General features: G+C 69.1%; 44 protein-coding genes and 1 riboswitch. Of the genes, 21 read left to right on the forward strand and 23 right to left on the reverse strand.

The genetic code is table 11. The annotated features are described in order from the left end of the window. Nucleotides 1-111: 111 nt before the first annotated feature. Both thiC and KV106_RS37695 read right to left on the reverse strand, forming a co-directional pair. Nucleotides 112-1,992, reverse strand: coding sequence for a phosphomethylpyrimidine synthase ThiC (thiC, locus tag KV106_RS37690; RefSeq protein ID WP_261217217.1), 1,881 nt, complete (start codon nucleotides 1,990-1,992; stop codon nucleotides 112-114). 91 nt (nucleotides 1,993-2,083) lie between these two features. Beyond that, a riboswitch (TPP riboswitch) is annotated at nucleotides 2,084-2,189 on the reverse strand. Between the two features lie 52 nt (nucleotides 2,190-2,241). Then, nucleotides 2,242-2,688, reverse strand: coding sequence for a YchJ family protein (locus KV106_RS37695; RefSeq protein WP_261217220.1), 447 nt, complete (start codon nucleotides 2,686-2,688; stop codon nucleotides 2,242-2,244). Between the two features lie 164 nt (nucleotides 2,689-2,852). Between KV106_RS37695 and KV106_RS37700 the strand changes: the two genes are divergently transcribed. After that, nucleotides 2,853-3,596, forward strand: coding sequence for a helix-turn-helix transcriptional regulator (locus KV106_RS37700; protein ID WP_057596575.1), 744 nt, complete (start codon nucleotides 2,853-2,855; stop codon nucleotides 3,594-3,596). Between the two features lies 1 nt (nucleotide 3,597). Here the strand turns inward: KV106_RS37700 and iaaH are convergent, their stop codons facing one another. From iaaH to KV106_RS37740, 8 genes are all read right to left on the reverse strand, one after another. Continuing rightward, a complete protein-coding gene (iaaH, locus tag KV106_RS37705; RefSeq protein ID WP_261217308.1) occupies nucleotides 3,598-5,052 on the reverse strand; it encodes an indoleacetamide hydrolase in 1,455 nt (484 codons plus the stop codon). Between the two features lie 179 nt (nucleotides 5,053-5,231). Continuing rightward, nucleotides 5,232-6,065: a metallophosphoesterase gene (locus KV106_RS37710; RefSeq protein ID WP_261217228.1), complete on the reverse strand. Its 834-nt coding sequence runs from the start codon at nucleotides 6,063-6,065 to the stop codon at nucleotides 5,232-5,234. 13 nt (nucleotides 6,066-6,078) lie between these two features. Further along, nucleotides 6,079-7,206: an acyl-CoA dehydrogenase family protein gene (locus tag KV106_RS37715; protein ID WP_261217230.1), complete on the reverse strand. Its 1,128-nt coding sequence runs from the start codon at nucleotides 7,204-7,206 to the stop codon at nucleotides 6,079-6,081. Between the two features lie 31 nt (nucleotides 7,207-7,237). Next, the gene (locus tag KV106_RS37720; RefSeq protein ID WP_261217232.1) at nucleotides 7,238-8,485 is read right to left on the reverse strand and encodes a glutamate carboxypeptidase; all 1,248 of its coding nucleotides are present in this window, start codon (nucleotides 8,483-8,485) and stop codon (nucleotides 7,238-7,240) included. Between the two features lie 86 nt (nucleotides 8,486-8,571). Beyond that, nucleotides 8,572-9,756, reverse strand: a complete 1,185-nt coding sequence (locus KV106_RS37725; RefSeq protein ID WP_057596578.1) for an acetyl-CoA C-acyltransferase — start codon at nucleotides 9,754-9,756, stop codon at nucleotides 8,572-8,574. A 55-nt stretch (nucleotides 9,757-9,811) separates the two neighbouring features. Then, complete coding sequence (gene aceK / locus KV106_RS37730; protein WP_261217234.1) at nucleotides 9,812-11,632, reverse strand: bifunctional isocitrate dehydrogenase kinase/phosphatase; 1,821 nt, start codon at nucleotides 11,630-11,632, stop codon at nucleotides 9,812-9,814. A gap of 22 nt (nucleotides 11,633-11,654) precedes the next feature. Continuing rightward, a complete protein-coding gene (gene can / locus KV106_RS37735) occupies nucleotides 11,655-12,377 on the reverse strand; it encodes a carbonate dehydratase (protein WP_057596580.1) in 723 nt (240 codons plus the stop codon). A 65-nt stretch (nucleotides 12,378-12,442) separates the two neighbouring features. After that, nucleotides 12,443-12,883, reverse strand: a complete 441-nt coding sequence (locus KV106_RS37740; RefSeq protein WP_208510941.1) for a MerR family transcriptional regulator — start codon at nucleotides 12,881-12,883, stop codon at nucleotides 12,443-12,445. A 126-nt stretch (nucleotides 12,884-13,009) separates the two neighbouring features. Here KV106_RS37740 and KV106_RS37745 point away from each other — a divergent pair, with 126 nt between their 5' ends. The 4 genes from KV106_RS37745 to KV106_RS37760 all read left to right on the forward strand — a co-directional run bounded on the left by KV106_RS37745 (nucleotide 13,010) and on the right by KV106_RS37760 (nucleotide 17,224). Next, nucleotides 13,010-14,071, forward strand: a complete 1,062-nt coding sequence (locus KV106_RS37745; RefSeq protein ID WP_261217245.1) for an MBL fold metallo-hydrolase — start codon at nucleotides 13,010-13,012, stop codon at nucleotides 14,069-14,071. Between the two features lie 50 nt (nucleotides 14,072-14,121). After that, complete coding sequence (locus KV106_RS37750; RefSeq protein ID WP_261217309.1) at nucleotides 14,122-15,423, forward strand: leucine-rich repeat-containing protein kinase family protein; 1,302 nt, start codon at nucleotides 14,122-14,124, stop codon at nucleotides 15,421-15,423. Continuing rightward, nucleotides 15,420-16,352 carry a pseudouridine synthase gene (locus tag KV106_RS37755; RefSeq protein ID WP_261217246.1) on the forward strand — a complete coding sequence of 311 codons (933 nt, stop codon included), beginning with the start codon at nucleotides 15,420-15,422 and terminating at the stop codon, nucleotides 16,350-16,352. The genes KV106_RS37750 and KV106_RS37755 overlap by 4 nt, the downstream gene beginning before the upstream one ends. A 95-nt stretch (nucleotides 16,353-16,447) precedes the next feature. Then, the gene (locus KV106_RS37760) at nucleotides 16,448-17,224 is read left to right on the forward strand and encodes an SDR family oxidoreductase (RefSeq protein ID WP_261217248.1); all 777 of its coding nucleotides are present in this window, start codon (nucleotides 16,448-16,450) and stop codon (nucleotides 17,222-17,224) included. 592 nt (nucleotides 17,225-17,816) lie between these two features. Here the strand turns inward: KV106_RS37760 and KV106_RS37765 are convergent. From KV106_RS37765 to glyQ, 7 genes are read right to left on the reverse strand one after another with little or no spacing between them, the layout of a single operon-like run. Beyond that, complete coding sequence (locus KV106_RS37765) at nucleotides 17,817-18,821, reverse strand: M48 family metallopeptidase (RefSeq protein ID WP_261217250.1); 1,005 nt, start codon at nucleotides 18,819-18,821, stop codon at nucleotides 17,817-17,819. 55 nt (nucleotides 18,822-18,876) lie between these two features. Further along, on the reverse strand, nucleotides 18,877-19,668 hold the full coding sequence (locus KV106_RS37770; RefSeq protein WP_057596586.1) for a lysophospholipid acyltransferase family protein: 792 nt from the start codon (nucleotides 19,666-19,668) through the stop codon (nucleotides 18,877-18,879). Further along, the gene (gmhB, locus tag KV106_RS37775; protein WP_172705816.1) at nucleotides 19,668-20,249 is read right to left on the reverse strand and encodes a D-glycero-beta-D-manno-heptose 1,7-bisphosphate 7-phosphatase; all 582 of its coding nucleotides are present in this window, start codon (nucleotides 20,247-20,249) and stop codon (nucleotides 19,668-19,670) included. The genes KV106_RS37770 and gmhB overlap by 1 nt, the downstream gene beginning before the upstream one ends. Beyond that, on the reverse strand, nucleotides 20,246-20,782 hold the full coding sequence (locus KV106_RS37780; RefSeq protein ID WP_261217261.1) for a DUF6036 family nucleotidyltransferase: 537 nt from the start codon (nucleotides 20,780-20,782) through the stop codon (nucleotides 20,246-20,248). Before KV106_RS37780 ends, gmhB begins: the two co-directional genes overlap by 4 nt. Next, the gene (locus KV106_RS37785; protein WP_261217264.1) at nucleotides 20,779-21,108 is read right to left on the reverse strand and encodes a hypothetical protein; all 330 of its coding nucleotides are present in this window, start codon (nucleotides 21,106-21,108) and stop codon (nucleotides 20,779-20,781) included. Before KV106_RS37785 ends, KV106_RS37780 begins: the two co-directional genes overlap by 4 nt. Before the next feature lie 28 nt (nucleotides 21,109-21,136). Then, nucleotides 21,137-23,269 (reverse strand): glycine--tRNA ligase subunit beta, encoded by a 2,133-nt coding sequence (gene glyS, locus KV106_RS37790; RefSeq protein WP_261217266.1) that lies wholly within the window; start codon nucleotides 23,267-23,269, stop codon nucleotides 21,137-21,139. 15 nt (nucleotides 23,270-23,284) lie between these two features. After that, a complete protein-coding gene (glyQ, locus tag KV106_RS37795) occupies nucleotides 23,285-24,193 on the reverse strand; it encodes a glycine--tRNA ligase subunit alpha (RefSeq protein ID WP_057596589.1) in 909 nt (302 codons plus the stop codon). A gap of 271 nt (nucleotides 24,194-24,464) precedes the next feature. On the opposite strand from glyQ, the gene KV106_RS37800 reads away from it, so the two are divergent. Genes KV106_RS37800 through KV106_RS37810 form a run of 3 tightly spaced genes read left to right on the forward strand, consistent with a single transcriptional unit; the run spans nucleotide 24,465 to nucleotide 27,140 of the window. Then, nucleotides 24,465-25,454 (forward strand): diacylglycerol/lipid kinase family protein, encoded by a 990-nt coding sequence (locus KV106_RS37800; RefSeq protein ID WP_057597928.1) that lies wholly within the window; start codon nucleotides 24,465-24,467, stop codon nucleotides 25,452-25,454. Beyond that, nucleotides 25,451-26,269: a metallophosphoesterase family protein gene (locus KV106_RS37805; RefSeq protein WP_261217270.1), complete on the forward strand. Its 819-nt coding sequence runs from the start codon at nucleotides 25,451-25,453 to the stop codon at nucleotides 26,267-26,269. The genes KV106_RS37800 and KV106_RS37805 overlap by 4 nt, the downstream gene beginning before the upstream one ends. Before the next feature lie 10 nt (nucleotides 26,270-26,279). Continuing rightward, complete coding sequence (locus KV106_RS37810; RefSeq protein ID WP_261217271.1) at nucleotides 26,280-27,140, forward strand: phosphatase PAP2 family protein; 861 nt, start codon at nucleotides 26,280-26,282, stop codon at nucleotides 27,138-27,140. Nucleotides 27,141-27,219: 79 nt separating this feature from the next. On the opposite strand, the gene KV106_RS37815 is transcribed toward KV106_RS37810, so the two are convergent. After that, on the reverse strand, nucleotides 27,220-28,290 hold the full coding sequence (locus KV106_RS37815; RefSeq protein WP_057596982.1) for an asparaginase: 1,071 nt from the start codon (nucleotides 28,288-28,290) through the stop codon (nucleotides 27,220-27,222). Nucleotides 28,291-28,451: 161 nt separating this feature from the next. Between KV106_RS37815 and KV106_RS37820 the strand changes: the two genes are divergently transcribed. The 8 genes from KV106_RS37820 to KV106_RS37855 all read left to right on the forward strand — a co-directional run bounded on the left by KV106_RS37820 (nucleotide 28,452) and on the right by KV106_RS37855 (nucleotide 36,092). After that, a complete protein-coding gene (locus KV106_RS37820; RefSeq protein WP_172705738.1) occupies nucleotides 28,452-29,132 on the forward strand; it encodes a TetR/AcrR family transcriptional regulator in 681 nt (226 codons plus the stop codon). Between the two features lie 124 nt (nucleotides 29,133-29,256). After that, complete coding sequence (locus KV106_RS37825; RefSeq protein ID WP_261217275.1) at nucleotides 29,257-29,844, forward strand: NAD(P)H-dependent oxidoreductase; 588 nt, start codon at nucleotides 29,257-29,259, stop codon at nucleotides 29,842-29,844. Beyond that, complete coding sequence (locus KV106_RS37830; RefSeq protein ID WP_261217276.1) at nucleotides 29,841-31,112, forward strand: amidohydrolase family protein; 1,272 nt, start codon at nucleotides 29,841-29,843, stop codon at nucleotides 31,110-31,112. The genes KV106_RS37825 and KV106_RS37830 overlap by 4 nt, the downstream gene beginning before the upstream one ends. A gap of 40 nt (nucleotides 31,113-31,152) precedes the next feature. After that, nucleotides 31,153-32,016, forward strand: coding sequence for a creatininase family protein (locus KV106_RS37835; RefSeq protein WP_093348298.1), 864 nt, complete (start codon nucleotides 31,153-31,155; stop codon nucleotides 32,014-32,016). A gap of 64 nt (nucleotides 32,017-32,080) precedes the next feature. Continuing rightward, entirely contained in the window at nucleotides 32,081-33,061 is a 981-nt protein-coding gene (locus KV106_RS37840) for an ABC transporter substrate-binding protein (protein ID WP_261217279.1), read from the forward strand. 13 nt (nucleotides 33,062-33,074) lie between these two features. Further along, a complete protein-coding gene (locus tag KV106_RS37845; protein WP_261217281.1) occupies nucleotides 33,075-33,905 on the forward strand; it encodes an ABC transporter ATP-binding protein in 831 nt (276 codons plus the stop codon). Continuing rightward, nucleotides 33,902-34,705 (forward strand): ABC transporter permease, encoded by an 804-nt coding sequence (locus tag KV106_RS37850; RefSeq protein WP_057596990.1) that lies wholly within the window; start codon nucleotides 33,902-33,904, stop codon nucleotides 34,703-34,705. Before KV106_RS37845 ends, KV106_RS37850 begins: the two co-directional genes overlap by 4 nt. Before the next feature lie 7 nt (nucleotides 34,706-34,712). Further along, nucleotides 34,713-36,092, forward strand: coding sequence for an FAD-binding oxidoreductase (locus tag KV106_RS37855; RefSeq protein WP_261217284.1), 1,380 nt, complete (start codon nucleotides 34,713-34,715; stop codon nucleotides 36,090-36,092). Between the two features lies 1 nt (nucleotide 36,093). On the opposite strand, the gene lnt is transcribed toward KV106_RS37855, so the two are convergent. The 4 genes from lnt to KV106_RS37875 all read right to left on the reverse strand — a co-directional run bounded on the left by lnt (nucleotide 36,094) and on the right by KV106_RS37875 (nucleotide 39,927). Then, complete coding sequence (gene lnt, locus KV106_RS37860) at nucleotides 36,094-37,617, reverse strand: apolipoprotein N-acyltransferase (protein ID WP_261217290.1); 1,524 nt, start codon at nucleotides 37,615-37,617, stop codon at nucleotides 36,094-36,096. Beyond that, on the reverse strand, nucleotides 37,617-38,495 hold the full coding sequence (locus KV106_RS37865) for an HlyC/CorC family transporter (RefSeq protein ID WP_261217293.1): 879 nt from the start codon (nucleotides 38,493-38,495) through the stop codon (nucleotides 37,617-37,619). Before KV106_RS37865 ends, lnt begins: the two co-directional genes overlap by 1 nt. A gap of 120 nt (nucleotides 38,496-38,615) precedes the next feature. Continuing rightward, nucleotides 38,616-39,344, reverse strand: a complete 729-nt coding sequence (locus KV106_RS37870; RefSeq protein WP_261217295.1) for a GNAT family N-acetyltransferase — start codon at nucleotides 39,342-39,344, stop codon at nucleotides 38,616-38,618. A 109-nt stretch (nucleotides 39,345-39,453) separates the two neighbouring features. Then, nucleotides 39,454-39,927, reverse strand: coding sequence for an Lrp/AsnC family transcriptional regulator (locus KV106_RS37875; RefSeq protein ID WP_261217297.1), 474 nt, complete (start codon nucleotides 39,925-39,927; stop codon nucleotides 39,454-39,456). 148 nt (nucleotides 39,928-40,075) lie between these two features. On the opposite strand from KV106_RS37875, the gene hppD reads away from it, so the two are divergent. From hppD to KV106_RS37900, 5 genes are all read left to right on the forward strand, one after another. Continuing rightward, nucleotides 40,076-41,203 (forward strand): 4-hydroxyphenylpyruvate dioxygenase, encoded by a 1,128-nt coding sequence (hppD, locus tag KV106_RS37880; protein ID WP_057597001.1) that lies wholly within the window; start codon nucleotides 40,076-40,078, stop codon nucleotides 41,201-41,203. Between the two features lie 29 nt (nucleotides 41,204-41,232). Beyond that, the gene (locus KV106_RS37885) at nucleotides 41,233-42,039 is read left to right on the forward strand and encodes a transporter substrate-binding domain-containing protein (protein WP_261217298.1); all 807 of its coding nucleotides are present in this window, start codon (nucleotides 41,233-41,235) and stop codon (nucleotides 42,037-42,039) included. Nucleotides 42,040-42,053: 14 nt separating this feature from the next. After that, complete coding sequence (gene phhA / locus KV106_RS37890; protein WP_057597006.1) at nucleotides 42,054-42,926, forward strand: phenylalanine 4-monooxygenase; 873 nt, start codon at nucleotides 42,054-42,056, stop codon at nucleotides 42,924-42,926. A 111-nt stretch (nucleotides 42,927-43,037) separates the two neighbouring features. Then, nucleotides 43,038-44,735: an AMP-binding protein gene (locus tag KV106_RS37895; RefSeq protein ID WP_261217301.1), complete on the forward strand. Its 1,698-nt coding sequence runs from the start codon at nucleotides 43,038-43,040 to the stop codon at nucleotides 44,733-44,735. Beyond that, nucleotides 44,736-45,665, forward strand: a complete 930-nt coding sequence (locus KV106_RS37900) for an MBL fold metallo-hydrolase (protein WP_261217303.1) — start codon at nucleotides 44,736-44,738, stop codon at nucleotides 45,663-45,665. Here the strand turns inward: KV106_RS37900 and KV106_RS37905 are convergent. Then, the coding region (locus KV106_RS37905) for a hypothetical protein (RefSeq protein WP_261217306.1) at nucleotides 45,636-45,836 on the reverse strand (201 nt) is incomplete at its 5' end. The genes KV106_RS37900 and KV106_RS37905 overlap by 30 nt on opposite strands.

Raw genomic sequence — 45,836 nt, forward strand, 5'->3', positions numbered from 1 at the left:
GGTGTCCACCATGTCCTCGCACACCTGTCCACCATGTGCCCGGTCCATACACGAGACAAAAGAAAGTGACTCGCCCGCCGGGGCGAGACCCGGCCGACAACCTCAAAGAAGTCAAACAGCCCGAATAGGGATGTACATCTCCCCCCCACCCGCCACGAACTCCTTCGACTTCTCCTCCATCCCCTTCTCCACAGCCAGTGCCTCCGCCACCCCCTTGGCCGCGGCGTACTCACGCACCTCCTGCGTGATCTTCATCGAGCAGAACTTCGGCCCGCACATCGAACAGAAGTGCGCCACCTTGCTCGAATCCTTCGGCAGCGTCTCGTCGTGGAATTCGCGCGCCGTATCCGGGTCGAGCCCCAGGTTGAACTGGTCCTGCCAGCGGAACTCGAAGCGCGCCTTGCTCAGCGCATCGTCGCGCGAGCGCGCTCCCGGGTGTCCCTTCGCCACGTCCGCCGCATGCGCCGCGATCTTGTAGGCAATGATCCCCTGCTTCACGTCGTCGCGGTCGGGCAGCCCCAGGTGCTCCTTCGGCGTCACGTAGCACAGCATCGCCGTGCCGGCCCAGCCGATCATCGCCGCGCCGATCGCGCTCGCGATGTGGTCGTAGCCCGGCGCGATGTCGATCGTCAGCGGGCCCAGCGTGTAGAACGGCGCCTCGTGGCAGTGCTTGAGCTGCTCGTCCATGTTCGACTGGATCATGTGCATCGGCACATGGCCCGGGCCTTCGATCATGGTCTGCACGTCGTGCTTCCAGGCGATCTGCGTGAGCTCGCCGAGGGTGCGCAGCTCGGCGAACTGCGCCTCGTCGTTGGCATCGGCGCCGCTGCCGGGGCGCAGGCCGTCGCCGAGCGAGAAGCTCACGTCGTAGGCCTTCATGATGTCGCAGATGTCCTCGAAGTGCGTGTAGAGGAAGCTCTCCTTGTGGTGCGCGATGCACCACTTCGCCATGATCGAGCCGCCGCGCGAGACGATGCCGGTCATGCGGTCGGCCGTCAGGTGGATGAACGGCAGCCGCAGCCCGGCGTGGATGGTGAAGTAGTCGACGCCCTGCTCGGCCTGCTCGATCAGCGTGTCGCGGTAGATCTCCCAGGTCAGGTCCTCGGCCACGCCGCCCACCTTCTCGAGCGCCTGGTAGATCGGCACGGTGCCGATGGGCACCGGGCTGTTGCGCACGATCCAGTCGCGCGTGGTGTGGATGTTCTTGCCGGTCGACAGGTCCATCACGTTGTCGGCGCCCCAGCGGATCGCCCACACCAGCTTCTCCACTTCCTCCTCGATGCTCGAGGTGACGGCCGAGTTGCCGATGTTGGCGTTGATCTTCACCTTGAAGTTGCGCCCGATCGCCATCGGCTCCACCTCGGGGTGGTTGATGTTGGCGGGAATGATCGCGCGGCCGCGCGCCACCTCGTCGCGCACGAACTCGGGCGTGATGATGCGCGGGATGCTCGCGCCCATCGGGTTGCCGGCCACGCGCCTGGCGCGCTCCTCGTTGGCGAGGTACTCGGCCATCCACTCGCGCTTGCCGTTCTCGCGCAGCGCCACGTACTCCATCTCGGGCGTGACGATGCCGCGGCGCGCGTAGTGCATCTGCGTGACGTTGGCGCCCGACTTCGCGCGGCGCGGCGTGCGCTGCAGCGCCGAGGCGCCGGCGCGCAGCTCAGCCAGGCGCTGGGCATCGCGGTCCTCGTTCTTGGCGCCGTCGTCGAGCGCATGGTGCACGCGCCCCTCGTAGCTCTCGGTGTCGCCGCGCTCGGCGATCCAGGCACCGCGCACGTCGGGCAGGCCGCGGCGCACGTCGATCTCGACCTTCGGGTCGGTGTAGGGACCCGAGGTGTCGTAGAGCGACACGGTCTCGCCGTTGGTGAGCTTCACGTCGCGCACCGGCACGAACAGGTCGGGCCGGCTGCCGGGGATGACGCACTTGTGCGACGCGGGGAAGGGCTCGCGCGTGAGCGAGAGCAGGGAGGTGAACTTGTCGGGGGCATTCATGCGGGGCACTCCTTGTGGATGGAAAGGGTGCTCCGCAATCGCTCGGTGGGCTGTGGGCGCCATCCCGGGTGGGGAGGGACGACGGACCGAAGCCAGGGAGTGCAGCTCTTCTTACGCCGGTATGACCCGGATCAAGTTCGCGGGTCGGCAGCTTTGCCATCTCAGCACGCCACATGCGTGCACCCCGGAGCGGGGCCGATTGTGCGAGCGCCGGCGTTCGCCGTCAACCGCCCGCGTCAATGCGGGGTATCAGGCCCGGGCTTGCAGGTCGCCGTCGACGTAATACCAGCGCGACAGGCCCGCGGCGTCGGACTCGCGCACGAAGCGGCTGCGCTCGTGCAGCCGCGAGGCCGTGCCCGAGGCGCCGCGCTGGCGCGCGACGAACTCGACCTCGGCATGGTCGGCATCGCTCATCGAGCGGCCGCGCACGTCGAGCCCGAGCCAGCGCACGCCGGGCTCGAAGTCGAGCGAGGCCGGCCGCGTGCTCGCGTGCCAGGTGCCGAGCAGGTACTCGGCACGCTCGCGCACGAAGGCCGTATAGCGCGAACGCATCAGCGATTCGGCATCGGGGGCGGGGGTGTGCTCGAAGTCGTCGAGGTAGCGGCCGCAGCACATCGCGTAGGCGATGGGCTTGTCGCGGCGGTCGGTGCGGCCGCAGGGGCAGGGTGCGGTGGAGGGATCGGGAACGCTGGGCATGGAGGCCCCTATTGGAACACCGCGCGGGCCGGGCCCTCCAGAGGGCAAGCCCTGGGGCCGCGGGCATCCACCCTTGGCGTGCCGCTTGCTACCCGCTAACGTGGCGCCCCGGAGACCGGGGTTGACCACGGGAAGACAACGCACACCATCGAGGAACAACGGCCATGTACCTGAGCGCTTCCGAACAGCAGGCCCTGCGCGGCGTGTTCACGCTGCTCGCGCGCGACGACGAGGGCGGCGAGCGCGAGATTCGCGAGCGCCTCGGCCATGCGCTGCTCGGCCTGCTGCGGGCCGACCAGTTCGCCTCCTTCGTCTGGGACGCCGAGCGCGGCGGCTTCGGCTCGCGCGTGGCGATCAACATGGCGCCGGCCAACCTCGACACCTATGCGCAGTGGCACCAGCACCACGACCCCATCACCTTCGTGCTGCAGTCGCGCCGCCGCGCCACGCGCGTGACCGAGGTGATGCCGCAGCGCGAACTGATGCGCACGCCCTTCTTCAACGACTTCCTCGCGCGCGACGGGCTGCATTGGGGCCTGAACCTTCATGCCTTCGACGGCGAGCGCGCGCTCGGCGACCTGCGCATCTGGCGCCGCAAGGAGCGCGGCGATTTTGGCGCGCGCGAGACGCTGATGCTCGACCTGATCGAGCCCGCGTTCGCGGGCGCGCTGCGGCGCGCGCAGCAGCGCACGGGCGGCGCGGGAAGCGCGGCCGCCTCGCCCTGGGCCAGCCTCAGCGCGCGCGAGCAGCAGGTGGCGCGCGCCGTGCGCGAGGGCCTCACCGACAAGGACATCGCGCGCCGCATGGCGGTGGGCGTGCCCACGGTGCGCACCTACCTGCGGCGCATCTTCGACAAGCTCGGCATCGAGCGCCGTTCGGCGCTCGCGGGCGTGCTGCCGCGCGACTGAATCACTTCGCCGCCGGCAGCCGCCCCAGCAAGGGCTCGATCGCCAGGCCCAGCGCCAGCAGGCGGCGGTCGCTGCCCGCGGGGCCGTCGAGCTCGAGCCCGATCGGCAAACCGCTGGTCGCGCCCAGCGCCGAGGGCAGCTGCAGGCCCGGAATGCCCGCGTTGCTGCCGGGGTCGGTGTTCTGGATCAGCGCGCTGAAGTTCTCGGGGCTGCTGGCCTCGGGCGCGGCCAGCAGCGCCACCTGCGGCACGGTCGGGAACACCAGCGCGTCGAGCCGGTGCTTCGTGAAGGTGTCGCGGTAGAGCTTCTGCAGCGCCGGGCGCGCCACGCGCATCGCGTTGTCGTAGGCCGGCCTGGCGTCGACCGTGCCGTTCGCGGCCGGCAGCTTGCGCGGCAGCACCAGGCCGTCGAAGGTGCCCTTGACGTCGGGGCTGGCGATGCCCGCGGCGAGCTGCTTCAGGTCGATGCCGGTGTCGTACTTCGCGAGGTAGGCCGCCATGTCGTCGTTCGCCTCGTAGAGCGCGACCGGGAAGCCCACCGCGCCGTTGAGCTCGCCGAGCTTCGGCATCTCGAGCTCGACCAGCGTGACGCCGGCCGCGCGCAGCTTCGCGAGCGCGGCATCGGTGGCGGCGCGGGTGTCGGCATCGAGGTTCGCGAAGAAGGCCGGCACCACGCCGAGCCGCACGCGCTTCAGGTTGGCGGGACGCACCGCCGCGCCGCCCGCGATCGCGCGGTCGAGCAGCACCAGGTCGGCCACCGACAGCGCCATCGGGCCGGCGGTGTCGCGCGTGTGCGAGATCGGCGCGATGCCCTGCTGCGGATAGCGCCCCATCGAGGGCCGAAGCGACGCGCAGCCGTTGAAGGCACAGGGAATGCGCACCGAGCCGCCGGTGTCGGTGCCCAGCGCGGCCGACACCATGCGCGCGCCCAGCGCCGCGCCATTGCCCGAGGAGGAGCCGCCCGCGATGCGGCGCGGGTCGTAGGCATTGCGCACGCCGACCTCGGGGCCCGAGGGGAAGGCCGGGTTGTAGCCGGTGACGCCGAAGGCCAGCTCGTGCATGTGGGTCTTGCCCAACACGATGGCGCCGGCCGCGCGCAGCTTCGCGACCACCGGCGCGTCGGCTGCCGGCACGAAGCCCTTGAGCGCGGGCGTGCCGGCGCTGGCGGGCAGGCCGCGCACCTGGATGTTGTCCTTGATCGCCACCGGCAGGCCATCGAGCGGCTTGCAGGCCGCGCCCGGCTTGCGCGCGGCATCGGCGGCGCGCGCAGCCGCGAGCGCGCCCTGTTCGTCGAGCGTGATGAAGGCGTTGAGATTGGCCTTCGCCCTGGCCTGCGCGACGTAGGCCGTGACCAGCTGCTCGCTGGTCAGCCGGCCGGCGCAGAGCTCGCGCACCGCGTCGCTGGCGGTCAGGGTGGCGATGTCGGGCGCGGCCGGCTGCTGGGCCTGGGCACCCATGGCGAGCACGGCGAGCGCACACGCTGCAAGACGCGCCGGGCGGCGCAAGGGGGCGGAAGAAGAACGGGTCATGGCGGCGGCCTCGATGAACGAACGGAAGGCCGCCATCGTGCGCCGCCGCGCGGCGGCTGTCTGTCGTCGAAACCGATGACAAGGCGCGGGTGCGCGATCGGTGGTTCCTACTCGAACAGCACCCACTCGGGCCGCATGTTGAGGCGCACCGGCAGGATGCTCACGCCCAGGCCGCTGGTCACGTACATGCGCCGGCCGTGGTTCTCGATCCAGCCATAGGCCCAGGTGCGCGGCGCCGCGCCGGGCACGATCGGCGCGCCATAGCCCGGCACCCAGACCTGGCCGCCATGGGTGTGGCCGGCCACGGTGAGCACCGGCGCGGGCGCGGCGAGGCGCGGCATCCCGGCCAGGCTCGCGGGGTCGTGCATCAGCACCAGCGTGGGAGCGCCGGCCGGCACGCGCGACAAGGCGCGATCGGGCCGCGAATGACCGGTGGAGTGGTCGCCGATGCCCACCACCCAGAGCTCGCGCCCGGGCAGCGACACGGCATCGTTCTCGAGCATCACGATGCCCTGCGCCGACAGTGCGTGCGTGATGCGCGCGCCGTCGTGCCACCAGTCGTGGTTGCCGAGCACCGCGTACACGCCCAGCGGCGCCTTCAGCCGCCCGAGCACCTCGGCCATGGTCTCGATCGGCAGCGGCTCGTCGCCGCCGTGGCCGGCCAGGAAGTCGCCGGGCAGCAGCACCAGGTCGGGCTGCGCGGCATTGATGGCGTCGACGATGCGGCGCGCGCGCTCCACGTCGGTCACGCGCCAGAGGCTGCGTTCGGTCAGGTGCCAGTCGCTCGCGACCGCGATGCGCAGCCGCGGCTGCGCGCCCCAGGCGGCGCTGTCCAGCGTCTCGGTGCGCGCCGCGACCCAGCGCGGCTCGATCGCGACGCTCCAGAGGCCGAGCGCGGCCAGCGCGAGCGCCGCGAAGGCGCGCCATCCGGGGCGGCGCATCAGCGCGGCCGGCTCACAGCGCCCGCTGGATCAGCAGCTTCTGGATGTCCGAGGTGCCTTCGTAGATCTGGCACACGCGCACGTCGCGGTAGATGCGCTCGAGCGGGAAGTCGTTCACGTAGCCGTAGCCGCCCAGGGTCTGGATCGCGGCGCTGCACACGCGCTCGGCCATCTCGCTCGCGAACAGCTTGGCCATCGCGGCCTCTTTGAGGCAGGGGCGGCCGGCATCGCGCAGGCTCGCGGCATGCCAGATCAGCTGGCGCGCGGCCTCGAGCTGCGTGGCGCAGTCGGCGAGCCGGAAGCCCACGGCCTGCTGGTCGAAGATGGACCCGCCGAAGGCCTGGCGCTCCTTGGCATAGGCCACGGCCACGTCGAAGGCGCTGCGCGCCATGCCCACGCTCTGCGCCGCGATGCCGATGCGGCCGCCCTCGAGCGCGCCGAGCGCGATCTTGTAGCCCTCGCCCTCGGCGCCGATCAGGTTCTCCGCCGGGATGCGGCAGCCGTCGAAGTTGATCTGCGCGGTGTCGCTGCTGTGCTGGCCGAGCTTGTCCTCGAGCCGCGCCACCTGGTAGCCCGGCGCGTCGGTCGGTACGATGAAGGCGCTCATGCCGCGCTTGCCCGCGGCCTTGTCGGTGACCGCGATCACGATCGCCACCTGGCCGTTCTTGCCGCTGGTGATGAACTGCTTCACGCCGTCGATCACATAGCCGTCGGCGTCCTTGCGCGCGGTGGTGCGCAGGCTCGAGGCATCGCTGCCGGCCTGCGGCTCGGTCAGGCAGAAGGCGCCGAGCATCCGCCCCTGCGCGAGCGGCTCGAGCCACTGCTTCTTCTGCCGCGCATTGCCGTAGCGCATCAGGATCGCGTTGACGGGGCAGTTGGTCACGCTGATCGCGGTGCTGGTGCCGCCGTCGCCGGCCGCGATCTCCTCGAGCACCAGCGCGAGCGTGAGGTAGTCGAGGCCGGCGCCGCCGTGCTCCTCGGGCACGCAGATGCCGTAGGCACCGAGCGCCGCGAGGCCCTGGTGCACTTCCTTCGGGAAGCTGTGTTCGCGGTCCCACTTCGGCGCGTGGGGCCAGAGTTCGGCCTGCGCGAAGTCGCGCACGGCGTCGCGGATGGCTTCCTGGTCGGTGCTCAGCAGCATGGCGTGTCTCCTCGTGTCGTTCTCGTCGTCGTTACTTGCCGGAACCCAGGTCCATGATCAGGCGGGCGGCCATGTACAGGCGGCGCGGGATCGCGCTGATGTCCACGTACTCGGCCTTGTCGCTGTGGTAGCCGAAGCCCGGCAGGCCCAGGCTCTCGATCACGGGCTTGCCCGACAGCGCCGCGTAGGCCGCGTCGGTGCCGCCGCCGGTGCGTTCTTCCACGCCCAGCGTGCCGCCGGCTTCCTTGTAGTAGCCCACCGCCTTGTCGACCAGCTTCCTGCCGCCCTCGCCGGCATTGAAGGCCGGGCGGCCGCGCGTGACGATCACCTTCACGTCGGCATCGGGCAGCTTCTTCTGCTGCGCGCGCTCCTCGAGCGTCTTCATCGCGGCATCGAAGTCCTCGTTGCGCGCATAGCGCACGTCGGCGTTGAGCGTGGCGCTGGCCGGGATGATGTTCGAGACGTTGCCGGCCTTGGCGATGGTCCAGTTGAAGCGCAGGTTCTTCGACTTGTCGTCGATGCTCATGGTGCGCAGCACCAGGTCGGAGGCCTCGACCAGCGCGTTCACGCCGAGGTCGGGCGCGGCGCCCGCGTGCGAGGCCTTGCCCGTGATGTTGACCTGCACGTAGGCGATGCCCGAGGTGCCGAGCGAGAGCTTCTCGTCGCCGGCGCCGGTGGGCTCGAACGAGAGCACGTAGTCGGCCAGCTTGGCCTCTTCCTGGATCAGGTCGCGCGAGCCGAAGGAGCCCTTCTCCTCGTCGGTGTTGAACAGCACGGTGATGGTGCCGTAGTCGCGCACGCCGTAGTCCTTGAGCAGCTTGAGCGTGTGCAGGATCACGGCATTGCCGCCCTTGTCGTCGGCGATGCCGGGGCCGTAGGCCTTGTCGCCCTCGATGCGGAACGGCGCCTTGGCGAGCGTGCCCTTGAGGTAGACGGTGTCCATGTGCGACATCAGCAGCAGGTTCTTGCCGCCGCGGCCCTTGAGCTTACCGACGATGTTGTCGCCCACCACCAGGCCGGCCGACTTGCTGCGCGTGACGGTGAAGCCCAGGTTCTTCAGTTCGGCCTCGAGGAAGTTGCCCGCCGCGGCGATGCCCTCGGCGTCGCCGGTGCCGGTCTCGATGTTGACCAGCTTCTCGAGCGTCTTGATGACGGCGGGCTGCTCGTCGGTGGCGGCCTGGAACAGCACGTTGTCGCGCTTCTGCGCCCAGGCGGCCGGCGCGAGCAGGGCGCCCGCGAGCATGGCGGCGATGACGTTGCGTGAATGAAAGGGACGCATGGGACCTCCTGCTTTTCTGCGATTCGTTCTCTGAAACAATGAAAGTCCGCCGGCCATGCAGGCCGGTGGACGCGGCGCCGTGCTTTTTACAGCAGCTCGAGCGCCACGGCGGTGCCTTCGCCGCCGCCGATGCACAGCGTGGCCACGCCGCGCTTCCTGCCCTGCGCCTTGAGCGCGTGGATCAGCGTGACCATGATGCGCGCGCCGCTGGCGCCGATCGGATGGCCCAGCGCGCAGGCGCCGCCGTGGATGTTGACGCGGTCGTGCGACACGTCGAGCTCGTGCATCAGCGCCATCGGCACCACCGCGAAGGCCTCGTTGACTTCCCACAGGTCCACGTCCTTGACGGCCCAGCCGGTCTTCTTGAACAGCTTGGCCACGGCGCCCACCGGCGCGGTCGAGAACCACTCGGGCTGCTGCGCGTGCGTGGCATGCCCGACGATGCGCGCGATCGGCTTCGCGCCGATCTTCTTCGCATGCGACTCGGTCATCATGACCAGCGCGGCGGCGCCGTCGTTGATCGACGAGCTCGAGGCGGCGGTGATGGTGCCGTTCTCCTTCTTGAACGCCGGCTTGAGCGTCGGGATCTTGTCGAGCTTGACCTTGCCCGGGCCTTCGTCGATGGCGATCAGCGTGTCGCCGCCGCGGCCCTTGACCGTGACCGGCACGATCTCGTCCTTGAACAGGCCGGTGTCGGTGGCCTTCTTGGCGCGCTCGACGCTGGCGATGGCGAAGGCGTCCTGCTGCTCGCGCGTGAACTTGTACTTGGCCGCGCAGTCCTCGCCGAAGGTGCCCATCGAGCGGCCCGGCTGGTAGGCGTCCTCGAGGCCGTCGAGCATCATGTGGTCGAAGATGCGGTCGTGGCCCATGCGGTAGCCGCCGCGGCCCTTGAGCATCAGGTAGGGCGCGTTGGTCATGCTCTCCATGCCGCCCGCCACCATCACGTCGTGCGTGCCGGCCAGCAGCAGGTCGTGCGCGAGCATCGCGGCCTTCATGGCCGAGCCGCACATCTTGCTGAGCGTGACCGCGCCGGCGCTGTCAGGCAGGCCGCCCTTGTAGGCCGCCTGGCGCGCGGGCGCCTGGCCCTGGCCCGCCATCAGGCAGTTGCCGAACAGCACCTCGCCCACGCTGTCGGGCGCGATGCCGGCACGCTCGACGGCGGCCTTGATCGCGGCGCCGCCGAGGTCGTGCGCCGCGAGGGAGGAGAAGTCGCCCTGGAAGCTGCCCATGGGGGTGCGGGCGGCGCCGACGATGACGATGGATTCGGACATGTGAGTGCTCCTTGATGCTGGAAAAAGAATGCGGGTCCGCGGATGCGAAGGCCCGTCAGGAATGCGCCGCCTGCTCCTCGTCGCGGAAGCGTTGCGACTCTTCGTACGGGAACACGTCCAGCATCTGGCCGGCCTGGATGCGTTCCTTGTGGTGTTGCCAGAAAGCAGCGTCGAGCAGGTCGGCGTGGTGCGCCATGAAGGCTTCGCGCACGTCCTTGTTGCCCAGCAGGAAGGGCTCGAAGGTCTCGGGGAACACGTCCTTCGGGCCGACCGAATACCAGACCTCGCCGCTCATCTCCTCTTCCTCGTTGCGCGGCGCGGGCACCTTGCGGAACTGGCAGTCGGTGATGTATTCGATCTCGTCGTAGTCGTAGAACACGACCTTGCCGCCGCGCGTGACGCCGAAGTTCTTCCACAGCATGTCGCCCGGGAAGATGTTGGCGGCCACCATGTCCTTGATCGCATTGCCGTATTCGATCACCGCCTGCTCGAGCTGCTCCCTGGCGCGCCTGGCCTGCGCCGGGCTCTCGGGATGCGCGAGCATGTCGAAAGCCTCCTGCAGGTAGATGTTCAACGGGATCATGCGGCGCTCGATGTAGACATGCTTGAGCACCAGCTCCATCTCCCCGTTGCCGTCGCGGTCGCCGATCTCGAGCTGGCTGGGCGCGAACTTGCGGATCTCCTCGATCAGCGCGGGCTCGAAGCGGTCGAGCGGAAAACCCACGTCGCTGTACTCGAGCGTGTCGGCCATGCGGCCCACGCGGTCGTGCTGCTTCACGAGCATGTACTTGCCCTTGATCTGCTCGCGCGTGGTGTCCTTCGGCGGCGGATAGAAATCCTTGATGACCTTGAACACGAACGGGAACGAGGGCAGGTCGAACACCAGCATCACCATGCCCTTGATGCCGGGCGCGATGCGGAAGCGGTCGCTCGAGTAGTTGAGGTGCGAGAGGAAGTCGCGGTAGAACAGCGTCTTGCCCTGCTTGGCCAGGCCCAGCGCGTTGTAGATCTCGGCGCGCGGCTTGCGCGGCATCAGCGAGCGCAGGAACTGCACGCAGGCCGAGGGCACCTCCATGTCGACCATGAAGTAGGCGCGCGCGAAGCTGAACAGCATCTGCAGGTCGTCCTCGCCGAACAGCACCGCGTCGACGTGGAAGCGCCCCTGGCCGTCGTGCAGGATCGGCAGCGCGAACGCCAGCTCGACGAAACCGTTCATGATCTTGCCGACCACGTAGGCGCCCTTGTTGCGGTAGAACAGCCCCGAGAGCACCTGCAGCTGGAAGTTGGCGCGCAGCTTGACCTGGTGGAAGCGCGCCTGCATCGCGTCCGCCACGCGCTCGGCATCGCGCCGCTTGTGGGCCCAGCTGCCGAGCAGCGCGAAGTCGTCGAGCATCTGCTCGATGTGGTCGGCCAGCGTGGCGTGCGCCGGGTAGTAGGCGCGGTAGGTGGGCATGCCGCGCGGCTCGATGTACTCGGTGCTGATCGCCGGGCGCACGAAGATGAAGTCGTTCTGGAAGTACGCGCGGTGCAGGATCTTGGTGGTGACCGAGTTGAAGAAGCTCTCGGCCAGCTCGGGCTGGTGGTGGTCGACCAGCAGGCCGATGTAGTGCAGCTTGACCTGGTGCCAGACGTCCATCGGCTGCTCGCCGGCCTTGAACTCCTTCTCGAGCCGCGCCACCGCCTCGCTCACGCGCAGGTCGTAGAACTCGATGCGCTCGCGCTGCGCGCGCTGCTGGCCGTGCCAGTCGGCGGTCTCGAAGCGGTGCTTGGCGCGCGACGACTCGGCCCGGAACAGCCTGTAATGGCGGTTGAAGCCGTCCATCATCGCCTTCGCGATGTCGTAGGCCAGCGGGGAGTCGAGGCGCTGCGGGAACATGGACCGGGGAGAAGGCGCGCCTTCAGCCGGCGGCGGGCGTCGGCGCCGCGGCGGGCTTGCCGGTGAGCCGGGTCACCAGCTCGCCGGGGCGGCTGTACTTGTGGCGCACGCGCTGCACCGCGGCCTTGTAGAGCGATTCGAGCGACTTGTCGCCTTCCACGCTCATGCCCAGGTCCTGCAGCAGGCCGTCGTGCACGCCGAAGGTCCAGCCGTGGATCGTGACCTTCTGGCCGCGGCTCCAGGCGTCGACCATCACCGTGCTGACGGCCACGTTGACCACCTGCTCGGCGACGTTGAGTTCGCACAGCGCGTCGGCGCGCACTTCTTCCGCGAAGCCGTCGAGCATCACGTGGTGGCGGTCGCGCACGTCCTGGATGTGGCGGATCCAGTTGTCGGCCAGGCCGATGCGGGTGCCGTTGAGCGCGGCCTTCACGCCCGCGCAGCCGTAGTGGCCCACCACCATGATGTGCTCGACCTTCAGGTGCTCGACCGCGAACTGGATCGCCGACAGCGCGTTGAGGTCGGAGTGCACCACGATGTTGGCCACGTTGCGGTGCACGAACACCTCGCCGGGCTCGAGGCCGGTGATCTGGTTGGCGGGCACGCGGCTGTCGGAGCAGCCGATCCACATGTAGCGCGGCGTCTGCTGCTTGACCAGGCTGGAGAAGAAACCAGGCCGGTCACGTTCCATCTGCGCGGACCAGGCGCGGTTGTGGGCGAAGAGGTCGTCGAGGGATTCGGACATGCGGGGATTGTCGGTGAGGTGGAGGGGGATTCGGTGCGGCGGCGCCCGGCGCCGGGGGCTCTCTCTCAGGCGGTGGTTCGGGCCGGTCGCGGTGGCCTGGCCTTGGGCTTGCCGGCGGTTTCGGCCTTCTGCGCGCGCGCCAGCGCCGTCTGGCCCTTCTTTTCGTGAGCACGCACTTCCGCGATATTGGCCTGCAGCTCGGCGAGCTGGCCCTCGAGCTGCGCGCGGTGGGCGCCCAGGATGCTGAGGAAGCGCTCGAGCTGCGGCACCGTGTCGCGCGGGCTGTCGTACATGTCGAGGATGTCCTTGGCCTCGGTCAGGCTCAGGCCCAGGCGCTTGGCGCGCAGCGTGAGCGTGAGCCGGGCCCGGTCGCGCGCGCTGTAGATGCGCTGCAGGCCCGCGCGCTCGGGCGTGAGCAGCCCCATGTCCTCGTAGAAGCGGATCGCCCGCGTCGTCAGGTCGAATTCCTTCGCGAGCTGGCTGATGGTGAAGGTTTGCGCTGGCATGAGGGCTTGTTCAGGGAACACGGGAGGCGCCGGGAAGGGGGCGTTGCGGGGGCGACAGCACATTTGCGCCGCGCTCTCTACAATGGTGCCCTCAACCCATGACGTTTACGTAAACGTCAATCCTACATGAATCTGCTCGAACGCGAACTCCACTACCCCCTCGGCGACACCCTGCCCGCCCCCGGCGAGGCCCTCGAAGTGGCGCCCGGCGTGCGCTGGATCCGGATGCGGCTGCCGTTCGCGCTCGACCACATCAACCTCTGGCTGCTGCGCGACAACTACCGCGGCGTCGAGGGCTGGACCGTGGTCGACTGCTGCATCTCGCGCGACGAGGCGCGGGCCCAGTGGGAGCAGATCTTCGAGACCCAGCTGCAGGGCCTGCCGATCGTGCGCGTGATCGTCACCCACATGCATCCCGATCACATCGGCCTGGCCGACTGGCTGTGCAAGCGCTGGAACGTGCCGCTGTGGATCAGCTCCACCGACTACCACGTGGCGCGCGTGCTCTGCAGCAGCGGCGACACGCTCGCCGGCGGCGAGCATGCCGCGCGCTTCTTCAGCGCGCACGGCCTGGCCAACCCCGAGGCGCTCGACAAGATCCGCGGCCGCACCAACTACTACGCCAACATGGTGCCCTCGGTGCCCGAGAGCTTCGTGCGCATGCTCGACGGCGAGAGCATCGACATCGGCGGCCATGCCTGGCGCTGCATCAGCGGCTACGGCCATGCCCCCGAGCACATCGCGCTGTACTGCGACGATCTCAAGCTGCTGCTGGGCGGCGACATGATGCTGCCGCGCATCTCGACCAACGTGAGCGTGTACGCGGGCGAGCCCGAGGCGAATTCGCTGCGCCTGTTCCTCGACAGCATCGCGCGCTTCAAGTCGCTGCCCGCCGACACCCTCGGCCTGCCCGCGCACGGCAAGCCCTTCACCGGCATCCACCGCCGCGTCGAGCAGCTGCAGGAGCACCACCGCGACCGCCTGGCCGAGCTGCTCGAGGTCGCGCTGGCGCGGCCGATCACGGCCTTCGAGGGACTGCCGATCCTGTTCAAGCGCGAACTCGACCTGCACCAGATGACCTTCGCGATGGGCGAGACCGTGGCGCACCTGCACCTGCTCTGGTTCTCGGGGCAGGTGAAGCGCGAACTCGGCGCGGACGGCATCTACCGCTTCGGCGCGCTGGCCTGAGTTCCGGCACAGCGCGGCGCACGGCCGCGCATAGACTCGCGGGCATGAACATGTCGCACACGCTGGCCGATCTGCGCGCGGGCCGGCTGACGGGCGCCACGCGGCTCGACCTGAGCTGCGGCCTCGAGGAATTTCCGCGCGAAATTTTCGATCTGGCCGACACGCTCGAGGTGCTGAACCTCACGGGCAATGCGCTCGACCGCCTGCCCGACGACCTGGGCCGGCTGCACCGGCTGCGCGTGCTGTTCTGCTCCGACAACCGCTTCACGCGCTTGCCCGAATCGATCGGCGACTGCGCGAACCTCGACATCGTCGGCTTCAAGGCCAACCGCATCGCCGAGGTGCCGGCCGCGTCGCTCGCGCCCTCGCTGCGCTGGCTGATCCTGACCGACAACGCGATCGAGCGCCTGCCCGACACGCTGGGCGACTGCACGCGCATGCAGAAGCTGATGCTCGCGGGCAACCGCCTGAGCAGCCTGCCCGAGACGCTGGCCGGCTGCACGCGGCTCGAGCTGCTGCGCATCTCCGCCAACCGCTTCGCGGCGCCGCCCGGCTGGCTGTGGTCGATGCCGCGGCTGTCGTGGCTGGCCGCCGCGGGCAATGCCTTCGATGCGCGCGACGAGGAGGCCGCGGCGATCGCGCCCGCGGTGCCGCGCATCGACTGGCACGAGCTGCAACTGGGCACACGGCTCGGCGAAGGCGCCTCGGGCGTGATCCACGAGGCGCTGCTGAACGAGCGGGAGCCGGTCGCGGTCAAGCTCTTCAAGGGGGCCGTCACCAGCGACGGCTGGCCGCGCAGCGAGCTCGCGGCCAGCATCGCGGCCGGCGCGCACGCCACCCTGATCGGCGCGCAGGGCCGCATCGACGGCCATCCCGAGGGCACGCAGGGCCTGGTGATGGCGCGCGTACCGGCGTCGTTCCGCACGCTCGCGGGGCCGCCGAGCCTGGCCTCGTGCACGCGCGACGTCTATGCCGACGACGCCCGCTGGTCCGCAGGCACCGCGCTGCGCATCGCGCGCGACATCGCCGCGGCGATGCGGCACATGCATGCGCGCGGCCTGGTGCATGGCGACCTCTATGCGCACAACATCCTCTGGCATCCCGAAGACGGCGCGCGCCTGGGCGACTTCGGCGCCGCCTGGCTCGCCGATGCGCTGCCCGCCGGCGACGCGGCGCGCGCGCGGCAACTGGAGGTGCGCGCCTTCGGCTGCCTGCTCGAGGAACTGGCCGCGCGCTGCGATGAACCGCCTCCTGCGATGACGGCGCTGCGCGATCGCTGCCTGCAGCCCGAGGTGGCCTCGCGCCCTTCGGCCGCGGAGATCGCCGCGCTGCTCGAAGAGACTCTCGCATGAGCCGCGGCCGCCTCGCCCATCCGCCGCTGCCGATGCGCGACGGCGTGAGCGCGAGCTGCGTCGGCCTGCCGACCGAGGACCACTGGCCGACTATTGCCGACTTCCTGATCGCGCGCTTCACCGCGATCGCACCCGAGGCCTGGATGCAGCGCATCCGCGACGGCGAGGTGGTCGACGAGCACGGCGTGCCCGTCACGCCCGAGCGCCGCTACCAGGCGCCGCTGCGCGTCTTCTACTACCGCGCGCTCGACACCGAGCCGGCGATTCCGTTCGAGGAGCAGGTGCTGTACCGCGACGAGCACCTGCTGGTGGTCGACAAGCCGCACTTCGTGCCGGTCACGCCCACCGGCAAGTACCTGCACCACAGCCTGCTGGTGCGGCTCAAGCGCAAGCTCGGCATCGAGGCGCTGTCGCCGCTGCACCGCATCGACCGCAGCACCGCGGGCCTGGTGCTGTTCTCCGTGCGGCCCGAGACACGCGGCGCCTACCAAACCATGTTCGCGCAGCGCACGGTGCACAAGGACTACGAGGCGATCGTGCCGCTGCCCGGCGGCGAGGCCGCCGCGGCCGCGCTGCCGCCGGTCTACCGCAGCCGGCTGGTCGACGACGCGCACTTCATGCAGGTGAAGGAAGCGCCCGGCGAGCCGAATTCCGAGACCGGCATCGCGGTGCTGAAGGCGTTCGACGGGCTCGCGCACCTCGCGCTCTCGCCGGTCACGGGCCGGCGGCACCAGTTGCGCGTGCATTGCCTGGCGCTGGGCATGCCGATCGTGAACGACCCCTTCTATCCGGTGCTGACGCCGGTCGACACCGACGACTTCGAGCGGCCGCTGCAACTGCTGGCGCGCTCCATCGCCTTCACCGATCCCCTGACCGGCGAACCGCGCCGCTTCGACAGCCAGCTGCGCCTGCTGCTGGCGCCAAGGTGACGCCCGCGGCGCGACGCCGGCACTAAGCTGCGGCCTCCGGCTGCCCTTGTCTTTCCTCCATCGGGCGGCCCCACGCACACCAGGAGACGCCGCACATGGACACCACCCGACTCTTCTCGCTCCAGGGCCGCACCGCCCTCATCACCGGCGGCTCGCGCGGCATCGGCCGCATGATCGCCGAGGGCTACCTGGCGCAGGGCGCACGGGTCTACATCTCGGCGCGCAAGGCCGAGGCCTGCGACCAGACCGCCCAGGAACTGTCGGCCTTCGGGCATTGCGTGTCGCTGCCGGCCGACGTGTCGACGCTCGAAGGGGCGCAGGCGCTGGTCGATGCGTTCGCGAAGCATGAGTCGTCGCTGGACATCCTGGTCAACAACGCCGGTGCCGCCTGGGGGGCGCCCTATGCGGAGTTTCCGGAGAGCGGGTGGGACAAGGTGGTCGACCTGAACCTCAAGACGCCGTTCTTCCTGACGCAGGCGTTGACGCCGTTGCTGAAGAAGGCGGCCGCGGGTGGCGATCACCTGGCGAAGGTGATCAACATCGCTTCGATCGACGGGATCTCGGTGAATCCGCAGGAGACCTACTCGTACGCGGCGAGCAAGGCGGGGCTGATCCAACTCACGCGGCGCATGGCGCTGCGGCTGGCACAGGACGGGATCGTGGTGAGCGCGATCGCGCCGGGGGCCTTTGCCTCGAGCATGAACAAGGATGCCCGGGACCATGGGGATGAGATCAAGGGGCGGATTCCGGCGGGGCGGATCGGGAAGCCCGAGGACATGGCGGGGGCGGCGATTTATCTGGCTTCTGATGCGGGGGACTATGTGATGGGGTCTACGTTGGTTGTCGATGGGGGTGTGACGCACGCGCGTTGATTTTCTTGCTGCGTTTTTGTTGAGGCTGTTGGCCGGGTCTCGCCCCGGCGGGCGAGTCACTTTCTCTTGTCTCGCCAAGAGAAAGTAACCAAAGAGAAGGCGACCCCGCTGTCTGTGTCCCTCCGCTTCGCTGCGGGCAACCTGCGGTGCTCGGAGAAAGCGGGGGTCCGCAGAACTCGCTGCACTTCGTTCCGCTCAGACAGCTGCGGCCCTGATCCCGCTTTCCCCTGCGCTCCTCGGCACAGCCAGAGGGGATGAGGGTCAACGCGCCATGGCGCGTCCTTGTGTGGGGCGGTGAGGGTGCAAAGGCCCTGGGTCTTCTTCCACCTGGGCCGAGCATCGCGATGGCCCGACCCACCCCCTCTGGCTGCGCCGAGGAGCGCAGCGTTTCGCGGATCAGGGCTCGCAGCTGTTTGAGCGAAGCGAGTTCTGCGAGACCCCGCGAAACGCGAGCACCGCAGGTTGCCCGCAGCGAAGCGGAGGGTCGCAGACAGTGGGTCGCCTTTTCTTTGGTTACTTTCTTTTGGCGAAGCAAAAGAAAGTGACTCGCCCGCCGGGGCGAGTCCCGGCCAACAGCCTCAGCAAGAAAAACTCATCCCCACCGAGGCACAGCCTCATCCTTCAACTGCTGCCTCAACACATCGTAATCCGGCACCACGCTTTCAACGGTCTCCCAGAACCGATGCGAGTGATCCATCACCCGCAGATGCGCCAACTCATGCGCCACCACATAGTCGATCACCGATAACCGAAAGTGGATCAACCGCCAGTTCAGCCGAATCGACCCATCCGCACTCGCACTCCCCCACCGCGTCGCCGCATTCGACAACGACAGCTTCGCCCACCGCACCCCCAGCAGCGGCGCGAAGTGATCGAGCCGCTCGATGAACAGCTTGCGTGCCTGCCGCATCAGCCAGGCCTGCGCCGCATCGCGGATCTGCGACGGCTCGGCGTTCTGCGCCACGGCCAGTCGCAGCAGCCGCGGACCCGTGCCGTCGCCCGCATCGAGCGCCCCGCCCACGCCCTCGAAGCCATGCTTCGGATCGAGCCGCACCACCACCGGTTCGCCGAGGAAGGGAAAGCCCGCGCCGTCCTTCCAGTCGATGCGCGTGGCCTCGACGCGCGCGTGGCGCTGCTGCGTCTCGGCGAGCTTGCGCAGGATCCAGTCGCCCTTCTCGCGGATCGCGGCGTCGACGTCGCGCAGCGCGACCCAGCGCGGCGCGCGCACCGACAGGCCTTCGGCGCCGACGACGAAGCCGATGGTGCGGCGCTTGCCGCGCTTGAATTCGTAGGCGACGCGCGCCGCGCCCAGCATCAGCTCGCGCGAAGCCTGCGGATGCACGAAGCTCGCGGGCGCCAGGGTGTCGGCCAGCGGCACGGCCGGACGCGGGTCCTCGACCAGCGGCACCGTGGTGGTGGGCACGGCCACCACCGGCGGCACCGCGAAGGGCAGCGCGTCGGGCACGAGGCTGCCGGGCTGGCGCGCGCGCGGCCGTGCCGGGCCCGGGCTCTTGCGCCCGCGCGGCGCGGCGGGCGGCGGCGCGGCCACGGCGCCATCGCCGAACAGGTCCAGCGCCAGCTGCATCAGCTCCCGCATGCTCGATGTCCGGTGATCGACAAGAAAGAAACGACGGTCGAAGGCGCGAACGCCTTCAACCCACCTTCTCGACCGCGGCACCGCCGGCCACGCCACCGGTGGCATCGGCATCGCGGTACGCCTCGGGATCGAGGCGGTGCATCTCGGCCTCGATCCAGGCCTCGACCTCGCGCATCAGTTCGTCGGGCTTGCGGCCCGCGCTCGAGATCGGCACGCCGATCGACACGTCGACCACGCCGGAGCGCTTGATGAAGGCCTTGCGCGGCCAGACCTTGGCCGAGGTCACGGCGATCGGGATCACGGGCACGCCGGTCTCGCAGGCCAGGCGCGTGCCGCCGCTCTTGTAGGTACCCTTCTGGCCGCGCGGGATGCGCGTGCCCTCGGGGAACATGATGATCCAGATGCCCTGCGCGAGCAGCTTGCGGCCCTGGCTCACCACCTTGTTGAAGGCCTGGGCACGCTGGCTGCGGTCGATGTGGATCATGTCGAGCCGGCCCATGGCCCAGCCGAAGAAGGGCACGTAGAGCAGCTCCTTCTTGAACACGTAGGCCAGCGGATGCGGCATCAGCGTGGGCATCAGGAAGGTCTCGAGCGTGGACTGGTGCTTGACCAGCAGGATCGCGCCCGCGAGCTTGTCGGCCGGCAGGTTCTCCATGCCGCTCACGCGCAGCCGGATGCCCAGGAGCGCGCGCGCGCCGCTGCCGACGGCCCAGGAGAGCCAGCGCGCCGCCATCCAATAGAGCGGTATGCCGCGCATCCAGATCGAGCACACCAGCATGATGATCGCCCAGGGGACGACGGTGACGAACATCCACAGCGCGTGGAGAACGGAACGGAGCAACGCCATCAGAGAGCCACCTGCATGGATTCGGCCCGCGCCTCGCGCGCGAGCAGGAAGTCGACGAAAGCGGCGAGGTCTTCGTGCACCCTCGTGTCCGCCGGATATTCGGGAGGCAGCGGATCGAAGCCGCGGCAGGCCGCGCCCATGCCGGTCAGCAGCAGGTGCGGTTCGCAGCCGGCGGCCGCGCCGGCCTGCAGGTCGCGCAGGCTGTCGCCCGCGGTCGGCACGCCGGCCAGGTCGATGCCGAAGCGGTCGCCGATCTGCTGGAACAGGCCCGGCTTGGGCTTGCGGCATTCGCAGTCCTCGTCGGGGCTGTGCGGGCAATAGAACACCGCATCGACACGCCCGCCCACGGCCGCGAGCATCTTGTGCATCTTGGCGTGCATCGCATTGAGCGAGGCCATGTCGAACAGGCCGCGCCCCAGGCCCGACTGGTTCGACGCGATCACCACGTGCCAACCCGCATGGTTGAGCCGCGCCACGGCCTCGAGCGCACCGGGCAGCGGCGTCCACTCGGTGTCGCTCTTCACGAAGTCTTCGCGGTGCACGTTGATCGTGCCGTTGCGGTCGAGGATCACGAGTTTCATGGAGGTGTTCCTTCAGACTCCAGCTTGCGTCGCTTCACCCAGGCGACCAGATGCGGCAGCGGGTACTTCGCCGCGTCCAGCATGCCGATGCGCTGCACCAGCGTATCGAGCGATACCAGGTCCTGCTTCAACAGCTCGCGCACGAAATCGGCGTCCTTCTCGCGACCGGCCACGCACTTGGAGACGACCAGGTCGTGCAGTTCCGGACAGATGGCCGTGATCTCGCCGACGTAGTGCAGGCTGGCACGACTCATCCAGTCGCCGGGCATGACGGCGGTCTCGGGCCCGACACCATCGGCGAAATAACCGAAGGTCTCGTGAAAGCTCGAGTGCATACCGATCGCACGGTCGATCAGATCGGCGCGCTCCGGATGCAGCGCGGGGTAGAGATCGATTTCGCGCGATACCAGCAGCGACTCGGGCGGTTGATCGAGCAGCAGCAACACGGCCTGACTGCCGACGACCACAAAAGAACTTTCTTTCGAGATCGCCGCGGAAGCGCGCAATACATGCTGCAGTTCTTCGAGCTTCATGGGGTCGCGGCCTGCTCGCGCGCCTGCTTGAGCAATGCCATTCGTTCGACCTGCGAGACGAGGCCGCCGAGCGGCGACACGCTGCGCATGAGCTGTCCATGCTCGGACTCGACGAGCGCGGCATCTTCGAGCACGCCGGCATCGCCGGCGAGAAGACGCTCCCACTCGTCCCACAGCACGTCGGAGCGCGTGGGGCCCGACTGCTGGCGCCACCGTTCGAGGGTGCGGCGGGCCTGCTCGCGCAATGCGGGCTCCTGGCGCAGCACCGCCACCGCCCGCTGGTGCAGGGCGAGGGAGAACTGATCCAGTTGCTGTTGGCGGTTCATGCGCGATCGGATTATCGAGCGACGGTCTTCAGACAGCCAGCCGCTCGAGCTGCGCCACGCGGTTCATCGCGGCATGCAGCGACATCAGCAGCCCCAGCCGGTTGAGCCGCAGGTCGGCCTGCTCGGCATTGACCATCACGCCGTCGAAGAAGGCATCGACCGGTTCGCGCAACGCGGCCAGGGTCTGCAGCGAGGCGGTGTAGTCGCCGGCATCGAACTGGGCGTTGGCGGCGGGCACCACCTGCGCCATGGCGGCATGCAGCGCCTTCTCGGCGGGCTCCTGCAGCAGCAGCTCGCTGACGTGGGCGTCGGCCTCGGGGGCCTTCTTGAGGATGTTGCCGATGCGCTTGTTGGCCGCGGCCAGCGCGGCGGCGGCGGGCAGCACGGCGAAGGCGCGCACGGCGGCGAGCAGTTGGGGCACCTGGCCCAGGCGCTGCGGGCGCGGGGCCAGCACGGCATCGACTTCCTGCGCGCTGGCGCCCTGCTCGCGCAGGCTGCCGGCGAGGCGGTCGAGAATGAAGTCCTGCAGCTCGACCGTGGCCTTGGAGGCATCGAAGCCCGCGATGCCCTGGAACTGCGCGGCGGCCTCGGCCAGCAGCGCGTCGAGGTCCAGCGGCAGGTTCTTCTCGATCAGCATGCGGATCGTGCCGAGCGCATGGCGGCGCAGCGCGAAGGGATCGCGGTCGCCGGTGGGCAGGTTGCCGATGCCGAACATGCCGACCAGGGTCTCGAGCTTGTCGGCCAGCGCGACCACCAGGCCCACGCTGTTGCGCGGCAGTTCGTCGCCCGCGAAGCGCGGCTTGTAGTGGTCCTCGATGGCATCGGCCACGGCCGCGTCGAGGCCGTCGTGCAGCGCGTAGTAGCGGCCCATGATGCCCTGCAGCTCGGGGAACTCGCCGACCATGTCGGTCACGAGGTCGGCCTTGGCCAGCTGGGCGGCCTGCACGGCCTGGCGCGCCACGTTGGCATCGCCGAGCTTCTCGGCGATGGCGCGCGCGATGCGCATCACGCGTTCCACGCGCTCGCCCTGGGTGCCGAGCTTGTTGTGATAGACCACCTTGCCCAGCGACGCGACGCGCGAGGCCAGCGTCTTCTTGCGGTCCTGGTCGAAGAAGAACTTGGCGTCGGCCAGGCGCGGGCGCACCACGCGCTCGTTGCCGCCGATGACGGCGCTGGCATCGTCGGGGCTGATGTTGCTGACGACCAGGAACCGGTTGGTGAGCTTGCTCGACGCATCGAGCAGCGGGAAGTACTTCTGGTTCGCCTTCATCGTGAGGATCAGGCATTCCTGCGGCACCTCGAGGAATTCGCGCTCGAAGCTGCAGACCAGCACGTTGGGGCGCTCGACCAGCGCCGTCACCTCGTCGAGCAGCGCATCGTCGTGGATCGGCACCGAGCCGCCACCGACCTGGACCGCGGCCGCGGCGAGCTGGCGCGCGATCTCGGCGCGGCGCGCCTCGAAGCTCGCGATCACCGCGCCTTCGTCGCGCAGCTGCAGCGCGTAGCTGTCGGCATTGCGCAGCACCACGGGATCGACCGCGGCCTCGAAGCGGTGGCCATGCGTTTCGCGGCCGGCCTTGAGGCCCAGCGCCTCGATCGCCACCACGGCATCGCCGTGCAGCGCGACCAGGCCGTGCGCGGGGCGCACGAAGCTCACGCTGCTCCAGCCCGGCAGCTCGCAGCCGCTCTCGAGCTGGTAGCTCATGACCTTGGGGATCGGCAGCTTGGCGATGGCTTCGGCCAGCGCCTTCTGCAGGCCCTCGGCCAGGGTGGCGCCCTTGGCGGTGCTCTCGTAGAACAGGGCTTCGGCCTTGCCGTCCATGGCGCGCTTGAGGCCGGGCACGGCCGAGGCGTCGGCGCCGAGCGCGCCCAGGCGCTTGAGCAGCGCGGGCGTGGGCTGGCCCGAGGCATCGAGCCCCACGGCCACGGGCATCAGCTTCTGCGAGACGGCCTTGTCGGCGGCGCGCTCGGCCACGTGCGTGAGATGCGCGGCCAGGCGGCGCGGCGAGGCGAAGGGCGTGAGCACCGAGCCGGCCTCGGCCAGGCCCTGGGCCACTAGCTGTTCGCGCAGCACGCCCGCGAAGGCCTCGCCGAGCTTCTTCAGCGCCTTCGGCGGCAGTTCTTCGACAAACAGTTCAACCAGCAGGGAGGTCTTGTTCATGGGGGTCGTCATCGCTCAGGCGGCCTTCTTCGGTGCGATCTGCGCGACCCATTCGCGCGGTGCCATCGGGAAGCCCAGCCGTTCCCGGCTGTCGTAGTAGCTCTGCGCCACGCTGCGCGCGAGGTTGCGGATGCGGCCGATGTAGGCCGCGCGTTCGGTCACGCTGATCGCGCCGCGCGCGTCGAGCAGGTTGAAGCTGTGCGCGGCCTTGAGCACCTGCTCGTAGGCCGGCAGCGCGAGCTGCTCGGCCATCAGGTGCCTGGCCTGCTTCTCGTGCGCGGCGAAGGCGGTGAACAGGAACTCGGCATCGGAATGCTCGAAGTTGTAGGTCGACTGCTCGACCTCGTTCTGCTTGTAGACGTCGCCGTAGCTCAGGCCCTCGGTCCACACGAGGTTGTAGACGTTGTCCACGCCCTGCAGGTACATCGCGAGGCGCTCGAGGCCGTAGGTGATCTCGCCGGTGATCGGCTTGCAGTCGATGCCGCCGACCTGCTGGAAGTAGGTGAACTGCGTCACCTCCATGCCGTTGAGCCAGACCTCCCAGCCCAGGCCCCAGGCGCCGAGCGTGGGGTTCTCCCAGTCATCCTCGACGAAGCGGATGTCGTTCTTCTTGAGGTCGAAGCCCAGCGCCTCGAGGCTGCCGAGGTAGAGCTCGAGGATGTTCGCGGGCGCGGGCTTGAGCACGACCTGGTACTGGTAGTAGTGCTGCAGGCGGTTCGGGTTCTCGCCGTAGCGGCCGTCCTTGGGGCGGCGGCTGGGCTGCACGTAGGCGGCCTTCCAGGGCTCGGGGCCGAGCGCGCGCAGGAAGGTGGCGGTGTGCGAGGTGCCCGCGCCCACTTCCATGTCGTACGGTTGCAGCAGCGCGCAGCCCTTGTCGGCCCAGTACGACTGCAATTTGAGAATGATTTGCTGGAAGGTCAACATGAAGGGTGCCGGCCGGCGCGGCCGGGCGTTGGACGAAAGCGCGGCGGTGCGCCGCGAAAGCCCGCGATTTTACGGGCGGAGGGCAACTCTCCCACAGCGGGTCGGGAAGGCGCCTGCCACGGACCGGGCGCGAGCCGTGCGACAAACCGGGGTCCGCGCGGGCTCCTGTCTTCCACGGCCGCGCGGTCGACGCTTTTTCAGCCGGCCGGGAACGCCCGCCCGCCGCGCCGATCCGACTCCCTCCCACGAGCCCCCAGCCCCCTACGACCCCATGCCAGTGCCCGAGACCGGCCCGAACACCCCGCTCTTCATCGTGCTCAACGCCGCCTCCGGCAGCGAGGACGCCGTCCAGGCCCGCGAGGTCATCGAGGAAGGCTGCGCCGCGGCCGACCGCCGGCTGCGCATCTTCACGGTCGACCGCGGCAGCGCCGACGACGGCCCCGGCAGCCTGCGCGCGCTGGCGCGCGAGGCGGTGGAGCGCGCGCGGGCCGCCGGCGGCGTGGTGGTGGCCGCGGGCGGCGACGGCACGATCAATGCCGTGGCCCAGGCCACGCTGGGCAGCGGCTGCGCCTTCGGCGTGCTGCCGCAGGGCACCTTCAACTACTTCAGCCGCGCCCACGGCATCCCGCGCGACACCGCGCAGGCGCTCGAAGTGCTGCTGACCCAGCCGCCGCGGCCGGTGCAGGTCGGACTGCTCAACGACCGCGCCTTCCTGGTCAACGCCAGCCTGGGCCTGTATGCCCAACTGCTCGAGGAGCGCGAGCACTACAAGTCGCGCTACGGGCGCAACCGCCTGATCGCGCTCGGCGCGGGCCTGCTCACGGTGCTGCGCGGCCACCGCACGCTCGACCTGCGCATGGCCTGGCGCGGCCAGGAGCGCGCGATCCGCACGCCCACGCTGTTCGTGGGCAACAACCCGCTGCAGTTGCTGCAGATCGGCATCGAGCATGCCGACGCCCCCGAGCAGGGGCAGCTGGCGGCGGTGGCGCTCAAGCCCCATGGCCTGCTGTCGATGCCGGGGCTGCTGCTGCGCGGCGCGCTCGGGCGGCTCGGCGAGGCCGACGAGGTGCTGAGCTTTCCCTTCGAGTCGATGACGGTGCGCATCGGCCGCGCGGGCAGCCGCGGCCCGCGGCGCGTGAAGGTGGCGACCGACGGCGAGATCGGCTGGGCCGAGATGCCGCTGCTGTTCCGCGTCTCGCCCGAGCCGCTGTGGCTGATACGGCCCGACGTGGCACCCGAGCTCGAGGCGGCCAAGCAATGAGCGTGTTGCTGCAGGTGTCCGACCCGCACTTCGGCACCGAGCAGCCGCCGGTGCTGGCGGCGCTCGAGCGGCTGGCGCGCGAGCTCGCGCCCGAGCTGCTGGTGCTGTCGGGCGACATCACCCAGCGCGCCACCCGCGCGCAGTTCGCGGCCGCGCGTGCCTTCGTCGACCGGCTGGCGCCGCGGGCGCTGCTGGCGATCCCGGGCAACCACGACATCCCGCTGTTCCAGCTCGCGGCGCGCGCCTTCGCGCCCTACGGCCGCTACAGCGAGGCCTTCGGCGACGAGCTCGAGCCGGTGGTCGACCTGCCCGGCTGGCTGGCGATCGGCGTCAAGACCACGCGCCGCTGGCGCCACGAGGACGGCGAGGTGTCGCGCGCGCAGGTCGAGCGCGTGGCGCGACGGCTCGCCGCGGCGACGCCTTCGCAGCTGCGTGTGGTGGTCACGCACCAGCCGGTGGCGGTGACGCGGCGCGAGGACATCGGCAACCGGCTGCATGGCGGCGAGGCCGCCGCGGCGCGCTGGGCCCAGGCCGGCGCCGACCTGGTGCTCGGCGGCCACATCCACCTGCCCTTCGTGTTGCCGCTGCACGAATGCCTCGTCGATGTCCCGCGGCCGATGTGGGCGGTGCAGGCGGGCACGGCGGTGTCGTGGCGCGTGCGCGCGGGGCATCCGAACTCGGTCAACGTGGTGCGGCGCGACGATGGCGCGCACGCTTGCATGGTCGAGCGCTGGGACTACGCAGCCGAGCGCCAGGCCTTCGTGCTCGCCGACGCCGTAAGGCTTTCGCTTGCCAGCGCGGCGGCGCCGCTTTAGGGTGCGCCGCATGTCATCGGCAGTCCCCGTCCCTTCCTCCCTTTCTTCCTCTCCCCTCCCCACCCCGCCCGCCCTGGTCGCGCATGCCGAACAGCTCGGCGCCCATGCGCTGGGCGGCTTCCTCTCGCTGCTGCTGGCCTCGGTGCTGGCCGCCGGCCTGGCCTGCTGGATGGCGCAGCGCCGCCGGCTCGCGCTGGCCGCGGAAGAAGAACCCGACGAGCCCCGGCTGGTGTTCGCGCTGGTGCTGGGCTTCGCGACGATCCTCGGTGCCTCCAGCCTGTTCGCCTGGATCGCCTCGAACCTCGGCGACGGCCGCACGCTGGGCCTGGCCGACCAGGCACTGACCGACGCGATCGCGCAGCACATGCCGCACGGCGTGATCCTCGCGTTCAGCTGGCTCACGCGGCTCGGCGACTTCGCCACGCTGGCGCCGGTGGCGGTGCTGGTGGCGCTGCTGCTGTGGCACCGCTCGCACCGCGGCCTGGCGCTCGGCTGGTCGATGGCGCTGGTGGGCATCGTGCTGCTGAACCCGGCGCTCAAGCAGATCTTCGCGCGCGCCCGGCCGCTGCACGACCACGGCCTGGCGCACGAGACCAGCTACAGCTTCCCGAGCGGCCACAGCGCGGGCGCGATCGTGAGCTACGGCATGCTGGTCTATCTCGCGCTGCGCCTGCTGCCGCCGCGCTGGCACGTGGCGGCGGCGATGGCCGGCGCCGCCGCGATCGTCACCATCGCCTGCAGCCGGATCTTCCTGCAGGTGCACTTCGCGAGCGACGTGGTGGCGGGCCTGCTGACCGGGCTGGCCTGGCTGCTGGTGTGCGTGGGCGGGCTGGAGTTCGCGCGGCACCGCCAGCGGCGGCGCGCGCGCTGAAACCCTTGCCCATGAAAAAAAGGCCGCGCCCTCCCCTGCGGAAGGAACGCGGCCCCGGCGACCGGCGCGGATCGAGCGATCAGTATTCCCAGAAGATGCGCTGCAGTTCCTTGGTGTCGCTGGTCTTGGTCAGCGCGACCATCGCGAGGATGCGCGCCTTCTGCGGGCGCAGGTCGTGCGCCACCACCCAGTCGTACTTGTCGTCGGGCTGCTCGGCATTGCGGATCACGAAGCCGTCGGGCACGCGCGAGCTGCGGATGACGACGATGCCGTCGGCGCGCACCTTCTGCAGGTTCGGCACGATGCGGTCGGCGACCGAACCGTTGCCGGTGCCGCCATGGATCAGCGCCTTGATGCCGCTCTTGGCGAGCGCGTCGATGGCGGTCGAGGACACGCCCTCGTAGCCCATCGCGATCTCGACCGGCGGCAGCGCGCTGATCTGGTCGATGTTGAACTCCGAGAACATGGTGTGGCGCTTGACCGGCGCGCGGAACCAGTAGTTCTTGCCCTCGACCACCATGCCCAGCGGGCCCCACTGGCTCGAGAAGGCGCTGGTCTTGATGTTCACGCTCTTGCTCACGTCGCGCGCGGTGTCGATGTTGTCGTTCATCGTCACCAGCACGCCCTTGCCCGCGGCGTCCTTGCTGCCGGCCACCGTCACGGCGTCGTACAGGTTGAGCGCGCCGTCGGCCGACAGCGCGGTGCCCGGACGCATCGAGCCGACCACCACGATCGGCTTGGGCGTGTGCACGGTCAGGGTCAGGAAGTAGGCGGTTTCTTCCAGCGTGTCGGTGCCGTGCGTGATCACGATGCCGTCGACGTCGCTCTGCTTGGACAGCGCCGACACACGCCGGGCGAGCGTGAGCAGGTTGTCGTTGGTGAGGCTCTCGGAGGCGACCTGGAACACCTGTTCGCCGCGCACGTTGGCGACCTTGGAGAGCTCGGGCAGGCCCGCGATCAGCTTGTCGACGCCGACCTTGGCGGCCGCGTAGGTGGCGCTGTTGACGGCCGAGGCGCCCGCGCCCGCGATGGTGCCGCCGGTGGCCAGGATCACCACGTTGGGAAGCGCCTGCTGCGCCTGCGCGAGCGCGCTGGCCGCCAGCATCGCGGCACCGGCCGCGAGGGCCCTGAAGCGGGGGGAAAGGTACATGGAGAACTCCTTGTGTTGAATGAATTTTTCGAGGCGGCGAGAAGATACATGAACCATGCCCGGCTGCCCGGCGCGGCCATGCCGGCATGGCATGCGGTCATGCGGCTGCGAGGAAGCAGGCATTACCATCCAACGCGCGCACGCCGCGCCACGCCCTCGCCATGAACGCCGATTCCGCCGCCCTTCCCGTCTCGACCGCCCAGGAAATGCCCGCGCCCGACGGGCCGCTGTCGCGCGCGCGCCCGGGCCGCGAGCGCATCATGGCGGCGATCCGCGCCGCGGCGATCGCGGAGTTCAGCCTGCACGGCCTGAAGGGCACCTCGACCCAGGCCATCGCGGCGCGCGCCGGCCTCACCAAGCCGCAGCTGCACTACTACATCGTCGGCAAGGAAGAGCTGTACGAAGAACTGCTGATGCAGGTGCTGCATGCGTGGAAGGTGGTGTTCTCGTTCGAGGACGCGAGCGACCCGGCGACGGTGCTCGGCGACTACATCCGCAAGAAGCTCGACCATGCGATCGACAGCCCCGAGATGTCGCGCATCTTCACGCGCGAGATCCTCGACGGCGGCCGCAATCTCGACCGCTACTGGCCCAATGCGCGCGCCTGGACGCAGAAGAAGGTCGACATCATCAACGGCTGGATCGCGCGCGGCCAGATGCGCCCGCTCGATGCGCGCATCCTGCTGATGCACGTCTGGGCCATGACCCAGAGCTACGCCGACTACGCGATCCAGACGCGCGTGATGCTGGGCCTGCCGAGCGACGCGCCGATCGACCGCGAGCCGATCGCGCGCGAGCTGGTGGCCTTCGTGCTGGCCGGCTGCGGCATCCGCGCAAGCTAGCACTCACGCGCCTTCCGGGCGCATTGCTCCCCTCCAAAACCGCACCGGCCCCAATCCGGTGCGCCCGCGCTGGCACGTCGCTTGCTAAACCTGACCACTTGCTCTGATTAAGCGGTCAAACACCATGCGCGTGCTCGTCGTCTACTGCCATCCGGTCGAAACCAGCTTCCATGCCGCCCTGCACCAGGAGGTGTTGAAGAACCTGCGCGCGGCCGGCCACGAGGTGGACGACTGCGACCTCTATGCCGAGGGCTTCGATCCGGTGCTCTCGCGCGAGGAGCGGCTGGGCTACCACGAGGTGCCGGCCAACCAGCTGCCGCTCAAGCCCTACGTCGAGCGGCTGCGGTGGGCCGAGGGCATCGTGTTCTGCTTCCCGACCTGGTGCTTCGGCCTGCCGGCCATGCTCAAGGGCTACTTCGACCGGCTCTTCATGCCCGGCGTGGCCTTCGACATCAGCGACCCCGCCAACGTGAAGCCGATGCTCACGCACATCAAGCGCATCAGCGCCGTGGTCACCTACGGCCGGCCGCGCTGGGTGGCGATGTACATGGGCGACCCGCCGCGCAAGATCGTCACGCGCTACATGAAACGGCTGACCGGGCATGGCGCCCGGGTCGACTACCACGCCCACTACCACATGAACGTGGCGACCGAGCCCCAGCTCAAGCGCTTCATGGCCAAGGTCGGCAACGCCATGGCGCGCTTCGCATGAGCGCGCCCGTGCTGCTCGACCGGCTGCGCCTGCCGCGCTGGCTGCTGCCGGCCGACTGGCCGCAGCGCGACGGCGTGGCGGTGCTCGCACGGCTCGCGATCGAGGGCGGCCGCGTGCAGTCGCTGCGCCCCGCGGACGATGCCCCGACGCCCGCCGCGGGCTGGGACCTCGGCGGCACGCTCGCGCTGCCGGGCTTCGTCGACGCCCACACGCACCTCGACAAGGTCTTCACGCTGCCGCGCATGAAGGCGGTGCAGCCGGGCCTGCTCGGCGCCATCGACGCGATGCTGGCCGACCGCGTGAACTGGACGCCCGCCGACGTGCGCGAACGCGCGGCGCGCGGCCTGCAATGGGCCTGGGAATGCGGCACCACGCACGTGCGCACGCATGTCGACTGGTGGGAGCCCGATGCCCTGCCGATGGCCTGGCCCGTGATGGCCGAGCTGGCGCAGGAATGGAAAGGCCGCGTGCGGCTCGAGCAGGTGAGCCTGATCAAGCTGCCGCTGTTCGAGGACGCGGCGCAGGCGCTGCGGCTCGCGAAGCAGGTGAAGGCCACCGGGCCGCATGCGCTGCTCGGCGGCTTCGTGCATTCCACCAACTGGAGCGAGAACGCGCTGCGCAACCTGCTGCGCTCGGCGCAGGCCTGCGAGCTCGACATCGACCTGCACGTGGACGAGGAGCTCAATGCCTCGGCCACGGGCCTGGCGGCCACCGCGCGCATCCTGGCCGAGATCGGCTACGAGGGCCGCGTGGTCTGCGGCCACGTCTGCGCGCTCGCGGAACAGCCCGAGGCGCAGGCGCTCGCCACGCTCGACGCGGTGGCGCGCGCGCCGATCACGGTGGTCTCGCTGCCCGCCACCAACCTGCTGCTGCAGGACGCCGTGACCGGCCGCACGCCGCGCCGGCGCGGCATCACGCTGGTGAAGGAGGCCCGCGAGCGCGGCATCCCGCTGCTGTTCGCGAGCGACAACGTGCAGGACCCGTTCTGCCGGCTCGGCAGCTTCGATCCGGTGGAAGCGCTGGGCACGGCCGCGCTGGTGGCGCAGCTCGACGAGCCGTTCGAGACCTGGTCGCAGGCGCTGTGCCGCGCCGACTGGCTGCGCCGCGACGCCACCGTGCAACGCCCGACGCTCGTCGGCGCACCCGCCGACCTCGTGCTCTTCGGCGCGGCCGACCGCTTCGGCTGGCCCTCGCGCAGCGCATCGCGCGTGGTGCTGCGCGCGGGCCGCGTCGCGCACGGCGAGGTGCCGGTGACCTGGCACGCCTGAACCCTCTTCGACGAACAGAACCACTCCAAGGACCGCCCCCATGCTCCACGGCTACATCCCTCCCCACCGCTTCCTGCCCTACCTGAGCTGGACCGAGATCGCCGCGCTGCCCGACCGCGAGAACACGGTCATCGTGCTGCCCTGCGGCGCGATCGAGCAGCACGGCCCGCACCTGCCGTGCTCGGTCGACAGCGTGATCAGCTCGGGCGTGATGGGCAAGGCGCTCGAGAAGCTGCCGGCCGAGGTGCGCGCCTTCGCGCTGCCCACCATCACCTACGGCAAGTCGGAAGAGCACCTGCACTTCCCGGGCACGATGACGCTGACCGGCACCACGCTGCTGTCGACCGTGACCGAGATCGGCGAGTCGGTCTACCGCGCGGGCTTTCGCAAGCTGCTGTTCGCCAACGGCCACGGCGGCCAACCGCAGGTGCTCGAGATGGCGGCGCGCGAGCTGCGGCTGCGCCATGGCGACTTCGTGGTGGTGCCGCACGGCGTGTCGCGCCTGCCGAGCGCGGCCAGCAAGCAGGTCAGCGAGCAGGAGAAGAAGCTCGCGATGCATGCCGGCCATTCCGAGACCGCGCTGATGCTCGCGCTCGCGCCCGAGACGGTGCACATGGAACGCGCGGTGGCCAACTTCCCGCCGCCGTTTCCGATCAAGCTGCTGTCGGCCGACGGCCGCCCGGCCTGCGCCTGGACCGCGCGCGACTTCGGCCCCAGCGGCGTGATCGGCGACCCGACCACCGCCACGCGCGAGCAGGGCGAGGCGATCCTCGACACGCTGTCCGACAGCTGGGTGCAGGCGCTGACCGAGCTGCATGCGCTGCGCTGGGTGGTGCGCGAGGAAGCCACCTGGGAGCGCGGCCACCAGCAGGGCTTCGTGCAGCAGTCCTTCGCGCCGGCCTGAGCCTGCTTCTTGCATCGGCCCGTCTTTCCCTTTTTCTTCACCCACGCCCTAGAGAGGTCCTCCCATGCGCTCCTTCGCACTGTCCCTGGCCGGCGCCGCCGCCATCGCCTTCCTCGCCGCGCCCGCGCAGGCCGAGGACAAGTTCACCTACATGACCAACTGGTACGCGCAGGCCGAGCACGGCGGCTTCTACCAGGCCGTGGCGCAGGGCATCTACAAGAAGTACGGCCTCGACGTGACCATCAAGATGGGCGGCCCGCAGGTCAACATCACGCAGATGATGGCGGCCGGCCAGGCCGACTGCATCATGGGCTCGAGCGACATCCAGATGATGCAGGTGCGCGAGGGCGGCGTGCCGGTGGTCAACGTGGCGGCCTTCTTCCAGAAGGACCCGCAGGTGCTGATCGCGCACGACGACGTGAAGAGCTTCGAGGACCTCAAGGGCAAGACGCTGCTGATCGGCGCGCAGGCCAATCGCGGCTACTGGCCGTGGCTCAAGGCCAAGTTCGGCCTCAAGGACGAGCAGACCCGGCCCTACACCTTCAACATCCAGCCCTTCGTCGCCGACAGGAACACGGCGCAGCAGGGCTACCTGACCTCCGAGCCCTACGCGATCCAGAAGGCCGGCGTGAAGAGCACGGTGCTGATGTTCAGCGACCACGGCTTCCCGGCCTATGCCACCACGGTGTCGTGCATGGAGAAGACGGTGAAGGAGCGCGGCAAGCAGGTCGCGGCCTTCGTCAAGGCCTCGGCCGAAGGCTGGAAGAGCTACCTCGCCGATCCCGCGTCCGCCAACGCGCTGATCAAGAAGGACAACCCCAACATGACCGACGACCAGCTCGCCTACAGCGTGGCCAAGCTCAAGGAGATGGGAATGATCACGGGCGGCGACGCCGGCAAGCTCGGCATCGGCGTGATGACCGATGCGCGCGCCAAGGCCAGCTACGACTTCCTCGTGAGCGCCAAGCTGCTCGACCCGGCCAAGGTCGAGCTCGCGAAGACCTACACGACCGAGTTCGTGAAGGACGCGAAGGTGCTGCCCTGACCGTCGCCACGCCATGAACCGCATCGACCCCCACACCCTCGCGCCGCCGACGGTGCCTGCCGTGCCCGCGGTGGAAGTGCTCTCGGCCGAGAAGACCTATCCCAACGGCACACAGGCGCTCCTGCCGGTCGACCTGTCGATCGCCGAGGGCGAGTTCGTCACGCTGCTCGGCCCCTCGGGCTGCGGCAAGAGCACGCTGCTCAAGATGGTGGCGGGCATGCTCGAGCCCAGCGACGGCCGGTTGCTGGTGTGGCGCAAGCCGGTGAGCCAGCTGCACGACAGCGCGCGCCGGATGTCCTTCGTGTTCCAGTCGCCCACGCTGATGCCCTGGGCCAGCGTGCAGACCAACGTGCGGCTGCCGCTCGACCTGGCCGGCGTGCCGCGCAAGGAGGCCGATGCGCGCGTGATGGAGTCGCTGGCGCTGGTGGGCCTCGAGAAGTTCGCGGGCGCACTGCCGCGCGCGCTCTCGGGCGGCATGCAGATGCGGGTGTCGATCGCGCGCGGGCTGGTCACGCAGCCCGAGCTGCTGCTGATGGACGAGCCCTTCGGCGCGCTCGACGAGATCACGCGCCACAAGCTCGACGCCGACCTGCTCGAGCTCTGGCGCAAGAAGAAGCTCACGGTGATCTTCGTGACGCACTCGATCCACGAGGCCGTGTTCCTATCGAGCCGCGTGGTGATGATGGCCGCGCGGCCCGGCCGCGTGGTCGAGCAGTTCCAGATCGACGAACCCTATCCGCGCAGCGCCGACTTCATGGTCACGCCCGAATTCGCGCGCCATGCCAAGCGGCTGCAGGACAGCCTGCTGCGCGCCAGCCATGCCGACGAGGAGCACGCGCGATGAGCCGCACGCCGCTGCTGAGCCAGCCGCGCGTGCAGCGCGTGCTCTACCCCCTGGCGATCGGCCTGCTGCTGATCGCGCTGTGGCAATGGATGGTGGTGGCGATGGAGCTGCCGCCCTACCTCGTGCCCTCGCCCTGGCTGATGCTGCAGACGCTGGTGACCGACTGGGCGCCGCTGGGCAGCGCGCTCCTGGTCACGCTCAAGATCACGGTGCTGTCCTTCGTGCTCGCCACGGTGGCGGGCGTGCTGATCTCGTTCCTGTTCGTGCAGAGCAAGCGCATCGAGACCGCGCTCTTTCCGTACGCCGTGCTGCTGCAGGTCACGCCGATCGTGGCGGTGGCGCCGCTGATCATCATCTGGGTCAAGAACCCGACGGCCGCGATGACCGTGTGCGCGGCGCTGGTGGCGCTGTTCCCGATCATCAGCAACACCACGCTGGGCCTGCGCAGCATCGACCCCGACCTGCAGAGCTACTTCAAGCTCAACCGCGCCACGCGCTGGCAGCAACTGGTGCGGCTGCGCATCCCGAGCGCGCTGCCCTACTTCTTCGGCGGCCTGCGCATCTCCAGCGGCCTCGCGCTGATCGGCGCGGTGGTGGCGGAGTTCGTGGCCGGCACCGGCGGCTCGGGCGCGGGACTGGCCTACCAGATCCTGCAGGCGGGCTTCCAGCTGAACATCCCGCGGATGTTCGCCGCGCTGCTGCTGATTTCCCTCACCGGCGTCGCGCTCTTCGTGCTGATGGCCTGGCTCACCAAGGTGGCGCTGGGCTCGTGGCATGCGAGCGAACTTTCCCAGGACTGATCCCAACATGAACGCACAAGAATCCTCCATCGGGCCACTGCTGCTCGAACTCCCCGACCTCGACTGGATCACCGACGAGGGCCGCGTCGTGCGGCTGTCGCAGGACTTCTCCTGGTTCAGCCCGGTGCTCAAGCGCCAGCTCGAGGGCAAGCATGCCGAGGTGGTGGTGCGCCCGCGCAGCGAGGACGAGATCCGCGCGGTGGTCGGCGCCTGCGCGCGCCACGGCGTGCCGATCACGGTGCGCGGCAGCGGCACCGGCAACTACGGCCAGACCACCCCGCTGGCCGGCGGCGTGGTGCTCGACATGACCGGCTACAACGCCTGCCTCTGGGTACGGCCCGGCGTGGCGCGCGCGCAGGCCGGCATCCGCCTGGGCGAGCTCGAGAAGCAGACCCGGCCCAGCGGCCAGGAGATGCGCTGCGTGCCCTCGACCTACCGCAGCGCCACGCTCGGCGGCCTGTTCGGCGGCGGCTTCGGCGGCGTGGGCTCGATCAACTACGGGCCGCTGGGCGCGCCGGGCAACGTGCTCGGCATCCGCGCGATGACCATCGAGGCCGAACCCCAGGTGGTCGAGCTGCGCGGCGCCGAGGCGATGCGCATGCATCACCTGTGGGGCACCAACGGGCTGGTGCTCGAACTCGAGGTCGCGCTGGCGCCCGCGCATCCGTGGCTCGAGACGCTCGTGACCTTCTCCGATTTCGAGGGCGCGCTGAACTTCGCCGACCGGCTCGCGAACGCGCCGGGCATCGTGAAGCGCGAGGTGTCGTTCTATGCGGCGCCGATCTCCGACCACCTGGCGCAGCTCGCGGCGCACCTGCCCAAGGGCTGCCACACGGTGCTGTCGCTGGTGGCCGAGGCCAGCGAGCCGGCGCTGCTGCAGCTGGTCGAGAGCTTCGGCGGCACGGTGAGCTACCGCAAGACCGCGGCCGAGGTGCAGAAGAGCAACCGCACCCTGATGGAATTCACCTGGAACCACACGACGCTGCACGCGCTCAAGGTCGACCCGACCCTGACCTACCTGCAGAGCGGCTTCGTGCCGGGGCGCCACGTGGCGCAGGTCATCGAGATGGAGAAGCTGCTCGGCGGCGAGGTGATGATGCACTTGGAGTTCATCCGCAACGTGGCGGGCCTGATGACCTGCAGCGGCCTGCAGCTGGTGCGCTTCAGCACCGAGGAACGGCTGCAGGAGATCATGCAGATCCACCGCGAGCACGAGGTGCACATCAACAACCCGCACGTGAACATCGTCGAGGACGGCAAGGCCGGCGGGCCGCTGCCGCCCGAGGTGATCGCCGTGAAGCGGCGCTTCGATCCGCTGGGCCTGCTGAACCCCGGCAAGCTGCGCGACTGGCCGGTGAAGCCGCGCGCGGCCGCGGTGGCGGCCTGAGTCAGGCCGCGCGGCGACGCCGCACGAAGGCGACCGCGACGATCGCGCAGGCCAGCCCCCACAGCGGCCACAGCCCGAGGTGCGCGACCCAGCGCGCATAGGGCGTGAGGCCGGTGCGGCCCTCGACCGGGGCCTCGAGCACGCCGCGCGTGAGCCGCGGCAGCGCATGGGTCACGCGGCCCTCGGCGTCGATGACCACGGTGGCGCCGGTGTTGGTGGCGCGCACCATCGGCCGCGCGAACTCGAGCGCGCGCATGCGCGAGATCGCGAGATGCTGGTCGATGGCGATCGAATCGCCGAACCAGGCGATGTTGCTCACGTTGAGCAGGATGGTCGGTGCCGTCGCCGCGTCGCGGAAGTTGGCGCCGATCTCGTCGCCGAACAAGTCCTCGTAGCAGATGTTCGGCGCGATGCGCTGGCCCTGCCAGGCGAGCGCGGGCTGCGCGAGGCCGCCGCTGCGGAAGTCGCCGAGCGGGATGCTCATCATGTCGATGAACCAGCGGAAGCCGAAGGGAATGAACTCGCCGAAGGGCACGAGGTGGTGCTTGCTGTAGGCGTAGGCCGAGGCGGCGCCGGGCCGGAAGCCGAGCACGGTGTTGGTGTAGCCCTGGCGGTCGCCCAGCGGCAGGCCGACCACGGCCGCCTGGCTGCCGCTCGCATAGCGCGCCTGGATCGCCTCGAGGTAGCCCGCGGGCAGTTGCTGCGGCAGCAGCGGGATCGCGGTCTCGGGCGTGACCACCAGCGAGGCCCTGGCATCGCGCAGCTGTTCGCCGTACCAGCGCAGCGCGTTCTCGATGCCGCCGTTGGGAACGAACTTCTCGTCCTGCGCGATGTTGCCCTGCAGCAGCGCGACCTGCAGCGTGCCCGCGGCTTCGCCGCGCGAGGGCTGGGCCACGAGCGGAAAGCCGAACGCGACCGCAACCAGCAACGCGGCGCCCGCGAGTTCGGCGCGGGCCGCGGGCCGAGCCAGCGCGACCAGCGCGGCGGCCAGGGCGGCCACGGCACCGATGCCGTAGACACCGATCCACGGCGCCCAGCCCGAGAGCGGGCCCTCGACATGGGCATAGCCGCCCGCGCCCCAGGGGAAGCCGGTGAACCAGCTGCCGCGCACCAGTTCGGCCAGCGTCCACAGCGCGGCAAAGACCAGCGCGCCGGTGACCGTGCCGCGCGGACCGCGCCGCACGAACCAGGCGCCGGCCAGGGCGTAGTACAGGCCGAGCGCGGCGGCGAGTGCGAGCACCGCGATCGCGGCCAGCGGCGCGGCGAGGCCGCCGTAGGTGTGCATCGAGATGAAGAGCCACCAGAAGGTGCCGCTGAGCCAGGCGGTGGAGAACAGCCAGGCATGCAATCCGGCGCGGCGCCAGCCCGCGTTCTCGTCGCGCAGCCGACGCAGCCCGAAGGCAAGGACGCCGAGCGACACCAGTTGCAGCAGCCACAGCGGCCGGCCCGAGCCGGGCATGGCGATCGAGGCGGCCTGCGCCAGTCCGGCCAGCAGGAAGGCCAGGGCCAGCAGTGCGGCGCGCATCACTCGGCCGCGTCGCCGCCGCGGGCCGGCGACACCTTGAACCAGCGCACCGCGCCGCCCTTGGTGTGCAGCACCACGAAGTCGAAGCCGCCGATCGCATGGTGCTCGCCGCGCTTGGGCACGTGGCCCATCTCGTGCGCGATCAGGCCGCCGATGGTGTCGAAGTCCTCGCTGAGCTGTTCCTCGTCGAACACGATGCCGAAGGCCTCGGCCACGCGCTCGATCGGCGTGTCGCCCGAGACGCGGTAGGTGTGGTCGGCCAGGCCGAAGATGTCGCCCTCGTCCTCGGCGATGTCGAACTCGTCCTCGATCTCGCCGACGATCTGCTCGAGCACGTCCTCGATGGTGATCAGGCCGGCCACGCGGCCGAACTCGTCGATGACGATCGCCAGGTGGTTGCGGTTGCCGCGGAACTCGCGCAGCAGGTCGTTCAAGCCCTTGCTCTCGGGAACGAAGGTGGCGGGCCGCAGCAGCGCGCGGATGTTCAGGCCCGGCGCGCGCTGCAGCTTGAGCAGGTCCTTCGCGAGCAGGATGCCGATGATGTTTTCCTTCTCGCCCTCGTACACTGGGAAGCGCGAGTGCGCGGTGTCGATGACCAGGTGCAGCAGCGCGTCGTAGGGCGCGTCGATGTTCACCAGGTCCATGCGCGGCGCCGCGACCATCACGTCGCCGGCCGTCATGTCGGCCATGCGCAGCACGCCTTCGAGCATCACGCGCGATTCGGCGCCGATCACCTGGTTGTCTTCGGCATCCGCCAGGGTTTCGATCAGCTCGTCGCGCGAGTCCGGACCGGGATGGATGAATTCGGCGAGCTTCTGGAGAAAGCCGCGCTTGTCTTCCCGTTCGACGGGTGCGCGTTCAGGGTGAGGTTCGGCCACTGCGGGAGGGCGTAGTTGGGGGGAGTGCAAGGATACCGGATTGCATGTGACAGGCTCTACCGGGTCCACCTGGGGGTATGCAAGGAGCGTTCCCGGACCGGGCCCGGACGCTCGAGGGCCTTACTGCGCTGATTTGCCGCGGGCGTCGCGCACGCCACTGCGAACTTCCTGCAGGCTCGCGAGGAAGGCCCAGAACTGCTTGGCGCGCGTCTTGAGGTGGAAGTCGACCGCCGCGTAGTGCTCGAGCGCGATCTCGCTCATGCGGCTGTCGAAGGTGGCGCTCGGCAGCTGCAGGTGGGCTTCCGATTCGGAACCGCTGCGCACCACGGTGGCGCCGGCGTTGCGCGCGATCTTGAGCATCGCGGCGTTCTCGCTGAGCGCATGGATGAACAGCATGCCCACGCCCTCGTTGCGCGCCACGACCACGGCACGCTCGAACAGCCGGGCGCCATAGCCGCGTCCGCGGGCATGGGCCGAGACGGAAACGCCGAATTCGGCGCAGTCGCTGGGCTGGTGGTCGGGCGCGAAGGCCAGGTGGGCCATCGCGATCAGCTCGAGCTTGCGGTTGTAGATGCCGAACAGCTCGTCGCGGTCGAAGTCGAGGCCGTCGACATAGCGCTGCACCTGCTCGTCGCCCGCGGCATAGCCGAAGCGCAGGTAGCGGTCGTGGGCGCTGAGCGCCAGCAGGTGGCTGGCGATGCGGTCGCGTTCGCGCGGGCCGATCGAGCGGATCGGCACCATGACGGGCTGCGGCGCGGTGGCGGCGCGTGGCTGGGCCTCAACCATCGGCGCCTTCAGAAAAGAGCCGAGGCCGAGGGATGCCCTGAGGAGGTCCTTGGCGGTAAGCATGGCTTGAATGTAAGGGTTTTCCCTTAACCCGCAAGCCCGACGGGACACTTTCGTGACTCATTTGTGAATCAATACCCGAAAGCGTGTGCATGGAGCAACTTTTTCCTGTCTAGACCGGCACGGCTGTGGTGGCTTTGACACGGTCGAGCACGAAACTGGTCTTGCAGTCCTGCACGCTCGGGTGCTTGAGCAGGGTGTCCATGATGAAGCGGCTGTAGTGGGCCATGTCGGCCACGACCACGCGCAGCAGGTAGTCCATCTCGCCCGTGAGGGCGGCGCACTCGACGACCTCGGGCCAGGTCTGCACGCTGGCGCGGAACAGGTCCATGGGGTTGCGCTTGTGGCTCTCGGTGTGCTTTTCGAGCCGCACGTTGAGATAGGCCGTAAGCCCCAGCCCGACGGCCTCGGGCTTGACCAGCGCCACGTAGCGGTCGATCACGCGCTGCTCCTCGAGCCGCTTGACCCGCCGCAGCACGGCGCTGGGCGAGAGGCTGACCTGCTCGGCGATCTGGTCGTAGGTGGCGCGGCCATCTGCTTGCAGCGTGCGCAGAATCATCCGATCTATCTTGTCGAGTGCTTCCATCATTGTATTTTTGCACTTTTCCTGCAACATGACCAAAGAAGGCGCCCGCAAACGCTGAAATCATGAGCGGCAATCGACCTACATTGCTGCACTGGCCGAGCCGCCATCCTTTTCCTTCCCCTCGATCCCCACTTCTTCGGAGACTGCCATGAGCCACGCCGACGCGCCCGCCTTCACGCCCTGGGACAACCCCATGGGCACCGACGGCTTTGAATTCATCGAATACGCGGCACCCGATCCGGTCGCCATGGGCAAGGTCTTCGAGCGCATGGGCTTCACGGCCATCGCCAAGCACCGCCACAAGAACGTGCTGCTGTACCGCCAGGGCGAGATCAATTTCATCCTGAATGCCGAGCCCGATTCGTTCGCGCAGCGCTTCGCGCGCGAGCACGGCCCGAGCGTGTGCGCCATCGCCTTCCGCGTGCACGACGCCAAGGCCGCCTACGAGCGCGCCACCTCGCTGGGCGCCTGGGGTTTCGCCGACAAGGCCGGCCCGGGCGAGCTGAACATTCCCGCCATCAAGGGCATCGGCGACAGCCTGATCTACCTGGTCGACCGCTGGCCCGGCAAGAACGGCGCGAAGCCCGGCGACATCGGCAACATCGGCTTCTACGACGTGGACTTCGAACCGCTGCCGGGCGTGGCCTCGCAGGACGCCCTGACCACCAAGGGCAACGGCCTGACCTACATCGACCACCTGACGCACAACGTCTACCGCGGCCGCATGAACACCTGGGCCGGCTTCTACGAGAAGCTGTTCAACTTCCGCGAGATCAAGTACTTCGACATCGAGGGCCAGGTCACCGGCGTGAAGAGCAAGGCCATGACCAGCCCCTGCGGCAAGATCCGCATCCCGATCAACGAAGAGGGCAAGGAACAGGCCGGCCAGATCCAGGAGTACCTGGACATGTACAAGGGCGAAGGCATCCAGCACATCGCGATGGGCTCGGACGACCTCTACCAGACGGTCGACGCGCTGCGCGCCAAGGGCGTGACCCTGCTGGACACCATCGATACCTACTATGAGCTGGTCGACAAGCGCATCCCGGGCCACGGCGAGAGCGTCGAAGAGCTGCAGAAGCGCAAGATCCTGATCGACGGCAAGAAGGACGCGCTGCTGCTGCAGATCTTCAGCGAGAACCAGCTCGGCCCGATCTTCTTCGAGTTCATCCAGCGCAAGGGCGACGACGGCTTCGGCAACGGCAACTTCAAGGCGCTGTTCGAGAGCATCGAGCTCGACCAGATGCGCCGCGGCGTGCTGACCGCCGCAAAATAAGCGCTCCTTCCACCCTCCAGGAGCTCCGCATGCGCAACATCCTCTCGATCGGCCTGACCACCCTCGCCGCGGCGGTCGTTCTCTCGGGATGCGCGGCGGGGCCGGGAGGCGCGCCGGCCGGCGTCGCCGCGGGCTCGCACCTCGACAGCGTGCAGAAGGCGGCCGTGCTGCGCGTCTGCACGCCGGGCGACTACCGGCCGTTCAGCTTCCAGAAGGCCGATGCCTCGTTCGAAGGCATCGACGTCGACCTGATGGCCGGCTTCAGCAGCAGCCTGGGCGCGAAGCCCGAGTGGATCAAGACCACCTGGGCCAACCTGCTGCCCGACCTCGCGGCCGGCAAGTGCGACATCGCCGTGGGCGGCGTGTCGGTGACCACCGACCGCCAGAAGCGCGCCTTCTTCAGCGCGCCCTACATGGTCAACGGCAAGACGCCGATCGCGCGCTGCGCCGACGTGGCCAAGTACCAGAGCGTGGCCGACATCGACAAGCCCGCCACGCGCGTCATCTTCAATCCGGGCGGCAGCAACGAGCGCTTCGCCCGCACCAACTTCAAGCAGGCCCGGCTCACGCTGCACGGCGAGAACGTGACGATCTTCGACGAGATCCTCGCCAATCGCGCCGACGTGTTCGTGACCGAGTCGGCCGAGGCGATCGTGCAGCAGAAGCTCAAGCCGGGCCTGTGCGCGATCCATCCCGACAAGCCGCTGCAATACGGCGAAATGGCCTGGATGCTGCCGCGCGACGACGTGGCCTTCAAGGCCTATGTCGACCAATGGCTGCACCTTCAGCAGGCCGGCGGCGAGTTCCAGCGCGTCATGGACCGCTGGCTCAAGTAATCACCGAAGCACCCATGGACATCCCTGCCACCGTCGTCACGCCCGCCGTCTACGGCGCCTCCGATCGCCCGCCGCGCGGCGACTACTCGCGCGGAGGCACGGTGCAGGCCGACTACACCTGCGCGCAGGACTGGGCCAGCTACACGGCGGCCGACCACGACACCTACAAGCGGCTCTACGAACGCCAGGCCGCGCAACTGCCGGGGCTGGCCTGCGATGCCTTCATCAAGGCGCTGCCGCTGCTGGGTGTGAAGGACCGCATCCCGCGCTTCGAGGAGCTCAACGAGCGGCTGCACAAGGCCACCGGCTGGGAGATCGTGGCGGTGCCAGGGCTGATTCCCGAGCTGCCCTTCTTCACGCTGCTCGCGAACCGAAAGTTTCCGGTCACCGACTGGATCCGCAAGCCCGAGGAGTTCAACTACATCGTCGAGCCCGACGTGTTCCACGACCTGTTCGGGCACGTGCCGATGCTGTTCGACCCGACCTTCGCGGACTACGTGCAGCGCTATGGCGCCGGCGGCATCAAGGCCCATGAACTCGATGCCGGCGAGAAGCTCGCGCGGCTGTACTGGTACACGGTGGAGTTCGGGCTGATCCGCCAGCCCGATGGACTGCGCGCCTATGGCGCCGGCATCCTGAGCTCGGTCGGCGAGCTGCAGCACGCGGTGCGCTCGAACGAGCCGCTGCGGCTGCCGCTCGACCTGCTGCGCACCATGCGCACGCTCTACAAGATCGACACCTACCAGGCCAACTACTTCGTCATCGACAGCTTCGCGCAGTTGTTCGACCTGACCGAGCCCGACTTCGCGCCGCTGTACCGGGCGCTGGAAACCGCGGCCGACATTCCCGCAGGCGTGCTGCAGCCCGGCGAATCCGGCAAGGCCTGAGCTTTCTTCTCGGCAGCTATCGCGCAGGCGACAGCCGATGCATTTACCTAGGACAAGCCCGCTGGTCGCTTGTCCTGTGCGGCTCCCACAATCCGCGCCAAAGGAGCTTGCATGCAGACATCCGCGCGACAGCACTATCCGGCCGGCGTACCGCACGAGATCGATCCCGAGCAGTACCGATCGCTTTCCCACATGTTCGACGAGGCTTTCGGCCGCTATGCCGACCGCCCGTTCTCGGTGTGCATGGAACGCTGGATGTCGTACGGCGAGCTCGATGCGCAGTCGAAGGCGCTCGGCGCCTGGCTGCAATCGCGAGGGCTCGAGCCCGGCGCGCGCGTGGCGATCATGCTGCCGAACATCCCGCAGTTCGCCGTCACCATGTGTGCCGTGCTGCGCGCCGGCTACACCTGCGTGAACGTCAATCCGCTGTACACCGCGCGCGAGCTCGAGCACCAGCTCAAGGACTCGGGCGCGACCGCGATCGTGATCCTCGAGAACTTCGCCTCCACGCTCGAGCAGGTGATCGAGAAGACGCCCGTGAAGCACGTGGTCATCACCGCGATGGGCGACCTGCTCGGCGGCCTCTACGGCAGCTGGATCACGCTCGCGGTGCGGCATCTGAAGAAGATGGTGCCGCCGTTCAAGCTGCCGCTGAGCGATGGCCGCACGGTCACGCCGTTCTCGCAGGCGCTCGCCGAAGGACGCGGCCGCACGCTGGCAGCCGACAAGAGCACGCTCGATTCGATCGCCTTCCTGCAGTACACGGGCGGCACGACCGGACTGTCGAAGGGTGCGGTGCTCACGCATCGCAACATCGTGGCCGCCACCCTGCAGGCCGAGGCCTGGTTCACGCCGGCGCTCGCGCGCGCGGGCGACCTCGCGAAGGTCAACAGCATCGCGGCGCTGCCGCTGTATCACATCTTCGCGCTCACGCTGTGCCTGCTCGTGATCCGCCAGGGTTCGCACATGACGCTGGTGCCGAACCCGCGCGACTTCGACAAGTTCATCGCGGTGCTGAAGAAGCGGCCCTTCCACATGCTGCCGGCGGTGAACACGCTGTTCAACGCGCTGTTGATGCATCCCGAGTTCAAGACCATCGACTTCTCGACGCTGTTCGTCTCGCAGGCCGGCGGCATGGCGGCCTCGGAAGGCACGGCGAAGCGCTGGTTCGAGGCCACCGGCTGCCCCATGATCGAAGGCTGGGGCATGAGCGAGACCTGCGCGATCGGCACCAACAACCCGGTGTCGAACACCAGGTTCACCGGCACCATCGGCCTGCCGTTGCCGAGCATCGAGATCGCGATCAAGGACGATGAGGGCAATTCGATGCCGATCGGCGAATCGGGCGAGCTCTGTATCAAGGGCCCGAACGTGATGAAGGGCTACTACAACCAGCCGGCCGAGACGGCGGCGGCCTTCACCGCCGACGGCTTCATGCGCACCGGCGACGTCGCCGTGATGCAGGAGGACGGCTACAGCCGCATCGTCGACCGCAAGAAGGACATGATCCTGGTCAGCGGCTTCAACGTGTTCCCGAACGAGCTCGAGAACGTGATCTCGCTGTGCCCCGGCGTGGTGGAATGCGCGGCCATCGGCGTGCCCGACGAGAAGCAGGGCGAGGCGATCAAGGTCTTCGTGGTGCGCAAGGACCCGAGCCTGACCGAGGAGGCTGTGCTGCAATACTGCAATGGACAACTCACCGGCTACAAGCGCCCACGGCACATCGAGTTTCGCGATGCGCTGCCCAAGACCAACGTCGGCAAGATCCTGCGCCGCGAACTCCGCACCACCGCCTCCGCGGGCCATTGAATGAGCGCGGCGGCGGTCGCCGGGTTGCCGGCGAATGTCGTCGTGCTCGAGCGTGGGTGGCTGTCTTCCAACAACATCCTCGCGATCGGCGCCGATGAGACGGCGCTGATCGATACCGGCTATGTGGCGCATGCCGAGCAGACGGTGGCGCTGGTCGAGTCGGCATTGGACGGGCGGCAGTTGGACCGGGTGCTCAACACGCACCTGCACAGCGACCATTGCGGCGGGAATGCGGCGCTGCAGGCGCGCTATCCGGCCCTTCGCATCGAGATCCCGCCGGGCGAGGCGGCGCTGGTGGAGCGCTGGGATGAAGAAGCGCTGAGCTTCCGGGCGACGGGGCAGAGCTGCCCTCGGTTTCGCGCCTCAGGGCTGCTGCAGCCTGGGACGGAGCGCGAGGTCGGCGGGCTGCACTGGCAGATTCATGCGGCGCCTGGTCACGATCCGCACTCGGTCATTCTTTTCGAGCCTGTGTCGCGGACCTTGGTGTCGGCGGATGCGCTGTGGGAGAACGGGTTCGGCATCGCTTTTCCGGAACTGAAGGGCGAACCGTCGTTTGGAGAGATGGGGGTCACCCTGGATCTGATCGAGCGCCTGGCGCCATTGATCGTGATTCCGGGACACGGAACGATCTTCACGGACGTGGCAGGTGCGTTGAAGGTGGCGCGGCGACGGCTCGAGGGGCTGCAGCGGGATCCCGCAAAGCATGCGCGGCATGCGATCAAGGTACTGATCAAGTTCAAGCTGCTGGAAAAGCAGAGGATGTCGCGCTCGGATTGGATGGCTTGGGTGCGCGAGACGCCTTATCTGGCCATGGTGTGCGCGCGGTTCTTCCAGGGTGTAGCACTGGATGTCTTGGCACAGGAGATCCTGGGCGAGCTCGTCGCGGCAAAAGCGGCTGAATTAACCGAATACGAAATCCGGAATCTCTGAATTGAATTTGCCAATAAAAAAGCGCATCGTTTCAAGCGATGCGCTTTTTGTTTTTTGCTTCTGCGTTGCTTTTGCTTGCGCAAAGAAAAAAGCCCCAACCGTTTTGGTTGGGGCTTTTTTGGCTGTAATAGCCTGACGATGACCTACTTTCACACGGGAACCCGCACTATC

Source organism: Variovorax endophyticus (assembly GCF_025376855.1).
Taxonomy (GTDB): Bacteria; Pseudomonadota; Gammaproteobacteria; order Burkholderiales; family Burkholderiaceae_C; genus Variovorax.

What these genes read in the sequence shown, in the direction of transcription:
- thiC (WP_261217217.1), bottom strand. Translation starts at nt 1,992, where the DNA reads ATGAATGCCCCCGACAAGTTCACCTCCCTGCTCTCGCTCACGCGCGAG.
- KV106_RS37695 (WP_261217220.1), bottom strand. Translation starts at nt 2,688, where the DNA reads ATGCCCAGCGTTCCCGATCCCTCCACCGCACCCTGCCCCTGCGGCCGC.
- KV106_RS37700 (WP_057596575.1), top strand. Translation starts at nt 2,853, where the DNA reads ATGTACCTGAGCGCTTCCGAACAGCAGGCCCTGCGCGGCGTGTTCACG.
- iaaH (WP_261217308.1), bottom strand. Translation starts at nt 5,052, where the DNA reads ATGGGTGCCCAGGCCCAGCAGCCGGCCGCGCCCGACATCGCCACCCTG.
- KV106_RS37710 (WP_261217228.1), bottom strand. Translation starts at nt 6,065, where the DNA reads ATGCGCCGCCCCGGATGGCGCGCCTTCGCGGCGCTCGCGCTGGCCGCG.
- KV106_RS37715 (WP_261217230.1), bottom strand. Translation starts at nt 7,206, where the DNA reads ATGCTGCTGAGCACCGACCAGGAAGCCATCCGCGACGCCGTGCGCGAC.
- KV106_RS37720 (WP_261217232.1), bottom strand. Translation starts at nt 8,485, where the DNA reads ATGCGTCCCTTTCATTCACGCAACGTCATCGCCGCCATGCTCGCGGGC.
- KV106_RS37725 (WP_057596578.1), bottom strand. Translation starts at nt 9,756, where the DNA reads ATGTCCGAATCCATCGTCATCGTCGGCGCCGCCCGCACCCCCATGGGC.
- aceK (WP_261217234.1), bottom strand. Translation starts at nt 11,632, where the DNA reads ATGTTCCCGCAGCGCCTCGACTCCCCGCTGGCCTACGACATCGCGAAG.
- can (WP_057596580.1), bottom strand. Translation starts at nt 12,377, where the DNA reads ATGTCCGAATCCCTCGACGACCTCTTCGCCCACAACCGCGCCTGGTCC.
- KV106_RS37740 (WP_208510941.1), bottom strand. Translation starts at nt 12,883, where the DNA reads ATGCCAGCGCAAACCTTCACCATCAGCCAGCTCGCGAAGGAATTCGAC.
- KV106_RS37745 (WP_261217245.1), top strand. Translation starts at nt 13,010, where the DNA reads ATGAATCTGCTCGAACGCGAACTCCACTACCCCCTCGGCGACACCCTG.
- KV106_RS37750 (WP_261217309.1), top strand. Translation starts at nt 14,122, where the DNA reads ATGTCGCACACGCTGGCCGATCTGCGCGCGGGCCGGCTGACGGGCGCC.
- KV106_RS37755 (WP_261217246.1), top strand. Translation starts at nt 15,420, where the DNA reads ATGAGCCGCGGCCGCCTCGCCCATCCGCCGCTGCCGATGCGCGACGGC.
- KV106_RS37760 (WP_261217248.1), top strand. Translation starts at nt 16,448, where the DNA reads ATGGACACCACCCGACTCTTCTCGCTCCAGGGCCGCACCGCCCTCATC.
- KV106_RS37765 (WP_261217250.1), bottom strand. Translation starts at nt 18,821, where the DNA reads ATGCGGGAGCTGATGCAGCTGGCGCTGGACCTGTTCGGCGATGGCGCC.
- KV106_RS37770 (WP_057596586.1), bottom strand. Translation starts at nt 19,668, where the DNA reads ATGGCGTTGCTCCGTTCCGTTCTCCACGCGCTGTGGATGTTCGTCACC.
- gmhB (WP_172705816.1), bottom strand. Translation starts at nt 20,249, where the DNA reads ATGAAACTCGTGATCCTCGACCGCAACGGCACGATCAACGTGCACCGC.
- KV106_RS37780 (WP_261217261.1), bottom strand. Translation starts at nt 20,782, where the DNA reads ATGAAGCTCGAAGAACTGCAGCATGTATTGCGCGCTTCCGCGGCGATC.
- KV106_RS37785 (WP_261217264.1), bottom strand. Translation starts at nt 21,108, where the DNA reads ATGAACCGCCAACAGCAACTGGATCAGTTCTCCCTCGCCCTGCACCAG.
- glyS (WP_261217266.1), bottom strand. Translation starts at nt 23,269, where the DNA reads ATGAACAAGACCTCCCTGCTGGTTGAACTGTTTGTCGAAGAACTGCCG.
- glyQ (WP_057596589.1), bottom strand. Translation starts at nt 24,193, where the DNA reads ATGTTGACCTTCCAGCAAATCATTCTCAAATTGCAGTCGTACTGGGCC.
- KV106_RS37800 (WP_057597928.1), top strand. Translation starts at nt 24,465, where the DNA reads ATGCCAGTGCCCGAGACCGGCCCGAACACCCCGCTCTTCATCGTGCTC.
- KV106_RS37805 (WP_261217270.1), top strand. Translation starts at nt 25,451, where the DNA reads ATGAGCGTGTTGCTGCAGGTGTCCGACCCGCACTTCGGCACCGAGCAG.
- KV106_RS37810 (WP_261217271.1), top strand. Translation starts at nt 26,280, where the DNA reads ATGTCATCGGCAGTCCCCGTCCCTTCCTCCCTTTCTTCCTCTCCCCTC.
- KV106_RS37815 (WP_057596982.1), bottom strand. Translation starts at nt 28,290, where the DNA reads ATGTACCTTTCCCCCCGCTTCAGGGCCCTCGCGGCCGGTGCCGCGATG.
- KV106_RS37820 (WP_172705738.1), top strand. Translation starts at nt 28,452, where the DNA reads ATGAACGCCGATTCCGCCGCCCTTCCCGTCTCGACCGCCCAGGAAATG.
- KV106_RS37825 (WP_261217275.1), top strand. Translation starts at nt 29,257, where the DNA reads ATGCGCGTGCTCGTCGTCTACTGCCATCCGGTCGAAACCAGCTTCCAT.
- KV106_RS37830 (WP_261217276.1), top strand. Translation starts at nt 29,841, where the DNA reads ATGAGCGCGCCCGTGCTGCTCGACCGGCTGCGCCTGCCGCGCTGGCTG.
- KV106_RS37835 (WP_093348298.1), top strand. Translation starts at nt 31,153, where the DNA reads ATGCTCCACGGCTACATCCCTCCCCACCGCTTCCTGCCCTACCTGAGC.
- KV106_RS37840 (WP_261217279.1), top strand. Translation starts at nt 32,081, where the DNA reads ATGCGCTCCTTCGCACTGTCCCTGGCCGGCGCCGCCGCCATCGCCTTC.
- KV106_RS37845 (WP_261217281.1), top strand. Translation starts at nt 33,075, where the DNA reads ATGAACCGCATCGACCCCCACACCCTCGCGCCGCCGACGGTGCCTGCC.
- KV106_RS37850 (WP_057596990.1), top strand. Translation starts at nt 33,902, where the DNA reads ATGAGCCGCACGCCGCTGCTGAGCCAGCCGCGCGTGCAGCGCGTGCTC.
- KV106_RS37855 (WP_261217284.1), top strand. Translation starts at nt 34,713, where the DNA reads ATGAACGCACAAGAATCCTCCATCGGGCCACTGCTGCTCGAACTCCCC.
- lnt (WP_261217290.1), bottom strand. Translation starts at nt 37,617, where the DNA reads ATGCGCGCCGCACTGCTGGCCCTGGCCTTCCTGCTGGCCGGACTGGCG.
- KV106_RS37870 (WP_261217295.1), bottom strand. Translation starts at nt 39,344, where the DNA reads ATGCTTACCGCCAAGGACCTCCTCAGGGCATCCCTCGGCCTCGGCTCT.
- KV106_RS37875 (WP_261217297.1), bottom strand. Translation starts at nt 39,927, where the DNA reads ATGGAAGCACTCGACAAGATAGATCGGATGATTCTGCGCACGCTGCAA.
- hppD (WP_057597001.1), top strand. Translation starts at nt 40,076, where the DNA reads ATGAGCCACGCCGACGCGCCCGCCTTCACGCCCTGGGACAACCCCATG.
- KV106_RS37885 (WP_261217298.1), top strand. Translation starts at nt 41,233, where the DNA reads ATGCGCAACATCCTCTCGATCGGCCTGACCACCCTCGCCGCGGCGGTC.
- phhA (WP_057597006.1), top strand. Translation starts at nt 42,054, where the DNA reads ATGGACATCCCTGCCACCGTCGTCACGCCCGCCGTCTACGGCGCCTCC.
- KV106_RS37895 (WP_261217301.1), top strand. Translation starts at nt 43,038, where the DNA reads ATGCAGACATCCGCGCGACAGCACTATCCGGCCGGCGTACCGCACGAG.
- KV106_RS37900 (WP_261217303.1), top strand. Translation starts at nt 44,736, where the DNA reads ATGAGCGCGGCGGCGGTCGCCGGGTTGCCGGCGAATGTCGTCGTGCTC.